This window comes from Frondihabitans sp. 4ASC-45, assembly GCF_049472575.1.
Lineage (GTDB): Bacteria > Actinomycetota > Actinomycetes > Actinomycetales > Microbacteriaceae > Frondihabitans.
In genome coordinates this window covers 1-57,671 of the sequence record NZ_JBCEBN010000011.1, presented here as the reverse complement: position 1 = coordinate 57,671, position 57,671 = coordinate 1, and the positions used below count along the sequence as shown (strand labels likewise).

The window sequence follows — 57,671 nt, the reverse complement described above, 5'->3', positions numbered from 1 at the left end:
GCCGGAGTGTCTGCGACTGCCGGCCCATCGTTCACACTCTCTCCCGAGCCTCACGCGGATGCCCCTTTAGAGGCCCCCGTGACGATCCAGAACGAACCCACGTCGATGATCTTCGAGGGCGGCCTCTACCGCGAAAAAGACAGCCTCGCGGCTCGCGCGGCGAAGAGCCTCCGCGACAAGGGCAACGATCGTGCCGCAGCAGCCGCCGACGAGATCGCGCAGACGCCGGTCGCGATGTGGCTCGGCGACCAGTACAGCGTCGCGAAGGTGAAGAAGGTCGTGAGCGCGAACGTGARAGCGGCCGARGCCGAGGGCACCACCCCGGTGTTCGTGCTCTACGCGATCCCGAACCGCGACTGCGGCGACTACTCSGCCGGCGGCTGGAGCGCCGAGGAGTACCCGATCTGGACGCAGGCGATCGCCGACACCCTCGAGGGCCACCGTGCGGCCGTGCTCATCGAGCCCGACTCGCTCGCGATGCTGAGCAACTGCCCCGACGAGACCGACCGGCGRCTCCCCCTCATCAAGAAGACCGTCGAGCAGTTGAAGGCCGCGAAGATCCCGGCCTACCTCGAYGCCGGCAACTCGAACTGGGTGCAGCCCGACGTGATCGCCGAGCGGCTCGACAAGGCCGGCATCGAAGACGCCCGCGGCTTCTTCACCAACGTCGCCAGCTTCTAYGGGGTCGACGACGAACGCGCCTTCGCCGAGAAGGTGTCGGCACTGACCGGCGACTCGCACTACGTGATCGACGTCTCGCGCAACGGCCAGGGCTGGAAGGGCACCTGGTGCAACCCCGACGGCGCAGGGCTCGGCCAACAGCCGCACGCCACCGACGGCACCACCGGGCTCGACGCACTGCTCTGGGTCAAGACCCCCGGCATCAGCGACGGCAACTGCAACGGCGGGCCCGACGCCGGCGTGTGGTTCGCCTCGTACGCCGAGCGTCTCGTCCGCAACGCGGCCGGGAGCTGAGCGCCCTCGACCGAAGCCGGAGCGGCGAACCGCAGGTCCGACGGTCTCGCACACCCAGCCTCGGGTAACCGCTTCTCGAATACCCCCAAGAGTGCCTTGGAACAAAGCACGAGATGCTCTAGGGGAAGACAGGACCTCCGGTCGTCTCGATAGCCGATCGGCTATCGAGACGGTCACGCCCCCACATCTAGGCGGCTAATTAACCGGCGCTGCCGGGCACCTTCAGATTGAACGAGCCGAGGGACCATCCAGTGATATCCGCCAGTGCGCCTCGCCACAGGCCTACCTCCTGGTAGTTCGTGCCAGTAACGATGCGGGCGTTTTTCATGTGCAGAAAACCGCGAGCCAGCGCGGGGATCTCCAGTTTTTCGCGTCGATCGGCTCGCTCCAAGCTGTCCTTATGGCCGAACTCGAACACTTCCCTCAGGCCGCCCGAACCGTTGCCGCCGGTGATGTTCTGTTCGTACTGGTCAAGCACGGTAGCCAGCCACTCCGTGCGGCTGATCGCAAGGCCAGAAACGATTGCGCCGTTAGAGGTCACAGTGAGACTAAGGATCCCTCTGCGCGATCGTCCTTACGCCCAAGGGCCATGTCGAGCAGGACGTCGAGGTACCAGTCTTTCGGCTCCACATCCTCAAAGGTGAGACCGTCTGGATCTGTCTCCGGGCTCCATGGTGTCGGGGTTTTTTCGGGGCTGGGAGTTGTGTCGGCTTCGGTCATGATGTTCTCCTATCGGGTTGACCGAGACAGTACCGGCGAGCCTTAGTTATTAGTCAGTGTCGGGGGTGCCTCTTACGCTCCCGTCGTGGGTGTTCAGGGATCAGGAGAAGCCGCCGCCAAGATTCTGCGCCGGCCGACTCCCTCCCACCCTCTCGCCGTCCCGCCGGCACCCGGCACGTTCGGGGTGTGGCAGGTGCGCCGCGTCCGCGACGCACCGCTCGGCTACGTCCTCAGCCGCACCGAGCACGGCGTCGTGGTCTATCACTGCTATGCCTACGGCCGCGATGATGCCGGTGGCCGCCCGTGGCTACGCCGCACGGACAGCCTGAACAGCGCTGTCGCGTGGATGATCCAGCACGAGGGCGAACTGTCAGCCCTCAGTAGCTCCCTGCACCCCGAGCCTGACGAGTGGCCGGCATGAGCGCGGGTAGCGTCGACCTCGTGACCTGGTTCGTTCGACACCGCCCCAAGGGCGACGCCACCGCCGACGCGGCCGTCATGGAGATTCAAGCGGCGACGCCGGTCGACGCGATCGCGCAGGCCCGCGCGACACTCCCTGAGGGCCACGTCCTGACCTCTATCGCCCCGTACTGACCATTCACGTCCCGTGTACTGTCCACGTCACCGTTCTCCCCCCAGGGCGGTAGGGCGCCGCCAGTGACCCCCCTCATGCGGCGGCATGTAGCCCCCGACTCGTAGCCCCCGGGCTCGTCGGGGGCTTCGCTCTGCCCGGGACCGCACTCGAGGCGGGTCTTTGAGAAGCATGCCGGCAAGCCGGCAGGTCGCTGCGCTCCCGGATGGAGCAGCGGAGCTGCCCTGTGAGGCCCTTCGGGCCTAGTTCTTATTGCCGTGAAGCCTGCGGCATCGTATGTCCGTTCGTGGGCCGTTCAAGTGGCTTCGCCACCGGTTCCCCCGACAAGTGCGGCCGCGGTCGCAAGCTCCCTTATTTCGGGCCGAACTTCTCTCCTCCACCGCCCTGCGGGTTGCACAACCCCCGCCCGTCCAGCTCGACACTTCGTGCCTTCACGGCAAAAAGAACGAGAGGGAGAGGAAGAGCACATGCAGAAAATCACCACAGTCACCACGACGGTTCCGACCGGAGACGACGACGGCCCCATGCGCGGAACTCAGTTGGCGCAGCGGGAACAGGACCTAGCCGCCCACGGTCGGGCCGGGTACTCACTTCACAACACCCAGACGGTGACCGGTCAAGAGCGCGTGACGTTCGTGGACACCCTCACCCGCGACGACAGCGAGTGACACCAGGTGGGAGGGGACAACACCTAATTGCCCCCTCCCGCCTCTCATCCTCACCGATCCAGACCAAGGAGCCAAGACCATGACCACCGCCACCGCCACCGCCACCCGCACCAAGAAGACCGCCACCCGCAAGCCTGCCAAGAGCATCGAGGAGAAGAAGGCCCAGGCCGAGGCCCTCCACGCGTCGATCGCGACGCAGGTCGAGCAGCTGCGTGAGTCCGACCGCTGGACCGCGTTTCTGACCTTCGCGCAGGCGTTCCACGCCTACTCCCTCAACAACGTGTTGCTGATCCTCTCCCAGAGCCCTGAGGCGTCCCGCGTCGCTGGTTTCCGCAAGTGGCAGGGGTTGAACCGTCAGGTTCGGAAAGGGGAAAAGGGCATCCGCATTTTCGGGTACTCGACCAAGAAGGTGACCGAGGAAGACGAGAACGGCGACGAGGTAGAGAAGAAGATCGCCCGGTTCCCCATCCTCTCCGTGTTCGATATCGGACAGACGGAATTGATCGACCCCGAGGCGGGTGACCCCGGCACCATCACGGCTCAGCTCACCGGCGCCGACGACCACGGCATCGTGGACGCCCTCAGCACCTACCTCGAAGGCGAGGGGTGGACGGTCGAGCGTCGCGCCATCCAGGGGCAGAAAAACGGCTACACGCTCCCCGAAGAGCTGACTGTCGTTGTCGATTCCGACCTCACCCCTGAGCACGCGGCGAAAACCCTCATTCACGAGACCGCCCACATTCTTCTTGACCACACCGAGGACATGGAGGAATACGCAAGCCACCGCGGGCTCATGGAGACCGAGGCCGAGAGCGTCGCCTACGTCGTCGCCGGGCTCGTCGGGTTCGACACCGCCGCCTACTCGGTCGGCTATATCGCCGGGTGGGCCGACGGGGATACCGACCTCATCAAGTCGACCGCCTCGCGGGTGCTCCGCACCGCGCACCAGGTCGCCGGAATCCTCACCCCCGAGGACGAGGCCACGGACGACGAAGACGACGCCTAACCCGTGTGCACCCAGCCTGAGTAATTAGTCCAATGGCGGCCGAGTCTTCCGCAGTTGGTAGATGACCATTCCTGCACTCATGAGGCCGATCGCAACGAGAACCCAGCCTATGAGACTGCCAATAAGAATGATGATCAGGCCGCAGATAAGCGACACGAGCGCGCCACCAACTTGCCATAGTGCGTCACGTGTACTCATGCGGTGATTCTCGCACCCAGGAGCCAGCGACGGAGCGCCGCCGAGCTGACCCGCCACGTTCCCCAGGGGTGAATGGCCGGCCCCGCCCGTGACCGGGCGGGGCGAGGTTCAGCCCTCGCGCTCCTGCGCCGCGCTGCGGCGTAATGGAGCCGGTGACGGAGCGCCGGCGCTGTGTCGGCCCCTGCCGGGGCCTCGTGTTTTTACCGTGAAGCCTTCGGCAGCATACGGAGGTCCGGGCTCCGCGCAAGCGGCAAGCCGCCAGCTCCTCCGACAACTTCGGCACGCGGTCGCAAGCTCCCTTATTTCGCGCCCAACTTCTCTCCCCTGCTGCCCTTCGGGTTGCATTACACCCTCCCCTCCTGCCGGCGATTTCATCGCCTTCACGGCAAAAAAACGTGGAGAGGATGAGGAGCAAGAACCGACCACCATCGACACCGACACTGCACAGGCTTTCGGAGACACGTTCAACGACGGGCTACTCATGAATCACGTCGGGCCACGGCTTACGTGCACAGAGGTCGAAGCCCTCGCCGGGATGCTCCGCACCATTGGATCAGGCCACGCCGCAGACCGATGGGTCGCCGCTCACGCAGTCGAAGACGAGGAGGGCGATCTGCACTACGAGGGTGATGCTGTCGGGTATGTCTGCAAATCGTGTGGCGGTCCTTCCCCGGTCGGAGTCGGATACGTCAGTGACGAGCCGGGAGCAGCAGAGGCGTCCGCGGAACTCACTCAATGCCGATGCGGTCAAAGCCAGCTCACTACAGAAACCAATTAACTAAATGCCTAGCCCCCCTCGCGCTTAAGATACTAGGGGGACTAATCTATTAGTACAACGAAAGACAACCGAGGGGGTTGGGTCGTGATTACCGTTTACTCAAAGCCGAACTGTATGCAGTGCAAAATGTCCTACCGGGCGCTGGATGCGAAGGGCCTCACGTACCAGGTGATCGACGTGACCGAGAGCGACGCCGCTCTCGAATACGTCAAGGAGCTGGGCTACCTCACCGCCCCCGTCGTCGTCGTGTCCGAGCACGACCACTGGGGAGGATTCCGCCCCGACCAGATCAACCGGGTAGCTGCTGGGGGAGCGGGCGAAGACGAGACCGTGGGAGCGTGAATGATGGACTCGACCTCATGGGCGGAAGAGGAAACACCCCCGCCACCCACTGACGCGGACGCCCCCTCAGAGCACGAAGACCCCGCCGAGGGGATCAACCCGTGGGAGCTCACCGAGCATGAACGGCACATCTACGAAGCCGGATTCATGGCCGGGTACTTCACCCGAGACCCCGAAGTCGCCCAGCTCGACCGTGAAGCCGACCGGCTCTACCGGGCCGCGTTCGATCACCGTAACTGTGCCTGCTGGAAAGGGCACCGCGGCATCATCCCCAACGTCAACCCCTGGTCGAAACAGTCGAGCCATTGAGGCCCAACAACTACTGGCAATAAAGAGACTAGCCCCACTTGTATTGCAGCGACTAGGGGGGCTATACTAGTCTTGTGCCGAAACCGCAGAAGTACCGAGACGTGGTGAAGTTCTTGAAGACCCAAGGATGGGTTTTCCTGCGGCAGGGAAAGGGCAGTCACGAAATGTGGGGCCTCCCGGATGAAAGCGTGAAAGAGATCATTCCCGCCTATGGGGAAGTGTCCGCAGGAGTCGTCGGGCAGCTGATCAAGAAACTACCGAGCAACCCGACCAACTGGCGATAGGAGCCACCGATGACTGATGTACGCCGCCTAGAAGCGACCGCCCGCCGAGACGGCAAATGGTGGTTTATCCAGATTCCCGAACTCGACACCGTGGGCCAGGCCCGCCGCTACAACGAGATTCACGACGTCGCCGTGGAGGTCGCCGCCCTCTACCTTGACGTGCCCGAGACCGGCGTCGACGTGCACGTGACCGTTCACGCCTCCGAGCAAGCCCAAAAGCTTTGGGAGGACGCCGCCCAAGCCGAAGAAGAGTCTCGGCAGGCGCAGCAGCGTTCCGCGCAGCTCCGACGAGAAGCCGTCCGCCTCGCCCGCAACGAGTCGTACACGTACGAGGCGGCCGCGGCCGCGTTCGGTATCTCTCGCGCCCGGGTGCAGCAGCTCGAAAAAGACACCGCCCGAACCTCAGTCGCCTCCTAAGTCAGAGCGTCGACGATGGGGGAGAGCGCGGTATTCCACAGCAACTGCCTCCGCCCTGCAGGAACGACGAAAGAATTACCCGAGAGCTGCTCAAGCGTGTCCTGTTTCTCCGGAACGCCGTTTATTCTCGGGTGCCCCCGACCGGGCGGTACCCGGCCGCCCGTGGACGTTCGGGCACGGGGGTTAGTCCCTGGCACACCTCAAGCTGGTCGTTTCAGGTAGCTGAGCATGCGAAGCGGGCCTTTTCTTAGTCAGTGCGGACGATGCACCAGGCGCGATCAAAGGCGCGAGCTTCGAGGTCGTTTTTTCTCATCCACACCTCGAGGGGTGAGGCGTCCCCAAACCATCCCTCGAGCGTCGTCCAGCTTTCAATGTCTGCGATCAGGCGGTACTCATCCCCAGGTATCTCGAGTGGGAGGCACCGAGGCAGGATCTCGTGCAGGGGGAGTTGGTCACCAGCTTGGCTGTGGCCGTACAGATGAGTGACGGGCAGTGGGATCGCCTGAGGATCCTGCGTTCGCTGGAAAGACCAGGCCCGCTGAAACTCCTCGTTGGCCTGCTCCGCTGCCGCGAATGCCCTGTCGGTGGCCCCCATCACGTCGCTTGATGCTGGGATCGAGAACGTCGCTAGGGGGTCAATGACCTGACAGACGGAGGATGGAAGATCAAGGTTGTCGGGTCCGTCGGTCAGGTAGTCGAGGCTTGGGTCCGGCAGCCACTGAACGAGCCATCCGCCCGATAGTGCGTCTTCGGGGTCGTATCCGTAGGTGAGGGTGAGGTCGTGGAATATCTGGAGGACGCCCTCGGTCGGTAGGCCGTCTTTCAGGATGGGCCAGTCGGCCTGCTCCGGGAGGTCCAGTTGGTCTGCGGCTTGTAGATGGAAGGTGGCGACGTGCGCGAGGGGAGTGCCGTCAGTTCTTCGTGGCCACTCGTCGAGGGTGATGCCGGCCGCTGGCCCACCAAGCCACGAGGGGCCGGCCATACCTGGCCAGAGATCCTGGCGTAGCTCACGGTCCCCGGGGGCGAACGGTTGTTCTGTGTAAGCGACACTGAATTCAAGGTTCTCAACGAGAGGGGCGTCCCTGAATTGCGTCCCGCTGAGCCATTGAACGACAGCAGGCCGGTTGAGGTGGATCGGAGCCTGGTGGCTCTCACTACGAATCATTCGAGCGACTTCCTTAGCGGTGCAGCGCTGCTAAACGCAGGAGGCTTCAGCGGTCGGGAATCAGTATCGGTCCAGACGGGTGCGCACCCACTGCATTCCGATGCGATTGAAGAGGCAAACGCTAATAAAGGGCTGTCTGGCCGGAGGCTGACCGCGAACCCACACCCCGATCGTTCTGGATTCTGAGGGCACGCCGATTGGAGAGACCTTCCTGATTCGGCAGCGCCGACAAGCTTCACCTCAGGCAAATGGGCGACGATATCCAGAACTTGACATAACATAGATTATCGGCGGTCTTTAGTTATTTGGTCAGCGACGTTGCGGCCGTGTGTCGTCGTTGTTGTCCGGAGTTTTAGTCGGAGCGCGCCCCTCGTCCTTGAGGCGCGCGCGGATTTATTTCAAAGCTGAAGCAGTCTGAGTAGCAACGATGTCCTTAATGATGTCTGAAATAAATTCGGCTACGTTTTGGCAAATCCAATTAGAGATAGCTTCCATAACAGACCTCCCTTCTTCTGCTAGCCCGAGGGCGTGGATGGTGGTGATTGCTGCGCAGATGGAGACAACGAAGATAATGCCCCTAGCTAGCCAAGAAGCGGCACTAACCGTTCTCAACCAGGGTCGGATTCGAACCGACCACATGCTTCGCACACTTGTTTAATTTTTTTAATCGTAGCATACGCGTATTTCAATGTCAAGTGATTGAAGCAAGCTTGCATGTGCGGCGGCGTGGCTTGACGGGGCAATCCGATCCGTTGGCATTGTGATTCTTATGTCCTCGCGATCTACTGCTGTGATCCTCGGCGCCGGCTCGTCAGCTGACGCTGGGCTTCCTCTCACTAGCGCCCTTGCTGAACGTATTGTTCGGCAGAGTAACGAAAGCAATCTCGGTCGTAGCTGGTCTCGAAACAGCGGAACGGAGCCGGGCGCGCCCTGGGTTCAAGCCCTAAATTTCGTTTACGGATCCATGGTCGGCTATGTCGCCGATTCGGGGCAAAATCCGCTTTCGGCTGTCAACATCGAACGACTTGTCAGCGCTGTGAGGCTTCTTCAAAACCGTGAAACTCATGAGGCCGCGCCGTTTGTGGGCACATGGAAGCAGGGCGCCTTGGGATTTGGGCCTCAGGCTAGGCGCGGCACCGGGAACCGGCGGCTGAAGGACTCGGTTTCGGACATTCTCGTCGGAAAACCTTTCTCTGATCAACGCTTACACGACGTAATAGCTGACATCGCGCGCGACGTCACGAGCGGCTCGCCAGACGTGTTCCTGCAGGTCGAGACCGAGATCCTAAAGGGCATTAAGCGGAACCTTGGCTCTCCGGAAGACGTGTCTTACTTGGCTTCTATCGCCGACTTGTCGAGGGAGCAGAGAGGCGTCGATGTTGTGACCTTGAACTACGACACGACTGTCGAAATGGCATGTGCATCGGTCGGAGTTGACGTTGATACAGGAATCGATCGTTATCGACCTGGTGTGCCCCTCCGGTTTGATCGCCGAGACTCGGTCGTGAACCTTTACAAACTTCACGGATCCTTGACCTGGACAACCCAACCCGAGACTTCAAATGGCCGGGTGGGTCAACAGTCGAGACGGTCATCAACTCTCGCCCCAGAAATTCGCGTTGTGGACGTAACAGGTGACGAGCTTCCATGGATCGTCGTTGGTGATCGGGAGAAACTCTCGACCGACGGGCCAACGCTATCGCTGATGCGCGCTGCCGAGGAAGCTTTGAACCGGAACGACAATCTAGTCGTAGTCGGGTATTCGTTTAGCGATGCCCACATCAACCAACTCATTCGAAACTGGATGCTCTCCGACGATGGCCGGAGTCTTGTGGTTCTCGAGCCGCACTGGGCAGTGAGCAACAGCGGTGAGGACACCGGGGTTCGCTACGACTTCCTAAAGGAGTACAACGGATCGCCCCGCGGTCGTGAGATGGCTAGTGCCAAGCGCCGATTCACGCCCGTTGAAGGGTATGCGGCCAGCAGCCTTGCGATTGCCCTTCGTGCTCGCCCCGAAGAAGACCCAACCATCTGGCTGACTGCGAGCCGGGATGCAAGCACCGAGAACAAAATCATTGTCCGCAACGTAGGGCCAAGGCTTGATCGGATCCAGATATTTGGTCGAGAATCTCAGACAAATCGGACCGTCAGCATGGCCTCGTCTTTTGAAGCGAGCCAGCACCTAGGGCCGCCAAGTAACTATGCATCGTCCGCATCATTTGATGCCCTCGAGCCCGGGGAGTCAGTAGCGGTGTACGGGCCAACTCAGATGACGGATCCAGTGGCAGGCTTGCAGATCTACGCCGCGACGATCATAAGAGATAGTGAGTTCGAGGTGCCTGTGGAAGCACCAAGAAGTGATTGAGGCTATCCGGCGTGTGCGTCGATGGGATCGACCGTGACGGCTAGAAGCGAGGGTGATCGGTTTTGGTCTCACGTGGTGAGAGGACCAGCGGCGGATGACTGCTGGCTTTGGACGGGGGCGATCTCGGACGACGGCTATGGCCGGTTCTGGGTTCGGCGTGAGGCGGGTCAGCAGGCGGTGCGCCCACAGAGGTACGCGTACGAACTCGCCACCGGCGAACCGCTTCCTACGTCGACGCTTCTTTTGCACTCGTGCGACATTCCAATTTGCGTCCACGCATCGGCCGACCTGGACGTGTCACATGTGGCTCCGGGAACGCATCGGGAGAACATGCTCGATCGTGCGCAGCGTGGCCGCTACCGGAACCGGCACACGCTCCGGCTGGGGGAACTCCCCCGCCAAGTGCGCGTGCAACGCTCCCTCGATCTCCGCGCTGTCATTCTCGACCACGGTTGGCAACCTGAGCTCATCAGCGCCGCGCTTCTCGGGGTCGAGATCACTCACCCACGACTGTTCTGACTCCGCGCCAGCCAAACTCACCTAACGGTTACGCGGGGCTGCGTACCTCGTCGTGCTCGCTAGCCATCACCTTGGCACTGTCTGACGACGGCGCCAGAGTGGTCGATGACGCGGCAGTCTTCCGTGTGGTGGAGGTTTTCTTGACATCGCGGGTGGGAATACCGAGCCGGTCGGCAACCTCATTGCGGGGCACGCCTAGGTCGAGCATGTCTGCAATCACCCGGTCGGCTTCAGCCCGAGACGCGGCAAGGCGTTTGTCACCGCGGGCCCGCACAGCAGCAAGCTCCTTCTCGATTTCTTCCTGGATGGTCTCGAGGCCGTCGGTCGCGACGAAGTAGTCGACGGCGAGCTGTTCGAGTTTGTCTTGCTTTTCGCGGAACGCGGCCGCTTTTTCTCGGGCTCGCTTGCGGGCGGCGGTCTGGGTGGCGGATTTGCGGACTTCAGTCATAACGGTTCTCCCCTGATCGAATCGGCCCCTCCAGTATGCCCACCGGACGGAACGATTCCGGTCCGCGGCGTGAGCGGTGCAGCCCCTCCCCCGCTATCGGTGGTGATAAAACCGGTTCGGTCACGGAACGTCGACTGCACATCGGCGACTTCGCTCGTGCCTCGCTACATCTCCTCACCCGTGCAGTCTCTGTCCCGTGACCGCGTGATCTCATTCGATCACGGCCGATCGATCCCTCGTTCCTCGCTCACTAGGTCGTCACACCTCTGGCATTACGAATCAGTGAGGTAATCTGACCCAGTGATGACCATGCATATCCTCTCCGCGGGAGACGGGTATGCGTACTACACCAGCGAGACCGCGACGGCCGACATCAAGCGCGATCCCGGCCGCGAGCTGGGCGACTACTACACCGCGGACGGCAACCCTCCCGGCGTGTGGGTCGGGTCCGGACTCGACGCTCTAGGTGTCACGGGCACTGTCTCTGAGGAGCAGATGAGGGCCCTCTTCGGTGAAGGTCTCCACCCGGACGCCGACCGGATCATTGCCGACGCGCAGGCGTCAGGTAAGACCGCCGACGAGGCGCAGGCCATGGCAAAGCTTGGTCGCGCCTACTACTCCTACGAGCAGGGCGGGACGGGTCTTCGCGCTGCCATTGACGAGGGGTACGCCCGGTTCCAGCGGACGGAACACCGCGAGCCCGACGTCGAGGAACGGCGCGCTATCCGTGTCCGTGAGGGCGCGCAAGCGTTCCGGCAGGCGAAAGGCCGGCCCCCTGCCGACAAGGAGGAGCTGGGGCGATTCATCACCGCAGCGTCCCGCCCGACGCAGCAGGCCGTGGCCGGTTTCGACCTCGTGTTCTCCCCCGCTAAGAGTGTGTCGACGCTCTGGGGTCTCGGGGACAACGACACCCGGAAGGTGATCGAGGACGCCCACGAGGCCGCTATCGCCGACACCGTGAAGTACCTCGAAGACGAGGCCATCGCCACCCGAGCCGGTACGAACGGTGTCGCTCAGATCGACGTCGAAGGCGGTCTCATCGCGACCCGGTTCCGCCACTACGACTCCCGCACCGGAGACCCGCAGCTTCACGATCACATGGTCGTCGCGAACAAGGTCAAAGGCTCCGATGGGAAATGGCGCACCATCGACTCCAAACTCCTTCACCGTCAAGGCGTGGCGGCCTCTGAGTTCTACAACCAGCGCGTCATGGACCGCGTGACCGAAGATCTCGGCGTCACGACCGAACTCCGCGAGGTCACCCGGGGCAAGCGCCCCGTGGTAGAAATCGCGGGCGTGGACGACCGCCTGACCACGGGGTTTTCCACCCGGTCGGCGGGCATCAAAGACGCCATGAAGAAGCTCGAACAGGACTACCGACGCGACCACGGCCGGCAGCCCGATCTCAAGGCTCGAGTGCAGCTCGCTCAACAGGCGACCCTCGACACCCGCCCCAAGAAGGAGACCGCACGCTCCCTGGCGGACCTCCGTGCCGCCTGGCGGGAGCGTGCCACCAGGACAGTCGGCGCTCGTGTTGTCGACGGGATTCTCCGCGACGCCAGGGCAGCCGTCCAGGGCGACAACACCGGAGCCGGCACGGCCGAGCGTGTGTCGATCGAACAGGCGTCCGCCCGGGTTGTCGAGACCGTCTCGGAGCATCACGCCGTGTGGGGGCCGCACATGATCGAGGCCGAGACGCGCCGCTTCGTCCAGGCCGAACGGTCCAAGGGGAACGTGGTCGAGGGCACGGTGGAGCAGATCACCAAGCACGCCCTCACCACCGACTCGATCGCTGTTACCCCGCCCGCCCCGCACGGAGCGTTCCAGCCCCTTACCCGGAAAGACGGGGTGAGTATTTACGAGCACAAGGGTTCGCAGCTCCTCACGTCTAGGACCGTTCTCGTCGCAGAAGACACCCTCCTGGGCGCCGCCCGAGACCGGACCGTGCGGCCCGTCAGCCGGGAAACGTTCGACCGGATCGCGGAGGCCGAGGGCAGACACCTTGACGCCGGGCAGCGCGCTTTGGCCGGGGACTTTGCGACGTCCAGCAGCCGCCTCGTCGTCGGTACCGGCCCTGCCGGCACCGGCAAGACCACCGCCCTGCAAGTCGCTGCGCGAGCCGTCGAAGCCGAGGGCGGCCGCATGATCGGCCTCGCGCCCTCCGCCGCCGCAGCGGACGTCATGGCCGACGCTATCGGCATCGAGGCAAACACCATTCACTCCTTCACCCACGGCAAAGGCACCCTGACCGAACTCCTCCACGGACACGGACCCCTCGAGGGCGTCGACCTGACACCAGGAGACGTGATCGTGGTCGATGAGGCCGGCATGGCCGGCACGACCAACCTCGCGAAAGTGACCCGGATCGCGGAACGCCACGGCGCACATGTGCGGCTGATCGGTGACGACAAGCAGCTCTCCGCGGTCGAGGCCGGTGGGGCGCTGCGGCTGTTGGAGCACGAGGTCGGATCGGTGAAGCTCGAAGTACTGCACCGGTTCACTAACCGCGAAGAAGCGGAAGCGACCAAGCTCCTCCGCGACCCCACTGGCACCGGCGACCCGTTCGCCTGGTACGTCGACAACGGCCGCGTCACCGGCGGCACCATTGACCGGATGACGGCTGACGTCTTCTCGGGTTGGCAGCACGACACCGACGCCGGGCTGCAGTCCGTCATGGTCGCCAAGACCAACGCCACGGTGTCGGAGCTCAACGGTCGCGCGCAAGCGCTCCGCATGTCCCAGGGCCTCGTCAAAGGCCGTCAATCTGCACCGCTCCACGATGGCCTCTCGGCCTACCGTGGCGACACGATCGTCACCCGGCAAAACGACGCCCAACTCAAGACAGGCGGGGGCCGGGACCGGGTGAAAAACAACGACGTCTGGACGGTGGAGAAAGCCCACCAGGACGGCTCCCTGACGGTGACGAGCGTCAAGAGTGGCGCGAAGATCACCCTGCCCCGTGAGTACGTCGAGAAGTCCGTCGAGCTGGGCTACGCCTCGACCCTCCACCGCACGCAGGGAATGACCGCCGACACCGCGCACGTCCTGGCCGACGCGTCGACGTCGCGCGAGCTGGCTTATGTGGGCCTCACTCGTGGCCGGCACGAAAACCACTTGTACGTCGAGACCGAAGAGGCGCAGCCGGTCTCCGAGGTGCTTGCGTCGATCGCTCGCACGTCCGACGCCACGGTGTCGGCCACCGAGACGATCCGGAACGAGCACGCCCGCGTCGATAACCTCGTCACCCTGATCGACCAGTACGGCGATGTCACCGAACGCGCCGACGCGCTGAGGTTTGCGAAGGTGGCCGATCAGGCCCTTGGCCACGACACAGCAAGCGCGCTTCGGGAGCACGAAAGCTGGGGATCTGTTGAAGCTGCTCTCCGCCAGGCGGAGGCGCAGGGCATCGACCCGGCCGACGCCCTCTACCGGTCGTGGACCGAGCGCGACCTGGACGGGGCCAAAGACCGGCCAGCCGTTCTCTCGGCCCGCATCAATGCAAATACAGCCGAGTACGTCGACGCGCTTCCCTACGACCGGGAGCAGCAGCCCCTGGCCGTCCCGGCATGGATTGCCGATCGCCGCGCGCTCGACTCCGAGCACACCGCCCCCGACTGGCGGGAACACCTGCAGGAGCGGTACGACTACCTCGAAACCCGCCTCAAGGAGAGGGGCCAGGCGATCGCGGCCGACCAACCCGAGTGGGCGGCCCAGCTTGGTGACGTCCCGGCCGGCGACAGCCGCCGCACGCAGTGGACGCAGCTCGCCGCCGAGGTCGATGTGTTCCGGGAACGCTACCGAGTGCCCGCCGACGCCACCGAGGCAATCCCGGCCGAGTACCGCGACCGGGCCATCGGTGCGGACCTCGCCTCCCGGGTCACGGCGCTGCACAAATCGTCACTCCTCACCAAGACTCCCCCCGCGGCAACGGAGCAGCAAGAACGTCGCGACCTGCTGCGAAAAGCGGGCCTTCTTGGTCCTGCCCGCACGCCTGGGCCCGGCACCGCACCGTCCCGTTCCGGAGTGGACGAGCAGCAGCGCGCCGCCGATCGCGCTCGAGCAGCGCAACAGGCACGGGACCACGACAGCGACCTGGGACTGTGACCCCTACCCGCAGACACGCCTGTACGAGACAATGAACACAGGAGAGGAGCACCTCATGAGCGAACGAATCCTGTTCCGGGACGTCAAGCCGTACGACACCCCGACGACTCTTCATGCCCTCCAGGGTCCGGCCGGCGGAATCCTCGAGCTTCCCTTGGCGGCCTACTGGGGCCCCAACCCGGTCGTGGACCTCGACACATTCGACGGAGTCGACAAGGCCTACACGGCCCTGATCAGTAACGGCCGCACCTCCGACCAGGAGGCCTTGATGAACCGTGACCGCCTCATCGCAGTCTGGCCAGAGCTTGCCCTGCCCGCGCGCGCCCAGTCGATCTGGGAATCCCGGTTCCCGGAGCTCCAAGCCAGTTGAACGACGACCGCGACCTGCAGCGCGCCGTCACGCAGGTAGCACTCTCGGGTCTCGATGAGTACCGGTTCGCCCTCGCCGGATCCGGTGCCATACGTGAGCACGGCATCGTCGACCGCCTCACCCGCGACGTGGACCTCTTCACGAACGTCTGGGATGCGGCCGCGTTCCGGGACGCCGTCAACCACGTCACCACCACCCTGACCGATGCCGGCTACACCGTCGACCGGGCACGCGAGACCGACATGTTCGCCACCCTCCACGTCGCCGACCGCTCAGGCGCGATCGTGGACGTGGACCTGTCCTACGACTGGCGCGCCCAGGATCCGGCCCAACTCCAGGTCGGTCCCGTCCTCGCGGTCGATGATGCGGTGGCGGCAAAGGCCGGCGCGATCTACTCCCGCGAAGAACCCCGCGACCTCATTGACGTCGACGCGATCCGCAGCTCTGGCCGGTACACCGACGACGACCTAGTGCAGCTGGTCGCCGGCCGCGACGACGGATTCGACCCGAGCATCTACGCCGACCAGCTCGAGATTGTGTCCCGCCGACCTGACGCCCGGTTCCACGACTACGGCATCACCCCGGAGCAGCTCGTCGGTCTCCGCCAACGCACCCACGAGTTCGCGGAACACATCCGCCACCCCGAAGCGACGACGGACAAGGTGAGCGCCACCGACCAACTGCGGGCGCTGTCAGCCGAGGAACGCCTCGACCGGCTCCGCACTGCTGGCTACCTGGCACCCGCGAGGGACCTCGCTTCTGGCCCTTCCCCAGGGCCTTATTCCACCGGCACCCCGGAGCAGCAATCGATCATCCGCCGCGCTCTCCCCGAAGCCCAACCGCCCGGCCACGACCTCGACTTCTGACGCATTCCCTGGGGCGGTTTGTGTAGCTGGTGGAAAATCCCACGGTAAGACTTGGTCGGGCGTCCATCAAACAGGGTCAGGCCGGAGCCGCAAGCGACAGGAAATCCCGCTCGTCGATGATGCGCAGCGCTTGGCCGGAAGCCGCTAGGTCGATCGCTCGCTGCAGTTTCGTGGAGATGGCGGCACCGTCTCGAAGGGTGGCGGGATCGAAGTCGCCCGCGACGACGAGCGTGGTTTTTTTCGTTACGTTGGCACCCACTATCGCTCCGTGCTCTGCAGCGAGGTTCTGCGCCTCAGTCTTGGTCATTGTCTTGAGTTCGCCGGTGAAGCAGACCACTTCGCCGAAGAGAGGGTGACGCGGATTCGCGGAGGCACTTGGTTGAGGTAATGGTGACGGTTTCGGGTAGGTGGAAGTGCGGCGGGACGTGCGCTGAGGGGTCTGGAGCGCCGCCAGCGTGGAGACTCCGGCCAGTTGAGCCAGGGCGATCACTACCCGTGCGGCCATTACGGCATCGGCCTCGGGGTTGTGATATTCAAATGCCCCCAAGCCCAGGTGCTTAGAAACGGTGCTGAGCTTGTGGTCGCCAAGGGTAAGACGGCGTCGAGCTACGCCGAGCACGTCGACGTACTCGAACTCGTCGACAAGCCGGTAAGCATCGTTGGTCGCATGCCACGCACTCTTGTCGAAGGCGGAGTAACCGGCAATGGGAAGTCCTCGAATCTCAGGGGTAATGAGATCTCGAATGGCGGGCCATTCCGGTGCCAGGCGGACGTCGGACTCCCGGATGCCGTGAATGTGCGTGTTGGTAAAGGACCTCATCGATTCAGTGGGGCGGACCAGATGATGGTGGGTCGCGACCACTTCGCCATCGACAACGATGGCAACTCCAATCGCGCACACCGAGCCGCGCCGGTTATTCGCTGTTTCGAAGTCCACCGCGGCGAACGAGAGCCCCGGCACAGGTCCAGGGGATGCACGGGCTAAAGGAAAAGAAGCGCGTACAGGCGGTTTTTCAACGCGGACCGGCGTGATCACGGGTACTGAGGCAGCCGGAGTTCTCGGTTGCGCCGTCGAGCGAGAGGACGCGGGTGTGCGGGATGGACTGCGAGGTTGCGTCGGAACTGGCGTCGGGAGGACCGCCGGTGCTCCTGTTGGTGGTGCTGGGTCGTCGAGTTTCCGTCGGCGCTGCAGCCGCAGGGCAACGATGATGGCGAGGATCGTGATCGTTGGCGCTATCAAGACCCCTGCGATGACCCACGCCGTGGCGATGGCAATGAGCATGGACTCGCCTGTTGTTCCGGCCTTTTGGAACGCACCGATGATGCCCAGGATGAAGAGCACGATTACCGCACCAGCATGGATTGCGAGGGCCCACAGGATCGGGGTCCAGGGAGACGTCCACCGGCGCCATGGCGGACCCTTGAGCGCCGGCGTGGGAACAAGTGGACGGAAACCAGACATGACGAAACGTTATCGGTCCACACGAGCGACCCCATCGAAGCCGAAACCGGACTGCAGGGCGCGACCAGAAGCCACCAGGCCGATCCCGCAACGCATTGCTTGCCTAGCGTTAGGTCCGGTACAGCCGCTGTCCTTTCCTAGAGAAGCGGAAGTAGCCAGTCTTCCGGCGGCCGGGCGGGTCGGGCGTCAATGTCGTCGTCTTGCCTCTTCTGCCAAAGGTGACCGTGTTCGATATCGCACCGCCGGAACGGGCCCTTGTCCGCGAACAGGAATGCGCGGGTGGGGTCCCACTGGTGGAGCCACCAGTTCGAGAGCGCGGTGGGATCTGATCGGGCGTCTTCGTAGGTCAGCCACACCGCTTTGAGTCGTGTGGTCGCTTCTGGGTGTTCCCACCAGGTGGCACACCAGCGCGGTTTCGCATCCGGGGCGAGGACTTCGACGGTGGCGAAATGAGCCTGCACCCATTCGAGGAACGACTCCCGGAACTGCGCCCGGATGATGTCCACCTCGTCGGCTGCGGTTTGTCCTTCAGTGTCTTCCATCAGGCGGCCTTGCGCAGGGAGATGCGGGCGGTTAAGGATTTGTCTTCGAACCAGGGCTGCATTTTCAGGTATGCGGCGGCGCCGTTGGCGGGGAACATCACCATCCGCCACTTCGGTAACGACCCGAGTTGGTCAACACTCAACGTGGCCTGCCGGCGGGTGTTCGTGGACGTGGAGTACTCCCCCGTCCGTGAGGTCGAGGATCCGTAGGTGGTCTCCTCGTGCTCGCCCGCAAGGGCTGAGAGGGAGCGGAGGAAATCGTCGTCTTTGACTCCGGGGCCGACGACGGCGACACGGGCGGTTGACCACATGGTGTCCCAACCGTCTTTCCCGAACGCCTTGTACGCCTGGGAACGGGCCTGGAAGTAGGCGCTCAGAACGATTCCTCGTGACCCGTAGGTGGAGTACTGCGCGGGGAGCTCGGGCCAGCGGACGATGGTGGCGCACTCGTCGAGTTCCATGACCATCGGGACAGGCAACCGGCCGCCGTTACGGTTGGCGACCTTCTTCGCTGATTCGCAGACCGCCCGCACCAATGCCGTCAAGATGGCACCGGAGGATCCGCCGCCTTCCTCAGCCAGGAGCACGAGAGTGTCCGAGCTGGTGGCGAATGCGACCGGATCGAAGCGACGGACGCCTTCCGTGTCGGTCCATCGGACCAGTTCGTCATAGGCGAGGCCGGAGGCCATGCGTTGGGCGGTGAAGTAGGTGGAGGTGCGGGTCCGCTCCGCGGTGCCGAGGATCCCCGACACGACCGCGGCCGGTCCCTCATGGCCATGGTTTTCCAGCAATGCCACGACCTCGTCGCCCTTGTACTTCGACAACCATTGCCACACCACCGATAACGGTTTTTCATCGGCCGCGGCGGCCAGCAGGAAGCAGGCCAGCAGGTTCCGGCCGGAGTTGGTGAATTGGGCGTCACCGCCGTGATCCTCCGCATCGGTGGTGGACGCTTCAAAGATGCCCGCGAGATCCTGCGCCTCCTTGTAGGAGGTGACAAGGGACAGTGGGTCGAACACGAAATCGGGGGTGCTCTCATCGATCCGGTAGATGTTGTCCGGGTCGAACAGGTACACAGTGCGGCCCTCCCCCGACCGGAGCGCTAGGGCTTCCCGGACACCGTCCTGCTTGGTGGAGGTGAACACGCATGCCCCGGGCGCTGCCTCGATATGTCGGGTGACGATCGCGGACGTTTTCCCCTGCCGGGTCCCGATCACGTACACGCCCGTGTCCTCCCAACCTTGAAATACCCACCGGCGGGAGTCGTTGAGCTTCCCGACCGGCAAACCGCATGACGCAATGGCCTGACCGGGGTGTAACCGCTCCGTCTCGGCCAGGCGTGCCTTCTGCATAAACGGTGCCACCTGCTTTCTGGTGGCGAGGTGCTGCATGGGCGCGTTGCCGCGTTTGTTCGCTGCGCGCCTGGCGCGCCAGGCGAGCAGGAACGTGAACAGCCCGAGCGCGAGGATCCCGAACACGATCGTGAACACCAGGGCGGACTGTGGCCACGGGGATCCGCGCAGCAGCATGTCGCCGGCGAGCTGGACAGGGTTCCACGAGTAGTCGCTGGTCGATCCGGAGACGGTGGCCCCCGCGTGGATACCGAAATACACCGCCCCCAGCAGTAGTGCGAACAAGAACGCGGTCAGCCATTTCGCCCGGGTGTCGCTTGTCATGATCTGATCCCTTCGGTGGCGCTGAGGTGGTGGAGCAGGCGCCGGGCGAGGCGGGCTTCTTGGTCGTCGCCGGCGAACCGTTCGGCGATCTTCACGTCCACTCCGAGCATGAGAGTCATTTCCGAGGGCATGACCTTCTCCTCGGCCAGCCGGTTGAGGAGGGCGTACCGCTCGGGACGGGTGGTGATGTCGAACGTTTTCGCTACCCGGTAGGTCTCGTGGAGCCATTCGACGGCCTCGCGGACGTGCTGCACGTCTTCGTCGATGTCGGTCCCGTCGATCCGGTAACGCACTTCGAGGTCGGCCCGGGCGAAGTCGCCAAGACGTGCCCGGTGCGCCGTCAGGGCCTCTCCGAGCCAGAGCCCGCAGGTGACAACGTCGGGGAAGGCTGGCGAGGTGACGTGCCATTCGTGGTTGACGAGGTTCGCAATCGTCGGCAGTGGCTCAGGCAAGGAACACCACCGCCAATGCGAACCCGATAACGCCAAGCACAACCGGCACTCCGACGAGCGGGACGGTGTAGCGCTGCAACGCTTCGGCGGCTCGGGTTCTCGACCCGACCGTGAACAGCAGCGCCGCGCCACATGCCAGGACGATGCCGGCGATGCCGAGGGTCAAGGCGGCGTGGCCGAGTAGCTCGAATCCATCCCACGGAGGACGAGTGGGCGGCCCGTCCGGAATGACTCCGCTGGTGGTGTTCACGAGGTGGCCGCCTTGACGTTGAATTTCATTGCTTCGCTTCCCATCGGGTCGACCTCGATATGGACGTGGTTGCAGGAGTCCTTGAATTGACGGCTGATGTTGGTCAGCGTCAGGGAGTCGCCGGCAGCGGAGCGGCAGTCGGCCTGGCCGGTGCCGGAATCGGACGCCATGATCGGGTCGAGGGTCTTCAACAGCTTGACCGCGTTCGCGTCGGAGCCGTTGGTGGCGACCCCACCGAGGCTGTAGAAGTCGACGGCGTGGCCGCCGCCGTTGACGACGTGAGCAGACGCAGCGCCGGCACCCGGGCGTTGCCCGGTGCACGCCCGGTTAATGTCGGAGATCCCGATCTTTCCGAACGTTTGATACGCCACGGTGATGACTTGCAAAACGCGGGTGTCAATCCCGCAGTTCGTAACGGTCTGCCCTTCGGCAATCCACCGAATCTCTTTCAGGTGATCCGGTGCCAGACCGGTGATGGTCCCGTTGTCGATTCCCTTGACCAGGTTCGCCGCGAGGGCCTTCGCGTCCCCCGACACCGAGACCGTCGACGCGCACGCGGCCTGACCGCCCGTCAAGGCCGTCACGACCTTTTGGGCTGCGTCGAAGTACTTCGTGTAGTGATTCGGGTCGGCGTTGATCTGCACAGCGTGAGCGGCGGCGGTGGGCGCCATGCTCTGCCAGTTCGGCACCTTCAGGAGCCGCTGGAAGAAGAACGTCGCCGCCGTTGTCGGGTCCATCCGCTGTGCGAGGGTGCCCCAGGTGTCGCGCTGCTGGAACAGGCCCCGAGAGTCGGGGCCGGCCTTGTCGCCGTAGGTGATGTTCTCGAGCGTTGACTCGCCCATGGCCGTCATGACGCCGATCGTCTGCCCGGCTGTGTTCACCCCGAGGGCGGCTCCGGCGTTCATGATCGCTGTCGCGTTCACGAGCTGGTCGCCGGAGTACCCGTCGATCGCCGTGTGGGCCGACGCCGTCTCTATGTTGACCGCCGTCGCGGCGCACGCCGACGAGCCGCCCGGACCGCCGCCGCCGATGATCGCGGCCCCTGTGAAGAGGAACACGAGTAGCAGCACCACGAGGGTGCCGCCTGTCCACTTGTTCATCGTCCTGCCACTCCTTCCGTGGGTCTGATCGGTGTGCCCGTTAGGCGGTGGCGGCGCCGGCTGCCATGGCCTCGTCGGTGTCGGTCACTTCCGCCTCCCACTGCGAGCGAATGTGCTGCATGTGGGTCTCCGGGTTGGAGCCGTATTTGAAGACGCAGTTACCGGGGCGGAGGTTCATCAAAACCTCTTGGGTTTCGGGGGCGAAGTTGAATGTTTGCGTCACCCAGCGGGCGTCCTCGTCGCGGTCCTGCCGGTAGGCGTAGATCGTCTGCGCCTCCTGCACCACCGTGTAACCGGGCGAGTCCGGGGGGATGTCGGTGCCCTTGTGCATCACGAACACGTTGGAGATACCCAACGAGCGCGAGAGTTTCTGGTTCGACTTGACCAGGCGGGACGAGGGGCCGCCGATCATGTGCCAGCCCTCTTCGTAGACCACGTTCGTGATGAAGCCGCGCTCCTGACGGAGCCGGCCCATGAGCCACATGTTGCCGATCGCCATCACGGTGGGGCCCGCGGGGCCGTCGTCAGGGAGCTGAGACACGTCGAACGTCGTCAGCTTTTGGGACAGGTCGACGTCCTTTGAGGTTTCGCCGTCGAAGGTGCCGGCGAAATCTTCGAGAAGGTCATCCAGTGCGTACTGGATGGTGAGACCAGCCTGGTGGAACCGGTCGGCTGCCTTCTTCGACAGCTCCTTGTCTTGGGGCACTCGGCCAAGAAATGGCAGCAGATCCGAGGGGGTCGGGACACGGCCGTCCTCGAACGAGGCAAACGCGAGTTGCAGCGCGTACCGGGTCGCTTTCCGCTCCCACACCGTCGAGGCGGTGTCGTCGCGGGCGATACGCGCTACGGCGTTCACGAGTGCACCCTGACCGCGAAGGCCGGTGCCGCGGACAATCTCCGGGTCGAGGAGGTTCAGGCGCGTGCCTGACCCATCTGGGTTGAAGAGCAGATGCGTGCCGCCCATCCGCTCCACGACGGCGGTGTACTCGCCCACGCCGCCCTGGTCTTTCTTGTCGAACACGACCGCGCGGTGCTTGTTCAAAAGCAGCGGCCGAATCACCATGACCGTCTTCGTGAACGACGACTTACCGGCACCGACCGTCCCGAGAATGAGGACGTTCGGGCTCGTGAGCTCGCGCGGCTGCTGGTTATAGGCGGTCGGGGCATCGTGGCTGATCGAGGTCGAGGAGAGGTTGTCTCGTCCATTGACGACACCACGGAACGACGTCGGAGCGCCGATGATCCCGGTGTTCAGAATCTCGGCCTGCCGAGTCGTCGTTGGTGCCCCAGAAATTGTGGGGGCGTACCAACCCCGAGACGCCGAACCTGCCGATGCACGCAGGCGTGCCCCCGGCAGCTCGAACGGCGACACGTCCAGCGACCGCTCCGCAGGACGGATGCTTTCACCGGCTGCGTTCTCCTCCCCGGTGATCGCCGGGGCCAGCGCCTCCGGGGGAACGAACACCCGGAGCAGCGGAATGCTCGCCAGGCGAGGCCGGCGCTTGGGCTCGACTACCGCGGCGCGTGCGCTGCGGCGAGTGGTTTCGGCCGGCGTCTGCTCGGTCGAGGTGTCGTCCTGCTCTGCCGGGACGAGGGGTGCGTGACGGCTCATGAGAGTGCTTCCTTCTCGCTACGGCCGGCCAGACGGCCGATCGCACGGGTTGCCAACGAGGGAGAGTCGGGGCGCAGGCCCCGACCGATCGGCCAGGTGGTGCCGGAGGCGGCGGCCTGGAAGGAGTCTTGCCAGTCGAGGAAGTCGATCCCGAGCCCGGTCGCGCACGCCTCTTCGAGCTGGCGGGACGCCCCTGCGAGGTCTTCCCGAGTGGGCGCCGAAATGGTGATGTAGCCCACCCACGACGCGCCGTGGTGGTGCGAGCCCGCTTCGAGGTCCTTCGCGCGACGCTGTGCGGCCGACATGCGAGTGGTCGAGTCGTCGGAGACGAGCCGGCCCTTCTGCCGGTCAGCGACCACGCCAGCCATATCGCGCACGACGTCGGCCCGGGCGGCGGCTTTTGCTTGCCCGGCCGGGATGAGGTGCATGTGGAACGACACCGAGCGGACGAACGTCAGCTCACGCCCCACGAGGAGGTCGAGGCACCAGAGCGGGGACCGGCCGGCGACGGCAAGGTTTTCGCCGTGGATCGCGGCCGTCCGGTGCCACCAGGTCACGCCGGGGGCGTTGTTGATCGGGTCGCCGCGGCGGAGGATCGTCGGGTCGTAGGAATCGACTACGTGCGCCGAGAACTCGTCGTGCGACGCCAAGCCGACGTCGCGCAGCGGGTTCACCGGGCCGGCGAGGTCGATCGGCATGTTCGGGTTCTGCTGGTGCCGGATCACGGCCACCGTCTGCTTCGCCGTGAGGGGCCGGACTGTCCCCATGCGGGCGTCGACCAGCCCGCGGACGGTTGCCCCGATCTGGTCGTCCATGAGTGCCCGCCAGGCGTCTCGGCCGGCCCCGAATTTCGCGGCCGCGTCCGTGAACTTCTGCGTCAACGGCCACGACACAACGACGTAGTGCCGCTGCACCATGGCGTCGGCTGACGTTCGCTGAATGACTTCGCTGTAGGAGCGTTTCTGGGCCTCGTAGGAGGCCAGGCGGATCGCGTGCAAAGCACGGTCCTCGTCGGTCGGGTTCTCCCCGAGGACGGGGGCCGACTCCATGCGCTCGAGCACCCACCGGTCCTGCATGGCGGTGTCGGGCGGGAGAACGCGGGTGAGGGTCTGTACGTCGCTGATGAGCGACGCGGGCGACGCTCGGCGTGCGAGGAACCGGCCCCACCCGGCGGCAGCGCGGGTAAGTGCAGCGGCCGACTCCATGCCGCGAATCTGGCCGGAGACCGCGAACGCCACCGAGAGATACGGCTGCTGGCCCACGGGCGCGTGCCAGGCGATACCGGGCGTTTTGGAGCTGTACTGCAACCAGCCCATGCCGTCCGACCCGTCCGGGTTGGCGCGCATCTGACCGAGCAGCCTCGCCGTCTCGGCCTGCTCCTTCTTCGTGGCGGTCGCCGCCTGCTTCTGCAGGCGGTCCCATTCGGCGTCATCAAACGGCACGAACGTGTCGGTGCCGAGGCGTTGCCTCGAGCGCCACCTGGCCCGCTTCGTGCGACGCTGCAAGATCGTCCCGCGGTGCGTCGTGGCGGTGACGAGCATCGTCACACCAACACCCGCAGCGGCAATGAACAGCACCGGCAGGCCACCGCCGAAGGCCACACCGACCATGCCCCCGCCGATGAAGATCGCCATGGCGATAATTCGCGGCCGCGACGCGGTGCCACCGAAGAACGACCGGTGCCCCGCCTCCCCGCCGAGGTATCGCACGTACGGAGGCTCTTTGGTCTCGGTGTCACTCATGGGTCGAGTCCTTTCCGTAGTGCTCCTCGTGGTCCTCGACCGGCTCTGTCGCCGCACCGGCCACGGACTCCCCGACCTTCTTCGTGGTGTCGTACGCGGCCTTACCGGCCGCCGCCACCATCAACGGCACACCAACGGCCGCACCGACTCCCGTCGCGGATGCGCCTGCACCGGCAGCCATAGCGCCGCCCTCAGCAGCCGCAGCGCCGCCGCCCGCCGCCGCACCGGCACCAGCACTTGCCCCGGCCCCCACGGCCTCCGCGCCGCCCGCAGAGGACGCCGCCGCGGCTTTACTACCGGCCGAAGCGGTGTCTGCTGCCGCGCCACCCTCGTCAGTCGTGCTCGTCGCCGGCGAGCCCTTCGAGCTGGACGACGAACTGCTACCCCCACCACCGCTACTGCCACCGCTTGACCCGGAGTCGCCTAGCTTCGCGTCCGCCTCCTGAATCGAGGAAGACCCAATCGTGGGACCGGACGGTGCGCCGCCGCTTCCGCCCATGGGAAGGACAGGAGCGAACTTCGTCAACAGCACGGGCGAGAGCCCGGCAATGATCAGCGACAGGATCGACACCACGAGCGTCACGGTGCGTTCCAGGGTCGGGGTCTTGGAGAAGACGTCGACGCTGGACGAGACCATGCTGTACGCGATCGCGAGCATGAAGAACAGCAGCGGGTGAGACGCCAAAATCCCGAACCAGAGGTACGCGATTTTCGAGCCGAACTTCCGCTTGGACTTGTCGATGATCCACACAAACCCGAGTGGGAAGAGGATCCCCGAGAAGTACAGGGTGATGAGCTGCACGATCAGGATCAGCACGACGATCAGCAGGCCAATGATCATGAAGAACATCAGCAGCGCCCCGACGATCGCGCCCCCAGCCAGGCCCGCCCCGTTATCTTTCGCGTCGAGCATCTTCGAGAACTTGTCCACGATCGTTTGCGAAGACGAGTTGATCCCCCATGAAATGAGGGAGTCCGAGAGGGCTCCGAAGAACTTGACCAGGAACGAGCCGAGCAGGGGCCCGAACGCGGCACCGATCAGAAACAGCGGTGCGTAGAGCCCGAGCGATTCCGCGAGGTCACGGCCTGACTGCTGACCGCGGGCGGTCCGAACCACCTGAGGGATGATCAGCGCCACCATGACGAAGATCGCCAGCGCGAACGAGACCTTGTAGGCGTTGATGAACCAATCCGCCGTCAGGTCCGGCAGGGTCGCTTTAGTGATTGCCGGCATCACCGTGTCGGAAAGGCTCTTCGCCCCGTCCTGCAACATGTTGAAGAGATTCCCGGCCGGGTCAGACCAGAAGTCAGCAATTCCCTTGGCCGTGTCGACTGCGTCACCCACACCACTGGCCGCGCCCTTGATCGCTTCCACGCCCTTGGTTGCGGCGCAGCCCACAAAACTAACCTTGCAAACGATGTCTGAGGCGGCCATCAGCAACCCCCAGTGAACCGAGTGCCACCGTTCGCGAGCTTCGTCTGATCCACGGGCGTGCCCGTGGAGATGCGCCAGGCACCGTCTTCCCAGACCATCACGTAGCCACTAACGCCAGTCTTCGTGGGGCTCAGCGCGCCGTTTATGACGTATCCCGCAGCGAGCTGCACAACAACTCGATTCGCCGTCGACTCCTCGGTCACGTTCCAGAGACCATTCGTGGTCGAAATGTGGAATGCCTCACCGGCGGGGACGACACCCTGTGTTGGGTTGTCTCCCGCAGCCTCAAACTGCGCCGTGATGTTCCTCAGAGCGGAGGCCGCTGAGGGCGACACAACAGCCGCGCTTACGGTCTTCGCCTCCCTCGCGCTCGGGTAGGGGTACTGCCAAAGCCACCGGTAGAAGGCGGAGGCGACTTCTACAGCCCCGTATGTGGTGTGCTTGCCCGCCTTCTGTGCGGCGAGGACCATGGCCGCGTTGCGGTCCTGGCCGCCGAGGCAGCCCGTGGGGGCGACGTCGTCTTCGTTGTCGCCGCTCCCGGACGTCCCGCCCGTCGGGATCGTCGTCGGAACCGACGTAGACGCCGAGCCAGTCGGCGTGCTGAGCGCCGTAGGTGTTTCCCGGGTGTTTGCGTAAACGAGTCCACCACCGACAGCGACGACGACGACCACGGCCCCAATGACGATTGGCCACCGGGACCGGCCGGATGCTGAGTACATGCGCATGGTTCTTCTCCCCTGAGAAGTTGAGGTGCAGTGAAGTTGAGTGGCGGGTGGGTTAGCTGGCGAAGGTGAGGATCGCGCCGACGACGAGCGCGAGAGCTGCCAGGACGCCGAGCGAGACACCGGCCCACAGGGCTTTCTTTCGGCCGACAGCGTGGGCTTGGGGGTTCGGGTTGACCTCGCCGGAAGCGCCGGCCATGCCGACGATTCCGATCACCAGGTAGACGATCGAAATCAGGATGCCGATACCCCAGATCGCGGTAATGGCCTTCTGCCAAAGCTGGGTGAACTTTGTTCCACCGAATGAGAAGTCGGGTACGAGGCCGTCGAGGGGGTTGTCGACGGCAGCGACGAGCTGGTGGGTGTGCAGGGCAGTTGTTGCGAGCAGATCAAGCATGGGGTGGTCCTTTTCAGCGAGTCGTGGAAACGATGGTTTGTAGGGCACGGATGACACCCGCGGCCGCAGCGGCCAGAGCGTCTCGAGAGGAGGGCGTGAGCTTGCCGAGGGTGAGTTGACCTCGCTCGGCGATGTGGGCGTCGTAGGGAATTTCGTGCAGCTCGACCACGCCTGCGTCGTGGAGGAGTCGTGCGACCTCCTCCGCGACCGCGGGGCTCTCGGGACGGCCGTCTTTCAGTCGGACGACGATTGCCTTCGATGCGAGGGCTTGCGAGTGGCTATCACCTGCCCGCAGAACGTCCAGGACCTCGATGGCTTGCAGCACTGAGTCGCCGGAGTTCATCACGGGGATCACGAGAATGTCTGCCACCGATGCTGCGCCCTGGAATGCTGGCGACGTCGGGACGTTGCCCGAGTCCATGACCTCGATGCCGTAGAACTCACCGATCTTGTCGGAGACCTTCACCACGTCCTGTGATGTCAGAGCGGGTCGCTCGCCCACGGTGCCGAAGATGGTCGCAAACGATGTCTGGGGCACGCCGTAGCCGGCGAGCTGGCCGGCGCTCACGATGTGCTCCACGTCGCGCACCAACTCCCCCAGCCCAATCTTCGGGTTGCCCTCCGCGCGGAAGTTCAGCGCTCCCGGGTCGTCGGAGACTTCCCAGATCGCTACCGAGCCACCTTTGATCGCGGCAATGACCCCGCCAAGGAGGATCGACATGGGTGTCTTCCCCACGCCTCCCTTCTTGTTCGCCAACAGGATGCGGACGTGACGAGTCCACGTCGCCTGCCGAATGATCGTCTCGTTCGCCAATGCCTGGACCTGGCGTTCGTGCTCGGCCAGCTCGGCAGGCGTCGGGGCCAGCCTGAGCAGACCACGGAGCCCCTTACCGGACTTAGTGGGGGCAGACGACGTTGGCGTGAGACCGGACGCCGCTCCCCCGAACAGCACCGACAAGCTGTCGTCGCGGGACCGCTCCACTGGAGCCTGTGCCGATGCGGCAGTGGGCGGCGCACCAGCGATGACCGGCTGAGCAAGAGCGGGCGCAACCTCCTCCTGGACTGGGCTCACCGGCATTGGCGGCAATGTCGGAAGGCCGCCCGTTCCGGCGTCTGCCGATCTCGACCGCCGTCCCCCTTGAGGAGCTACCGACGTGGTGTCCTCTTCTACGTAGTCGCTCGCACGAGCGGCCCCGCCGAAGATCTCGCCCCCGTTGGTCGGATTTGCGTCAGTCATAGTCGTTTCCCCTTCACCCATCACGTTACGTAGCCGAGAGCAAGTACGAGCAATCCCCCCGGCACCCCCTAGTCTGCCCTGTCTGCCCCCAGGAAAGCGACCAATTCGAGGGGCACTGTCGGTCCATAACCCTGATTTTGTAGGGCACTTGTACCCACAGTCGCTATCCGGCGCACTGCACCTGAAATTAGGGCTCGTCGTAGAGTCTAAAAACGACCACCGACATTACGGACATAGCTCCCATATAGGAGTCAATACGTGTCCCCCTAAATGCCCACATTGCCGGGGTGACATGCCCGCAACTGCGGGGTTGAGCAGCTGATTCTTGGCACTATGGGGTCGTGCCCACGCCTCACGGAATGCTGAAGGATGCCCCCGAGCGGGTCGCCCGGTATCAGGAGGCTTTCGCAGCGCCCTCCCGCGTGCTCCTCGTACGCATCTTGTTGAAGCAGAGCCTCAACTTCCACGACCTGATCGAGGCCGCGGCTCTTGAAGCCGTGGGCCGTGATTCCGTATATGCAGCTCTTAGAGACCTCGCGCGCTACGGGTACGTCACCGACGACGCTGAACCCAGCAAGAAGCGCAAACCCAACACCACTGTCTTCACGGCCAACCGGTCCCGCATCACCCAGGATTTGACCGAGTTCGTCGCTTTCCTCATCGGTTAGCGCGTAAGCGGCTTGCGCCTCCCGCGACACGCCGCGCCTCTTACCGCGATTAGCCATTGGGCCAGAGTTAAGTGAGCGGTATGGCACCTAGACGCCGCCCGCGTGGCACCCTCATGGACCCAGTTCCCATGGGTTACGTCGTTGAACGACCCTCCAAGGAGAAGTTCGACGGGATCGCCGTGAAGGCCGGTATCTCATCGGCCGTCCTGTTCGAGATGGTCGTCGACCACCTCGAGCTCACCGATCAGGGTATTCCCGTGTGGATGCCTGAGCAGAACCGAGACGGGGAGCTGCCCATCAACAGCGCATAACGAGAAAGGCCCCCGCTTTCGCGAGGGCCTAAAGCTCTTGGCTCTTACCTGTCTCTTGTTTGGCGACGTGAACAGGTTTCGAGCTACTTGGGATAAAGACCGGCTTTGAGGGCCGGGCCTTTGTCGTACCACTTTCCATTCCTGGAAGGAGGTAGGGCCATAGTAACCCCTGCCCCCACGCCCGCGCATCCCCATGCCCTCGGCGTTTCCGAAGTTTTCACCCCCAACCAAACCGGCGAGATCTCCGCTTCACGACCCCTAGGTCGAAGCGGCCGCACCCACCTGCGCCCCCGGACACCACAAACGCGGCCGCTCGCTCGAGGCTCGTACCTCCTCCGCGCCCCCGAAGACGCCTACGCCGGCATCCGCTCCCCCACCTCCCAACGGGCATGGATAGCCGCTACCGCCGCCGTCCTCGCCACGCCGGCGGGAGAAGCCCACCGGCGTCGAATCTCGATCAAAGCCTCGACTTTCATGGCCTTCGTCGAGGCCGAAGCCGCGACCGCCAACCGACACACGGGCCGGAACGTCGCCACATCCCACGACACACTCGCCCGCACCGTCGGGCGAGCCAAGATCACCGCCCGCCGAGCTCGCGCCCTCATGGAGGCCCTGGGCTGCCTCGTCACCATCCGCACAGGCCGCTACCTCCTCGCCCTCGAACGCCTCGAAGCCTCCGACCGCCACGGCGGTAGGCAACTCCGCGCCGCCTCCCTCCGTGCCCTGAATATGCCGGAAACACTGGCAAGTGTCACAAATGAGCACCTAGCTACTGCTTCTCGCTTTTACCCATCTACCTACCAACTCAAATACTCACCAAAGAGCGGCAAGCCGCACTCGGAAGCCGCTTCGCGGCCACAGCATCGACGAAAGCGGGCAAAATTCCAGCCCGGACCCTACGAACCACGACCACTCGCCCTGCAAAAACTCGCCGCAGCACTCGTGCACGAGATTCCCTGGCTCCCCCGCGACACATCGACCCTCCGCGTGCAACGGATCATCTACCGATCCGGGTTCGACGCCGAACGATTCAGCTACGCCGACCTCATCCGCGTCTGGTTCGAGCTGGACAAGGAGCTGCACCAGACACCCAAGGAAGCCGGCGCGGTCAAAGACCCCGAGGCGTACCTGGTGGCACGCATGAAGCTCGCCGCTAACTACGTCCGCTGGTTCGGCACAATCCCTGCCCGAGAGCAGCCTTGACCGTGCATCACGCCACGTCAACGACGCTGTGGTGGTCCCATGGCTCCCCCAGCTCGGCCGGCATGGGCTCTGAGCTTTGCCCGGGCCGCAGCTCGGCCGCCTTCGCGTCGCAGAACTCCACCGCTTCCCTGATGAACGTGCTCTCGGCCAACCACTGTCGATCGCTCGCCTGAGGGCCGTCGCCGTACACGTCGACACGAGCGACCTTGTGACCTTCACCCCAGGTCACCCGCAGCCAAGCCATTGGCCGCAACGATTCGTCCTCGGCAGCCCAGAGCCGACCGGTACGAGAGTCATCCCAAGCGAGCTGATAGCGAGTCACCGCATCACCCTGCCACACACCGTCTGTCTATTAATTACGTCTTGACAGATTGATAGATAGACGTATAGATAGACGTATAGATAGACGTATAGATAGACGTATAGATGGGCGTATAGATGGACGTACGTCTATCTGTCTGGCAGGATAGACGTATGGAAGGAGGGACTTATGTCTCCCAAGATCACTGCCCTCGGTAACCGAAAAGGTGGAGTCGGTAAGACGTCCATCACTCTCGGTCTAGCCAGCGGGCTCGCGTCTCTCGGTAAGCGGGTGTGTGTCGTGGACCTCGACCCCCAAGCCAACATCAGCGACACCCTCGGGGGAGAGGGTGACTTCAACATCTTCGACGTCCTGTATGCCGGGGAGAACGGCACGCTAGGCCAGGCCGCCATCCCGACGACCTGGAAGGGCATCGACGTTGTGCCTGGTTCTCAAGACTTGGCGCGCATCGACACAGAGAATCTGGTTGGTGCAGAACTGCGGCTGAGAGCGGCCGCGACCGACTCTCCTGAGCTTGCGGTCTACGACCACGTTCTCATTGACCTGCCCCCAGCCGTAGGCCGCCTGACCCTCAACGGGCTTATCGCGGCCGACGAGATTGTTCTTGTGACAGAGCCGGAGAACTATTCGGTTAGCGGAGTTACGGCATTCCTTGAAACCGTCAGCAAGGTTCAGGCGGCGAGCTACCTCAACCCTGGCTTGGTCTTCGGAGGAATCATCGTCAACAAGGTGAAATCGCCCATCACTGCGGAGCACAAGTTTCAGATCGAGCAGCTAGTCGAGGCCTTCGGGGATCAAGTGCACGAGCCATTCATTCCAGCGCGAACGGCTATGCAGGACTCGCAAAGCGGGGGAGTCCCGCTCGCTCAGATCGGTTCTCGAGGAGCAACGATCCTCGCGGAGCGTTTCATCGAACACGCACGACGCATTGACGGAGGCAAGTAATGGCTATCGAACGCAAACCCTTAAAGAAAGCCCCGGCTCGCGATGTCGTGGAGGCCTTTACCGCCAACCCGGAGCAGCCTCAGTCGGCCGGCCAAGCTGCCTCAGCCGCACCAGCAGTACCGAGCCGCGGCCCCGGGCGGCCGCGGAGCAAGCGCCGCATGGAGCCCTTTTCGAGCAAGATCGAAATCGGTCTCCGCGACGAGGTGGACGCCTACCTTGCCGAAAACGGCGGAACGATCATCGACTTTCTCGATGAAGCCTTGCGCGCCAGGCTCGCAAAATAATTCCGTCTGGACGTATTTCTACAAACCAGGAATATGGGAGGTAGGGGTCCTTGGACTACACGCCCGAGCAGCAATCAACAATCGACCTCATTGCGGCGGTCGTCAACCTCCCGGGGGAGGGTCGTCCTTTTGGTCCGTACGCGGGGGCTTCTGAGTGGGAAATGCGCCAGCTCTACGCGGAATCTTGGTTCAATGTCGGTTTCACAGATCCCCGTAACGTTTCCCCTTGGATCGAGAACAACGTCCACGACGCCACGGTTGCTTTCCACGCGTACCGGGCCGGGTTCCGGCCCACCGACCCATGGGTGAAGCGTTCGCACTCCAGTCTCGCCGTCAGGGCTACAGAGCCCCTGGTCGCTCCTGGCCCGATCGTTGCACTCCGCAACCGGGCACGCGCCCGCCGCACCTGGCGCGCCGACCAGGCCGACCTCGCCCGGATGGCGAAGAGGGTCCAGGCCCAGGCGCAGCAGATCGCAGACTTCACCCGCTCGCTTCCCTTTGATGCGGGCTTCGGCGCGACAGTGTCAGATGTCGTGGAAGGCGCGGGCGTCACTGTTCAGGAGAGCGACGTCGTTCGGGGCTACGACGGGTTCGCCACGACCCTTCATCAGCTCCACCACAGGCTGAACTCTCTGCCCGTTTTGGTGGGGGACGACCGCACGACTACACGAAACGAGCTTCGTTGTTGGGGCGAGATTGCCGAGGCCCTCACTCGACAGCTCGGCGTTTGCGCTCCCGAGCTGCAAGCCACGATCGCCGCCCAGCTAGATCTGGAGCGGCAGTGGCTCACGACCACCGAGAAGCACTACCTGGACTGATCGAACCAAGAAGGGCAGGAGTAGCAGGTACCTGTATTCCCGCCTTCCTTATCACCCCGTTGGTTCTGTCGTCGTCGTGCCGAAAGCGTCGCCCAAGACCCTCAGTGTGCAGTCGCAACACACGAACGCGGAGCCACATTTGTGGGGCTCCGCGTTCGCGTTGTCTGCCTTCAGGAATCGGGGTTTAAATTCTCCGCGAGACGATGACTGCTGCAACTAGAGCGATTCCGCTCGAGACCGCTAGAGCAGCAAAAATCGAAGCGTACTCGGGCGCAGACATGGACAGCGCGACTATCAAGGCAATTGCGCCAAAGACCGCTCCAATGGTCAGAACGACAATCGCCACTTTTAGTAGAAACTTCACCAATGCCCCAATTCCTCGGCGAGTTTTGCATTAACTGTCATTGCTTTCCTTCAGGGGATCTGGGAGTTGAGGCTCTTGCTCACTCAGGTCAGCAGTGGCGAAGCGAGTAGGCATACCCGACGCCGGCGCCGGCTACTTGCCCGAACGCCGTTCCAATTGCATAACCTCCAGCAATCCCAGCAGGTATGGACAAGCCTGCTGTGGGGCCAGCCGTAGCTGCTCCCGCGGCTAAGCCGAACAAGCCGCCCGCCAAGCCGAAACCTATTCCACCGAGAAGGCTAAATCCGCCAATGTAACCGAGGGTGTCGAGGACTGAACACAACCCACTCGGGTCGGATCCATTGATCGGGTCGTCGCCAGCAAATTGGTAGCGATTAGCGTTCTTGGGGTCGAGTGGTGCGTCGAGGGTGTCTTGTTGGGTCCAGGTGCCGGTGATGGGGTTGTACCAGCGGATGCCGAATTTGACGAGCCCGGAGGCGCGGTCTTGGAGGCCGCCTTTGAAGGCGTAAGGGTTTTCGGTGTAGCCGACTCCTGTGCCGCCGCTGTTAAGGTACTGGGTGCCGTAGGGGTCGTAGGAGGTGTTCCAGGCGTTGGTGCCGAAGTCGGTGAGCAGCCAGGTCGGGTTTCCGCCTCCGTCGTAGACGTACATCGACACGGTGCCGGTGGAGGTGATCAGCATGCTGGCTTGACCGGTGACGGCGTCGGAGTAGATCTCCGACTGTTCCGCGTTGACCTGGTATCGAGCAACCGTGGCCTCTCCGTTCTGGTCGGCACGCCCGTAAGTCAACCGGTACGTGTTGCCACCCGCGGTCGTTTCTGTCAGCAGCTGGTTTTGCGCGGAGCCGACGTACGTGTAGGTCGTCTTCGTGCCGGTGCTCTTGTTCGTGGCCGAGGTCATCTGCTCGGCGCCGTTGTAGGTGAATGTCTGCGTCGGGCTGGCGGTGAGGTTCCCGGCCCCGTCGTAGGTGTACCCGGCGCTCGTGATCTGGTTGGCCGCGTTGTAGGTGAGGGCCTGCGTGGAGGGGTGGTTGCCGGTGGAGTTCGCGGCGGTCCGGTTGCCGCGCTGGTCATACTCGTACTCCCAGTGAGAGTTGAGGCCGGCATCGGGTCCGCCGGTCTGGACGAAGGACTTGATGCGGTCGTTCTCGTAGGCGTAGTAGGTGCGCTCGAGCGACACCTTGTTCTTGATCCACTGGATCTGCGATGTCTCCGTCGCCGGTGCGATGGAGCAGGTGCTCGCGGTCTTCTTGGAGGCTTCGTTGTAGCAGTAGACGAGGTCCATCTTGACTTCGCCCTGAGCTCCACCGGTTTCCGCGATCAGTTCAGCGACCCGCCCGTTGGCGGCGTAGACCGTCTTGTAGTGAGCGGACCATGACGACGGGGCGACAGCGGGGACCTTGTTAGTGTAGGTACTGGATCCGTTTAGCCAGGTGTCGGTGCGTCGGCCCTGCAGGTCGGTGGCGTAGTTCGTGGAGTCGACCGTGCCACCGTTTTTGTCGGTGGGGTACTGAGTTTTCACCAGGACGCCGGAGTCGTCGAACGTGTTCGTGTAGGTGCCGAAGTCGGTGGTCGAGGTGCGCTGGTTCGATGCCTTGTCGTACGTGTAGGTGATCGTGCCACCGCCGGCGCTGTTCTTCGTGGTCAGCAGGCGTGACATCTGATCGAAAGTGTTCGTCACTGTCCCGGTCGCAGCGGCCTGGGTAAGGGTGTTTCCGGCTTTGTCGTAGGTCTTTGACACGGTGGAGGTGCCGTCGGAGAACGAGGTGGTGAGGATGCGGTCGTTGTTGTCGTACGTGTACGACGTCGTCCGCCCTGCACCGTCCGACTGGGTCGCCTGGCGGCCGAACGCATCGTAGGTGAAGTTCTTCGTGCCGAGCCCCGCCCCGGTGACCGGGGTGATTGAGGTCAGCTGGTGGTCATCGTTGTAGGCGTAGACGGTTTTGTTGGTGTCGTTGCCTGGCGCCTGGGCGGAGGAAACGGTGCCATCACCGTTGTAGGTCAGCTTGGAGACGACGTCTTTTCCGGTGGAGTCGGTACCCGACGAGGAGTCCATGTTCCCGAAGCCGTCGTAGTGGTACTTCGTCGCGTTTGACGACGAGCCTGAGGTGTTGGAGTTCGAGGTGACCGAGACGGGCGAGTACGGAGACGTGCCCGCGGAGTCGTACTCGGCGGACGTCGACGCGCCACCGGGTGCGGTGACCTTGGTGGCCGAGTTTCCACCGTTTTGGCCGAATTCGCCGCTGGTTGTCAGGGCGCCGGTCGAGGATCCGGTGGTGCTCGTCTTCACGTCGGAGAACTGGGTGTAGGTGGCGCTGCGGACACGGTCTTCCGGGTCAACAGTCTTTGACACGAGGTTGGTGGTGCCGTTGATCGTGTAGGTGGTGTGCGGGCTCGAGGCGACTGTCGACGCGGTCGTGTTGGGGCCGGCGACCTGCGTTTCGGTGGACGACGCATAGCTGATTCGCGTCGTCGAGTCCCCGGGAGAACCGGCGGTGGTGTTGCCTTGGGTGACGGTGCTGACCTTGTCCGTCGTTCCGGAGTACCCGAACGTCGTGACAGCTCCGGTGGGGGAGGTGATTGTGGTCAGGTGCGACCCGGTGTACCCGAACGCGGTCGTGTTGTTCAGCGCATCCGTGAAGGACGTCACCTTGTCGGACGCGATCCCGTACTTGACGGTCCGCGAGAGAGCACCGCTGGTCTGGGAGAAAGAGAAACCGTTTGAGTCGGTCCCGAGGTTCACCGTGCGGGCAGCGACGGGGCCAGCATTTGAGACTAGCTTGGTGGGTTCGTTGCCCGTGTAAGCGATCGTGGTCTCGTTCGAGTTCTTGTCGACGATGGCGACCGCGTTGCCGTCAGCGTCGAAGCGGGTGGTCTGCTTCGAGGAGCGATCCTTCAGGTCATACCCGGTCGAGGTGCGGGTGAGGTCCTGCTTGAGTCCATCCGGCGAGTCATACGCCGTGGCAGATCCTGAGATCGGTTTGAACAGCCAGGTGGCACCGTCGGACTGGGTGAGGGTTACACCGGCCGAGACCGCGGTAAGGCTGCCGGCACCGGCGACGTTCCAGGTCCAATCGGTCGCGAAACCGCCGTTGGAGGTCCCGGACTGCCAGCCGCGCGAGTTGTACGTCGACCCGATTGGCACCGACCCACCGACTCCCACGACTGATAAGGCCTGGGTGGAGACCATCAGGTTGCCGGTGGCGACATCGACCTTTGCACCCACGTGGTCATTGATTGGGAACGACAGCGTCGTTGCACTCGGACGAGAGCCCGTGACCCCGTAGGACGCTGGGCCGGCGGGAAGGGCGGCGGAGGCAGGCTGCGCCATGCCCCCGATGAAAGCAGCCGTACATGCGGCCACAATCCCAATCCGGAGAGCACCCCGCATTCGTGACGGGCGTTGTTGGACGAAAACAGACATGGAGGAGCCCCAAACCGTCACGCATCTCAGAGGCGCAACAAATACCGCCTCAGAAACGGCGGCAAACGAAGAGTGATCTGACGGCACCCGTTGTAACCCCATCGGGTGTCGCCTAATCGAACCGTACCGTCCGGTAGGTAAACGTGACTACCCCCAAACGGGGCTAGTGCGTTTTTCGACCCCAAGAAGCTGACGGATTTGAAGCTGTTCGTTTTCGTGACACCTGTGCGTCTGTGAAGTAGCTCTTGGGACCCGCTTCGCTCAACGCGTGCGGAGCCGAAGCGACGCAACGGGTAATCCGTCGTCTGTGCTCTATCCCAAGCGTTCGGGCCAGCCCCTTGTCGGCCGCTTGCTCCTAAGTCCCATGGGTTTCGGCACACATCGGTTTTAGGACAAGGATGGAACGAATTTATGTCGACCTACAAGCCAACAGTCGTTAGGACCGCAACGGCACCCAATAAAAGAGCACCGAAAGTGAACGAGAGAAGGGCTCGACGTAAGAACAGGTACTTTTTGGAGACAATTTTCGAGATCAACTCGAGCTGGTCCAGATTTCGGCTTCCGGGAGTGTCCGTAGTTCTTGATAAGGCTTGCTCGAGATCAGCCCGATGCTCAAAAACAACCACGTCGCCGAAGTACGCGACGAAGTCGGGGAGCTTCGCGGGGCGCGTGGTTCGGGGGTAGATAGCAGACCCGAAACATGCGATTCCGGCAGCGAGGAAACCGCACGCGAGCCACCAGATCCAAGCTGTGAGAGTGGAAAGATCCGAGGGGCTCCAACTCCCCGCCAGAACGGCTGCGATAAGGGCGCCGACGACGACCCCGGATGCAGCGAGCAGGATAGAAGCCTTATTGTCGGCCCGGCCTAACTCCTCACGCGCCTCACTTAATAATGATTCAACAAGGGCCGACTCGGTGCGGGATACCCGGCGCGTCACCGCTCGGGTCCCAGTCCGGCGAACACGCTGCGAGTGCGCTCCCGCTCCTTTACGCGTGACTTCAATGCGGCGTGGGTGAGAACTGTTCCCTCCGCTAGACGGTTTTTCTTCTCCCGTTCGGAGACGGGGACGTCGTCCCGGTGTGATTTTCCGGCGAGTACGGCACTGCAGTATTCTTCGCCGTGGTTTTCGCACCAGTAGGAGCCAAGACTTTGACCAAACTTTTCGTCGTCAGGAATTTTGTCGAGCGTGACCGATTCCCACAAAAGGCTTGGATCCCCGCAAGCACACGAAAAGACGATGAAGTCGTTCGCTGAGATGTTGTCGTAAACACTCCCCGTAACGCTCATTCGTTCTGGGTCTGATTGTTGCGCGGCCTTGGCCGCGTAGTTGACAGGATTGCCGGCCCATACAGGCTCTTGAAACTCAAGGTGTCGGGGCAGCCCGACGCGCTTCGCCATCAGGGACCCGCTGCCAATACCAACTTTAAATCCAGTTGAAGGAGCATCGGGCCATTTTTTGTCGAGCTGGGACGTGAAGTCTCGCGAGAAAGTGCGGATACTGATTCCTGCAGTCACGGCCCGCTCAAAGCGTTTGTCACCCCAGAAGAGACCAAAACCCCCGTCGCCCTGGATATCCAGAAATTGTGCATCGAACTCACGCAGGACCTTGGCGACGCCACCAACGCCGGCATCGTAAATGCTGGCAGTGCTTTCAGGTCGACGACCTTTTGCCAAATTCGTCGAGGACTTGAGGTCGAAGTACACGCACACAACGTCGTCAATTGCGTGCCATTCCGCCTTATCGACGGGCAGGTTCTCCACGTCGAACGAATCATTCTTGGTCACGACCGTCGGCTTTTTTTCGAACTTGCCCTTGGTGCGATCGTGAAGTTCGTTTAGAAGGTCGTCCAGTGAAAGCGTCATCGCATGTCTCATTCAACTTCGGGGCGTCGGATGTTGGGGCGCCTCTAAACAATGCGATCTTCACCGCTTCTGCTTGCCCCCAACATGATTATGTCTCGCGAACAGGTGCTTCTGCAAAGCTGCTAGTGCGAAGACCAAAGGTGCCATGAGGTCTCGTAACCCTAGGGATATGGGATGTCCCACCGAGTGTCGGATCTCGAGGTCGTGAGACCTGCCATCCCGTCACACCCGGATTTCCAAATCTATGTGCCAAAAGTATCCGGTGGATTCAGGTGTTCGATGTTGCTTTTGGGATACATGGTCGACGCTCAACGTGACGGAGGGTCAGATTTTTCGGAACTCATCGTAGCCTCTTCCCTAAGTGTCGTGGTGTGCCCACCACACGAAAACTCACCCACCGGGGTGAGGCTGGGACTCGGCACGAGTTCCTAGCTTGGCGCGCTCGCTTGCAACACCTCCGGCGTCTTCGTGGACGACGGGTGGCTGCGCCTCCTCGGAGGTAGCTCCACCCCCGAAGGCCTGCCTGGTCTCGACCAGGCCAGTTCTGGCACCGACGGGTTGCTCGTCGTCGCGTGCGACGTGCTGGGCGGCGTCTTCGCCCTGGACGGGGGCGACCTCGGCACAGGCAACGGCTCCGTTCACCATTTCTCGGTCGACTCTCTGGGTTGGGAGGACCCCGAGCTGGGCTACGCGGCCTTCGTGGCCAGGATGCTCGCTGGTGCGGCCACAAGCTTCTACGAATCCCTCCGGTGGCCGGGGTGGCAGGACGATATCGCCACTCTGCAACCGAGGCGGGGCTTGTCGCTTCTGTCCGTTCGCCAGAGGGAAAGGACGTCGGCAGGGCCAGCAGCTTGCTGTGCCCATGGCGGAGTTACTCGCCATGCACAACGACGCCGCCATTCGGCTCGGAATCAATAACGGCCCGCCTGCTCCGTGGTCCTGAGTCGTTCATCCGTTCCGGAGGCCGCCAACACACTGGCGACATAAAAACCGGGGATGGTTCACTGTGCTTTCAGGCTTTAGTGAGGGCCTTCATGCTTGAGGCTGGCACAGGCTCGTTCAGGTTAAAAAAGCCATCCCATGGCATCGCGCGGCCCTCGCGGCGAAAGCCCGAACTTTCCACCAGGCGAGGACGCGCGCCGACGAGGGAATGGGCTACGCCTGCGGCGTCGCAGTTCCCATCGACCACCCGCTGATGTCTGAGAGACTTCCTCTCCACAAGGGAACATTGATGGTCTCGCCGCCGGCGATAAGTCGCGCATTTTTCATGTGTAGGAAGCGCCGGGCGCGTTCGGGGAGATCTTGGTCGCGGCGCTTCTGCGCACCCTCCGTTTTGATGGCCTGAATCTCGTTGTAGATCTTCTCGACATGGGGAGCTGTAGCGTCGCCGCCACCCTGCCTGACCTGGTCGACAAGTGCTGCGCTCCAGGCCGTGCGGCTGATAGCAGCCCCAGAGACGACCACACCATTCGAGGCAACCGTTAGCCCGATGGAACCATCGGGATACTCGTCGTCGAATCCAAAGTAGAAGTTGAGGAGAGCGTTGAATTCGTAGTCTTTGGGACGAATGTCTTTGAGGGTGTAGCCGTCAGGATCGGTGGCCTCACTCCACGGTGCAGGGTCGATGTTTTCGTCGTTCTGGGGTGTGGGGTTGTTAGTCATGTCTCTCCTCGTGCTCGGCTCTCCTCCACCGTACTGGGACCCGCTGACACCGTCGGTCGTGCGTCTAACGTGTCACTTCTGACGCAATACCATCTGCCATCCGGCAGGCGAGGGCGACGATGTAGATGTTGCAGCGGTAGGCTCGGCCGCTAGTTTCGCCAGGCATTGACCGGCATACTGATCGGAGTCAACCGAACCCTCAGCAGTCCCTTCATTTCCGAGTTTTACTCCGGGACGGGTGACCCCAATTAGAAGTGCTCACAGCCGTCACGAGAAACAAGTTCCAAAGTCCCCCTCGCACTGGGTGTTCCAGGCATTACTGTCCGATCATGAGCCAAGAGAGCCCGCCTTCTGCGACGGACCCCACCGCCGGATCCATGTCTACGACCGACGAGACGGCCACCACTGCCGCACCGAAGTTCGGCCGCGCATACGCGTGCTGGGCAGCCACCGGATTCCTCTACGGTGCGGTCGCCACCTCCACATCACTCGCCTTGACTCCAACATGGATCTACCCGCTCGAGGTGGCAGTCTTCATTCTCGCCACACTCATCGGCATCTGGGGTGCCAGGACTTTCGTCGCAGAGTGGTCTCGGGGCCTGACGCCGGACGGCGGAAAACGAGCCACGATCACCGTCGCCGTGGCCGCACTCGTGATCGGCCTTTTAGCGGGCGCCATCCTCGGCCCGTTCCAGCCAGGGAGAGGCGGCGCCGAGGCAATCGCCGTGACGGGATACTCCTGGATGCCGGAAGACGCTTACGCCACACCGCTCGTCTTCACTGGAGAGTACGAGCTCGACGCCTCCGTCGACAACCTCGACACTGACCACGTCGTCTGGACTTGGTCGTCCAATGCAGACCACTCTGGCCAGTTCTATGCCCAGCGTCAGTGCGACGTCAACCCTGATAACTCGCACAAAGTGTCGTGCCTGGGCTTTAACGGGAGCCCGCAGGACAAGACTCTACCCAGAGGCTACGTCTTGATTGTCGCCGTAATGACGGTTGCGCAGGGCGACAAGTTGCAACTCCAGAAGGACGCCCATAAAGACGCGCGGAACAAGATCACGCAGATTCCTCGCGTTGGCGACCTTTTCACCTTCGGGGTGACGCGCTACCCGTACCCAACGGCGACTTCCACCCCGACACCGTAAGAGCCGAATGCGCCGACTGTGACCAGCACGGATGGCCATCGGGTGTTCACGAGACGCTCGCCGCGGGTGCAGTCCGGGCAGCATGGGCGTTCTGGTGTCGATAGAGCGTCGGGCGACTCCACCCGACAAGGCTGGCGGCTTTCTCTGCTGTCTTTCCTTGTGCTCGAGCGGCGGCCACGATCGCGAGCTTCTCTGCGACTACAGCGGGATCAGTCTTCGGGCGTCCGAACTGCGTGCCGGCCTCTTGGGCGACGGCAACGCCTGCTCGGACGCGTTCGACGATGAGCTCGCGTTCGTATTCGGCGAGGGTGGCCAGCATGTTCAGCATCAGCCGTCCCGTCGGGGTGGCCGGGTCGATGCCGTCGGATACAGACCTGACTTGGATGCCGCGGTCGCGAAGTCCCGAGACGGTGTTGAGGACGTTGAGGAGGGACCGGCCAAGGCGGTCGATTCGCCAGACGACGAGGGTGTCTCCGTCGGTGGCGTGCTCGAGTAGCTTCCGCATCCCGGGCCGATCGGCGGCGTTCTTCCGGCCCGACGTGATGTCAGAGAAGATGTCCCTTTTTTCGACCCCTATAGAGAGGAGTGAATCGATCTGAAGTTGTGGGTCCTGGTTGGTGGTGCTGACGCGGGTGTAGCCGAGAAGCCTCATCCGGCCATCATGTCTCAGAAAACCCTAGAAAATGGGCGACACGACGAAAAGTTGTGAGACAACATTCCGAGACAACTATGAGTCCCGCGGATTCGGTTCAGATGCGGGGGAGTGGCGTCGACCGTCACTTGCCACCGAAGGGCGGCTGAGACGTCTCGAAAATCTTTAGTTTTTCGAGACGCATGGGACGCGCGAATGGAAGTTGTCTCCGGTGGGGCTGGGGGCGTCGTGCGTAGGACTTTTGGCAGTGAGACCAGCTGATGCCGTCTCCTGGATCAAGGCCCTGTGGCAGGGCAACGTGCTCTTCGGCGTACTCGATTGCGCCTATCGAAATGCGTGCATGGCCCCCAAAAGTAGGCCAAAATTCCTCGCTTTTCTGCTTTACTGCCTCGATGACACAAATAACCACAAATGTGGGTAATCGAGGAAAGAGGCGCCCAAGAATGATCAGTGCCAGCACTGCTCGTTGGGTCAGCGCTTGTGTTGCCGCTGTTCTGTGCGCCACCACAGTAACTAGCGGCGGAGTGGCTGCCAGGGCCGCCGGCACGTCAGTCGGAGCAATGGAAGTCCTTATAGAGCCAATCGAAGATGACTCGTCGTTCGCGTCGCAGCCCCCTACCTCAACAGGCATCCACGACTCTAAGGAAAGCGATGTTCTGTTCTGGCTCGGGAAGTACGCAGATGAAGCGTACGTCAGCTCTGATGCGCGGAACGAGGCGGAAGGGGACACCCCTCGAGTGCAGCAGCTTGACTTCGGCGGAATCACTATGGGTGCTGTTCGGGGTCCCGTGATGTGGGCAAGTGAGGAACCTGGCGGAGAAGAATCCCTCCCTGGCTACACGCAGGAAATGAGGCAGTGTATTCACCGGGAACACGACGAGAGCTACAACCCGAAAAAAGAAACTACGGAAATTATTCGCAGTGTTGTGGGTATCGAGACCAGCAAAGTCGACGTCAGTTCTGCTGAGAAGTCGGCCGCACCTGACGGTCAGACTGCGTTCCAGGAAGCCATCAGAGCTTCGACCCAAGCGAAGTTTGGCATCAAAGACGAGACCAGCAACCCCTTTGTCGCAGCTGTTCTGTCAGCGTGGGAATCGAGATTTACGGACCGGAAGATGGATATTCCCGTCACCAAAACCTTTAGCACACAGGTCCCGACCAGTGCGCCGATCTTCCGCGGGAAGTGCATGAAGATGGTGACCACCTTCTACCAGGTCACAGAGAAGGCAACTGCCCACGTCTGGCAGAAAATTGACGGGGACTTCAGCTTCCAACTCCTGCGAGATGCCGAGGACAAAACACCGGCAGGTTTCGGGCGGTTCAAGAGCTACAAGGTGACTATGAGTCCCGCGACAGCAATCTTTGGGCTTTCCACCGGGGAGCTACCCAACCAGTCGAAAAGTATCTACCAGCCGTATCTGGCCCCATCTGCTGACCGCCTCAAGGCGCGGACTGCAGACTTCCCCTCCGGCGAATTCCGCGTAGTCGAGGAACCCGGGCGTCCCGCGACAGTTGAGGTGCACAGAACCGTAGAAGTGCATGTTCCCCGTTTGTACTCGAAAACGTCCTACTACGTCCAAGACGACGGCCAGACTGTCGGTGACGAATTCACCTACCATTCTGTGGATATTGACCCTGAACCCCAGCATCCGTTCCGGTTCTACAACCCGTGGCCGGGCGCTAACTAGGGACAGCTATCTCGGCTAAGAGCCACAGCGTGGGGTCACGGTGGCAGGTGCAAGCCCATCGAGATTGTTCCCATCCTGCCCCGTCTGTGTGGGGGTCCGAACAATCCTTGGGCGACTAGCTTCCAGAGGAGGATGGTGCGACTCCCCGAGGGGAGAAGTTGCCCCCAAAGACGTAGCGGCGCACTCTGTCGGTGATGGTGGTGTCTTCGGTGGTCGTCGCTGCGGTTGGGGGCGCGGGAGAGGGGGTCCTCGCCAGTGGCGACTAGCACCGATCGGTGCTGACTTCCTTGGTCTCCCAGCTGAGCGAGACCCACAACATTGCTTCGCGGGGGTCGCTCTGGGCGAGGTTCCCGGAAGGAGAATCCCCTGGGGGTCCTAGCGGCTTGCGGCGCTACAGCCTGCCGGAACGTCGGCTGCTCCCGGCTGGTACTCGTACACCCTGGTCGACGAACACACGACCCGGGACGCCCCAAAACCTCAAAGGAGTTCCGCTGACTCGAGCTGCAGTCCTGAAGTCGCGCCGTCTAGGGCTCGATCAGCTTGTCAGGATCTCTTTGCCAGGGGTTGACCAATTCGAACGGAGGATCCGGCTTGATGGGTATAAGAGTTTGAATGTTGTGGTTCCGGTAGGGGTGAACATAGGTCGTGATTTCCGCGGAGAGCATGGGTATTTTTACGCTCACCGTTCTATGCACTTCGACTATTGCGGGCTGTCCTGGCTCCGTGGTCACTCGAAACGATTGGCCGGGAAAGTTGAGGGTCTGAGACAGTAAGTGATCGCGAGAGGCGAGCTGGTACGGCTGAAAATAGTTCTTAGATTGGTCGGGAAAGAGACCGCCGGAAATGCCGGAGATCGCCGTTGATGGAGTCATTGTGACCGTGTAACCCTGAAACCCCTCCACATTGGGCGGGGTTGTGTCTCGCGCGTCCCGTGCCAGCTGGAAGTTGAATGTGCCGTCCATTCGCTGCCACACATCAGCAGTGACCGTTTTCAATGTCTGGTAGACGTTGAGGTTGCTTATGACGCAGTCCCCGGGGTTCAGGTGTATGCCGCTAGGGAACCGCAAGTCGAAATTCTTGTAGACCGGCCAAATCACTGGTGTGTTGCCAAGTTTCGCTGCTAGTGCGGAGTTCACAACATCCACGAACTCCGATTTGTCGGTGTCGTTTTTGATGCCGAACTTTGTCTCGATACCGGACGAAAGGGCGTTCTGGAATGCCGTTTGCGTATCCGGTGCGATTGCTTTGTCGAAGTGGGACGCGTCGATCTTGCTGGTTTCTTGGGCTATCAAGTTGCGGATAACGAGAAAAGATTCCGTCGTTCGGGGGGGAGAGTCCAGAGGGACCGTTTCTATTCCAGCTCCGATCCCGCCGTCTGTGGGGAGGCACCACTCCATATCTTTAGTGTCGCCAGGAAGCAGGTCTTTCTCGCCGACCTTTTCGGATGTCCATGTCACGGGAGATGTGACAGCTCCCATAGTGATTCCGCTGAGGTCGAGTTGCTTGACACGGCTCGTAAGTGAGCTCGCGGCGTGCTGTGCATCTGGCACATCAGAGCCGGCGTAGGCCTCGTCCACATACTTGCTAAGCCAGAACGCGGCGTCGCTTTCCCTGAGCGCATCAGTATCACTGGAGACGGGAGTGCTAGGTGCCATCGGCTCGCCATCAGCGATTGGTTTGACGAGAACGTTCATCGTGCCGTTTGAGGCATCGTCAGCACTAGCGGCCATCCCACCGTTTGTCATGAAGACCGCGCAAACGACGGTGGCAATACCAGCCCGCGCCCCCCACTTAGTTCTGGCACTGAACATCTCTGCGTTGACTCCTTGACTTTTCTATCCACTTCCCGGTCGACCGGCGGGTTCGCCGAACTAAGTGGAAGAATAGAGCAAAAGGCCCCCATTTGAGGGGTATCGAGGTTGATCTAAGTATTTCGGAGCTGTGCACGATGGTTGTGGCTGGCGCGGGGCGAAGCTGTGAAACGCGATGCGATCCTCTGGCTCCTAGCTGACGCGCCCGGAGGTATGACCCCCCCGGGGTGTCCGAGGAAGGTATGCCTGTTAGATGGTCGTTCACCGGGACGCGTTCCCGGGCCCGATTTGGTTGTCTGATGCCAAGTGGCGCCTGGGGATGCGGTCGGAGGCGGCCCGGGCCGCAATAGACGTCACGAGCCATCGGTTGGTTGCAACGGAGCAGTCAGTGTTCTGGGCGATGTAGCAAGCAGTCTCAGCCAGTCTTGGGTGTCAGAAGCGCACCGGTGGCTGGAGCCTGGATTCGTGAGGCAGGACGAGGGACGAGATGAGGAAACCCCTCGTCCCCTCGTTCAGTCCTGTGGACCGGCGTCCGCACTTTTGTCTGGATCGATGTCCGCGATTATGTAGGGCTCCTTTGCCCATGGGTTGGACATCTTGAACGGATACTGCGGTTCGGGTTTGAGGTTGACTGGATCCCAGTTGTAGTCGTAGTTGCGAACGTAGAAGGAGGTCTTTGGAACGATGATGGGCGTTCGCACCTCTACGGTTCTGTGCACCTCAACTGTCGCGGGACGCCCGGGTTCCTCGACTACGCGGAATTCGCCGGAGGGGAAGTCTGCAGTCCGCGCCTTGAGGCGGTCAGCAGATGGGGCCAGATACGGCTGGTAGATACTTTTCGACTGGTTGGGTAGCTCCCCGGTGGAAAGCCCAAAGATTGCTGTCGCGGGACTCATAGTCACCTTGTAGCTCTTGAACCGCCCGAAACCTGCCGGTGTTTTGTCCTCGGCATCTCGCAGGAGTTGGAAGCTGAAGTCCCCGTCAATTTTCTGCCACACATTGGCAGTGGCTGTGCGCGTGAATTGGTAGAACTCGGTCACCATCTTTACGCACTTGTTGACAAGAGCTGGCTCATCCGCTGGAACTTCCTGGGCGAAGGTCTTCGAGAACGGCCTAATGATGGCTAGATCTCCAAGGGCGTCTGCCCAAGCGGAAGCCACGGCCTCATCGAATTCTGAGGCACTGGTCTCATCTACGGTGCCGAACTTCGAATCGGTTGCGGCCGAAATGGCCTTCTCAAACGCAGTTTGGGTTTCAGGAGCTACAGGTTCCTCCATCCTCGATGCGTCGACCTTGCTCGTGTCGGTTCCCACTAAGTTGCGAGTGATAACAGTGAGTGCTTTTTTGGGGCGCCAGCCAGTGGATTCGCGGTCGTTCGCCCGTGGTATGCACTGTTTGAGCTCCTGTCCGTAGCCAGAAAGCTTTTCTGGCTGGCTGAGATTCTCGGATGTCCATGTCACAGGTTCCGTGATGGCACCCAGGGTGACTCCATCGAAATCAAACTCATTTACTCGTGGGGGGTTCTCCTTGCCACCGTGTTGGGCGTCAGAAGAATCGAGGCCCGAATACGCTTCTTGCGCGTACCGCCCGAGCCAGTACAAAGCATCATTTTCTTTAAAGACGTCGAGGCTTTCACCGGCTGCTGGGGGCTGCACCGCTCCTGGCTGGTTGTCCTCAACTGGCTCCACGCGCACATCCATAGGTTCGCCGGGTGCATCGGCCGCATAGGCGGCTGGTCCGCTCATGCTGATGGCGGTCGCACAAACAACGGCAGCAGCACACACGCTTACCCACCGACCGGTCGTGATTTTGATCATCTTCGAAGTCATCTCTCTCGCTAGCTCTAGGTCCGAGTAGTGCTTCCTGGCAGTTACGGCGTCGGAAACAATCCGTTTTGGGAGCCTTGCCATGGGTTATTGAATTTGAACGGAGGCTCAAGGTCAGGGGGAGGGATGATCGGTACAGCGGACCACTGGCCCCGGCCTTCGGGCTCATAGAGCGTCGTCTTCGGGTAAACGTGGGGAACTGTTACCTCAACCGTTCGATGGACCTCAACTGTCGCGGGTTGGCCGGGGTGCTCGAGGACCCGGAACTCTTTGTAGGGGAAGTCGAGGGTCTGCGACGCTAAGTGGTCTCGGGAGCCGAGCTGGTAGGGCCGGTACGTATTCCCTGATTGGTCGGGAAAATGATTGTCGGAGAGTCCGGAGAGTGCCGTCGCGGCACTCATCGTCACCTTGTATTTGTGGAAATTCCCCGCGTTGTCCGGTATTTCGTCTCGAGCATCTCGGGGTATGTCAAAGGTGAAGTTACCGTCGATTCTTTGCCACACGTGGAGAGTGACTGTCTTCGGTGCGTCAAAAAATTCGGTAACCAATTTGGTGCATTCCACCGGCCTCCTGAGCTGGTCACCGTACGGAATTTGCGAGCCGAAGGCCTTGGAGACGGACCTAATAATGGTGACCTTTCCAGTGGCTGTTGCCCACGCAGCCGCTACGTGATCGAGAAACTGCGATTCGCCGGTTTCGTCCTTGATGCCCAGATCTGACTCCATCGCAGTCGCAATGGCGTCTTGGAATTTCGTGTGACTACCCGGCGCAAACGACTTCTCAAGGGAACCGACATCAACCGCACTCGTTTCGCGCCCTACTACCTCGCGAGTGATGACGGAAGAATCGGGTGACGGGTGGTCCGTGTAGAGCTTCCATGAGGGGCACGTAATGCGCTGGCGCGTGTAGCCCGAGAGCGGTTGCTCTTTCCCAACCTTCTCGGATGTCCACTTCGCGGCAGGCCAAAGACTGACCGGTCCCATGGTGATGCCATCAAAGTTGAACTGCTCTGCACGAAGGGTGCCCCACTTCGCCGGGTGCTCCGCGTCTCCAAGGTCGGAGCCCAAGTAGGCCTCCTCCGCGTACTTTTTAAGCCAGAACAGAGGGTTGTCTTCTTTGAATTGGTCTGCGTCACCGGCGGCAGACTGCGGTTCCAAAGACTGACTGTCGTCTACAGGTTGGACAAGTACGTCCATCGATCCATCCGAAGCATCGGCAGCGTGGGCGGCCACGCCGCCACTAGTGACTGTGATGGCGCACACAGCGGCGGCAGCGCAAGCGCTCACCCATCGCGTGAGCCGGGTCCCCGTCACCTCACGGCCAACTCTATGGACGTTTTGTGCACAAATGCAGTAATTCGCGTCATGGAGTGAGTAAAGCAGAAAATCGTTCTCATGTCCCCCCTTTGGGGGTCCGGTAGATGAACGCAGTGGAGGCGCGGCACATATGGTGGGTTGAAATCGCCGCTCCGGGCAGGCTGGCGTCGGATGGAACGTCGACCTTGAAGACCGGTGAATCACCTGCCCGTGGGTAGCGGACATCACTACCTGCGTACCTGTTCAGGTGCACCGAGGATTAAAGCGGGTCGCGGTCTCTTGTTGTTCGCCGGGCAGGCAGGAACCGGCGCCGGCGGCAAACGGATTGCGTCGGCCCTTTGCTAAAAAAAGCGCGGACGTCGTCTGCGTTCATGACCATTCCCAGAATGGGGGAGTGCGGCGAGGACGGGAATGCCTCAGTGTGATGGCATGGGGAGGTCAGGTCCCCGACGATCAGGGGTGATTGTTATGCCGATCTTGAGGCCGTGTGTACGCGGACGTAGGCGTGCCTGGTGGCCAGTGTGGGTGGCTGCCGGCACAAGTGCGTGGTTGGTTCTGTCGCTTACAGGGGTTGGGTCTCTTGTTGTCCCGATAGGCGTATTTCCTGCCCGGGGGGCCGTGACGTTGGTGGAACAAAGCGGGGGAGTGGTCTGCACCAGCGCCTCGGGCAGTGTGGCGACTCTTGATGCAAGTACGTGTGGAGGCATCAACAAGCTGGGCGGGGATCTGGAGATGCCGCCCGGCAAGACGGTGACCACTCCTGTAGTGATTTCCAACTTAGGGACCACCGATGCGCACGTGTTGGAGCTCGTTCCAGTCAGCGGCTGCTCACAGACACTTTCGGGCGGCCTCGTAGTCGCAGCTCCAGCCCAGGATTTGTGCTCACGTATTTGGCTCACGGTCACATCGAGTGGTCGAACGGTTTTCTCGGGGACGGCGGCCGCATTGGGGCGGGCAACGGAATCTCAATTATCGATGCCGGCAGCCCCAAGAGCTGGAGAATCGGTCCGGTTCCTGTTTCGAGCCACGCTCGAAGCAAGCGTGGGAAACGCATACATGGGACTTGGTGCGGGTCTTCCCATGCGTTGGACAATGGCCCGATGAGCGTAGGAGACATGGCCAAGATCTGGTGCCCAGGATGCTGCCCCGATAGGAAGTCGATAGCCCTAGATCCGCAGCGGTAGCGCCCTTGGACTTGGGTTTGTGAGTCGTCGCAGTTCGCTCGATGGACTAGCTGGATGTTATGACTTCGAGCCATCTGTGTGCTTGCGCGACCGATCGGAACGAGTAGTGCAGAGAGTTGCCGCGGGGCGGGGGAAGCAGCGCACCTGTTCGGGCCGTCACCGGAAGCAGTGAAGGAAGGCCAGATCCGCCTCGAGTCAGATGCTCACGGAGCCTTGACCATGCAATCGTGAGTCCTTTCACACTGATCTCGGCCCGAGACGCGAGGTCGGTGTTCGTCATCCACACCCGGCACCGACGCTCCACCGTCGCCTGGGCAAGCACCGTCATGGCCCTGCCGATGTTTCTCCCCGACACGGTCGTAATAGCCGCGAACTCAGCCAGCATCTGTTCCGACCATTCCTCGTCTGGGCCCACATAGTCCACGTCCGGAGCGGAATCATCATCACCCAAGTCAGAGACGCCCGAGGGCGGGGATGTGGACGCGGTTGCATCGAGGTCGACGAGCAGACCCATCACCTTAGGGACATGCCGATTGGGCACAGGAACATACGTGAACCCAGTGACTCGCATGCCCGGACGTATCGGGTTCTGCATAACTATGACCTCCAAAAAAAGAACTGCGAACTACCCCTCCATCAGAGTCGAGATGAAACGGGAATCGGCATGGATTTGCCGACAACTGCGGCATCCGAATCCCCTGCCGGATTGGCCTCGAGCAAGAAGCCGTTTCGGCCCACCAACAGACTTTAACCCGGTGGTGAATATAGGAGAAACAGCGTAAAACGTACCATTCTGCTACTTTTGGCTCTGCGTGTCTCCGCCCCTCCTTGTCCTAGCTCCTTTGTCCACGGCGGGTCCTGACTACGCGTATCGAAGGAGATATTTGTGGCGAAGGCGCAATGGTGCGTTCTGGCACTCGCGATCGTGATGGCTGGAGGAACCCTCAGCGGCACCGCGGGCGCTGATGCGTCCTACGCAGCCCCGAGCCCGAAGAGCACAAACCTGTCGGGGAACTGCGAGGCAGGATCCTCGAGTACGTTTCAGGACTCGACCGGATCCGCGGAGATCACCTTCACGGCCGCAGGAGACTCCTGCGTCCGTAACTACGTCCTCACCGACAGCACCGGTGCTCACCGGTCCTTTACGGAGGACCCGGATTTGCCCCGTCTGCGCGGAGGATCTGCGCTCCTTGACGGCATGTACGCGATGGCCCTCGACGACGCCCAACTCGACCGGGCCACGACCGTGAAAGATCCCGCCTACAACAAGGGTGCACCAATCCCTTGTCCCGGTGGCTGCTACATCACGGGAGCGAAATGGCCGTACGTCTGGACACGAGACGCCTCCTATTCCGCCGACCTTGGCCTGACGGCCATCGACCCGGAACGCATGAAGAACACACTCCTGTTCAAGCTCAGCGACAGACGAGACGGCTCCGGCGACACCCAGATCATTCAAGACACCGGCACTGGTGGGAGCTATCCGGCATCGACGGATCGAGTCGTGTGGGCCCTCGGCGCAGCAGAGATTCTCCCCTGGCTCCCCCGCAACGAGCAGAAGGACTTCGCGCGCACCGCACTCGAAGCCATCCACAACACGATCAACCACGACAGAGCCGTTGTCTTTGATCCGACACAAGGCCTCTACATGGGGGAGCAGTCGTTTCTGGACTGGAGGGAGCAAAGCTACCCCGACTGGACGAAAAACGACCCGGCCGCCATCGGCTCCTCAAAAGCACTGTCGACAAACGTCGATCACTTCACCGCTATCAGCGTCGCTGCCGAGCTCGCTGCCGCCAGCGGCGACACGACCGCAGCGAGACGCTACGACGCCTGGGCCGCCAGCCTCAAAGAAAGCATCAGAACAAAATTCTGGCTTGCGGACGCTCACCAGTTCAGCCAGATGCAGACCACGGCCCTCGATGACTCCGCTGCCGACCGGTACGACGCTCTCGGAACCTCTCTTGCGGTACTCAGTGGGGTGGCCACGGCGGAACAAGCAGAACTGGCTGTTTCCCAGTACCCGCTGACTCCTTTCGGACCACCAGTTTTCTGGCCCCAACAACAAGGCGTTCGGGCGTATCACAACAACAGCATGTGGCCATTCGTCAGTGCGTACCTCGCTCGAGCAGCTTCCATCACGGGCAACGACGCCGTGTCGGCGGCAAGTACCAACTCCATGATTCGCCTCGCAGCCCTGTCGGGGTCGAACATGGAAAACTCCGATGTTCTCGACGGGTCCTTAGCGACAGCGACGAACTCGAAGCGGCAACTTTGGAGCGCCAGCGGCATGCTCTCGGTGTTCCAGCAAAGCATTTTCGGCATGTCTGCGACCACGGAGGGGCTCACCTTCCAGCCGGCCCTACCTTCTCAAATACGACACCAGTACTTTCCCGACAGTTCCACCCTGAGCTTAGAAAACGTCACCTTTCACGGGAAAATGCTGACCACCCGGTTGCGCTTGCCCGCCGACTCGGCCAGCCGGGGAATGTTTCGCGTGGGTGCGATGACGCTTGACGGAGTTCGCCTGAAACCCGGCGCAGCAATTAACGACGCGATGCTGAAGTCAGGTGGCTCCACACTCACCATTGAGCTCGCGAACCCCCGTGCCGCAGCTGCCGCTCACACAACCGTCGACCTGAGTGACACGGAGCAGATTTACGGGCCGCACACCCCGGCCATCACATCGATCACGCAAGAAGCCAGCCCCACCAACCTGCGTCTTGGTGTGACTTTCCCGGACGAGGATCTCCGGAAGGTCACGATGGATGTCCTCCGCGACGGGCACGTCATCGCCCGCGACGTTAAGCCAACCACTGCCTGGACTGACAAAGCAGCGAAGGATGCGGACACTGATTCGTACTGCTACACCGTGCGGCTCCACTACCGATCCAGCGGAAACGCGTCACAGAACGCCAAACCCGTGTGCTGGTGGGGCAAGGACAACGACAGGGTCACAACCATCACTGCTGACGCTTTCACGTCCGTCGGCGGGAACCTTGCCGGGCTCGCCGACCGGCGACACTACGCCAACTGGGGCTCAGCCCCCACGGACACCCTTCGGGCCACCTTCACACCGGAAGTCACGGGTGAGTACCTCGTCCAAACCGATGCCGCTGTCGGAAAGCCGGTCACCACCGGCATCACCGGAGCAACAAAAATGCTGCGCGTCACCGACGACCACACTGGAAAGACCATCGCCGCACATGTGGTCTCGATGCCCCATACCGGTTCCTGGGCCACAGCTCGAGGGTCCTCCTACGTTGGAGCACGCCTGAACGCAGGTACGACGTACCGCTTGTCACTCACCCAGGACCGGCTGGCCGTGAACATGTCGTACTTCTCCAGCAACGCTGCGTACAACGAGGCAGCGTCAGGCCCATCCAACAGCGCGGATATCTACGCCATCAAGTTGCTCCTTGTCGACTCGCGTAAAGCAGTGTCGCCCATTCCCGCGGTAACGGCCCGCTTCGCCACTCAAACCATTGGCGGCCGCCAATCAATCACGGGGGCAGGGTTTCCTGCGGGACACGACGTGACGTTCACCTTGGATGCGCGAGGACGCGTTCTCGGTTCGGCAACGGCCACAAGCGGTGGCGCCGTTCGTTTCACGTTCCAGACCCACAGCGGCGATGAAGGTCGCCACTTCGTTGCTGCCCACACCGCTTACTCGACCGCAAGGACCACCGTCTTTACCATTACTGGCGATGGCGATGGCGATGGCGATGGCGATGGCGATGGCGCAGGCACGGGCGCTGTCCCTGTTCAGGGCAACGCTGGATTGAATGACTCGCCGGCAATTAGCCAGGACGCCTCCACTGGCGTTACGCGAGACGAACCAGGGATCAGGTCCAGGGCCGCCTCGGCCGCCAACCCGACCGGCACACCGAATACACCCGACTTAGCAACGGGCCCCGCAGGAGCCAGCACGGGCCGACAGGCTGCTTCCCCAGAAGGAGCCAGCACCGGGCGGCCGGCCCCTTCCGCAGGAGCCGCGCCACCAACACCGGCTGCGGGAAGCCCTGACTTGCCGGCTCAACAGCACGCTCCAACGTTTTTTTCCTCAAGAGGCATTCGCGTTGCCATCTTCATCGTCGGTTCGTTCACGCTTTTATTTCTTGCCCAGCTTTGGGGTCGTCGACGACGTCGCGAACACTAGGACCGCTGCACGCACTATCGATGACTGAGGGCTGCTTCAGGTCCACGTTCTGTGACCAAACAGCTCACAAAACATTGCACGGAGGTAGGGGGACGAGAGCCCTAAACAGAGGTCTATGCCGCAATAAATGCGGTGACGCGCGGTTTTACTGAGCTATTCACAGCCTCAAGGATGAGGCCTGCCCGTTCTGGGTGTGATCGATGGGCGTCACGCGAGGTAAGGACCTGCAGCTGTCGAGGGCGGTATCGGTGGGGATGGTGTGAACAGACAAACGCCCCACAGGGTTTCCTGTGGGGCGCTTGCTCGTGGGGTTACTTCTTGACGACGGTGATCGCGGCTTTGGCCGCGGTCTTGCCGTGCTTGGAACCCGTGACGACGAAGCTGTATTTCGCTGCCTTCAGCTTGGCGTTCAGGACGACCGTCTTCTTCGCGACACCGGCCGTATTGGCCTTCACCGTTCCGTAGTTGGTACTACCAAGCTTCAGCGTGGCAGTCTCACCGTTCTCGAGACCCGCGACGGTGACGACGACTTTGGAGCCGGCTTTCTTCTTGCCTGCCGGGACCGACGCGGTCAGTTTCGCCGCAGCGACCTTGACCGTGAACGCCTTCGCGATACTGCCGAACTTGTTGGTCACGGTGACCGTGTAGGTCGACTTGCCCGAGTTAGTAGGGGTGCCAGTGATGGCGCCGCTGGCCTTGTTTAGGACGAGGCCTTTCGGGAGTGCACCCTTGGTGACGGCGTAGCTGAGCGTGCCCTCACCCGACGCGACGATTGTCTGCGTGTAGGCCCCACGGACGGTGCCAGCAGCAAGAGTTCCCGTGCTGATGGTCGGAGGCGTGTGCACGGTGGTCGTGTACGTCTTCGATGCGGATCCGAACGCATTCACAACGGTGACCGTGAATGTGGATGTACCGCCCTGAGTGGGGGTGCCGGTGATGGCGCCAGTGGCCCTATCCAGGGTGAGTCCCGAAGGCAAGGCACCTACGGACATGGTGTACGACAGGGTGCCTTCACCGGTGGCCGCGATCGATTGTGAGTACTTCTTACCTACTGTGCCCTCATTCACCGAGGCCGTGATTACCTTGGGCGGTGTGTGCACTGAGGTGCTGAAAACCTTTGTGTCAGTGCCGTATTGGTTTGAAACCTGAACTGCGAACAGGGCGGTTTCGAAGGTGGTCGGAATGCCGGAAATGACGCCGGTCGATGCATCGAGGGAGATGCCGGCCGGGAGAGCACCCGAAACAACCTTGTAGTTCAAGGTTCCGCTACCGGTGGCGGCCAGCTGCTGCAGATAGGCAGATCCGATGACTCCGTCATTGACCCCAGAGGTCGACAGGATTGGCTTGGTGCGGATGACCAAGGTGTACTGGACAGAGTCGGAGCCTTGCTCGTTGCTGGCAGTTACAGTGAAAATGCTGGATGCGTCAGCAGTCGGAGTACCTGTGATGACGCCAGTCCGAGCATTTAAGGTGAGCCCTTCAGGAAGCGAACCGTCAGACACTGCGTAGGAGATGCTTCCGGCGCCGGTGGTGTCGATGACCTGAACGTAGGGGGAGCCGATGGTTGCATCGTCGAGGGTTGTGGTCGAGATCTCAGGGGCGTCGAGTACGTCGATCGTATAAGTCTTGGTCTGCGTCCCGGCGACGTTGCTGACAGAGACGCCGAAGGTGTAGCTACCCGCATTAGTAACTTGGCCAGACACGACACCTGATGCTGCGTCGAGAGTCAAACCCGCGGGAAGAGTCCCCGCGGACACCGCATAAGTAAATGGTCCCGTACCGACGACCGAGATCGTCGAGTTGTAGGTTTTGAATGCGCCTGCGTCTCCCAGCGCCGTCGTGGTGATTGTCGGTGCTGTTGCTGTCACCACGGTGTAGGACCTGCTGTCCGATCCGACTGCGTTCGTGGCAGTCACTGTGAAAGTGGACGACCCTTCTGACGCTGAAGCACCCGAAATTTTGCCTGTGCTCGAGTCAAGGGACAGCCCCGCCGGGAGCTGTCCAGACGAAATCGCAAAGGTGAGGGGACTTGTTCCCGAGGTCGAGATCTTCTCGGAGTAATCCTTTCCGGTCACTGCTAGAGGAAGCGCCAGGGTGACGATGGAGGGGAGCGCTGAGGTGGTCACGGTAAACGACCTGGAATCAGATCCAGTGGCGTTCAAGGCTCTAATTGTGAAGATGGTGGTGCTTTCTTGGGTGGGCGTGCCGGAGATTCTTCCGGTCCGGCCGTCCAACGAAAGGCCAGCCGGTAACGCGCCGGACGAAACGGTGTAGGTGATCGTCCCTGTACCTGTTGCCATGACCTGGTCGCTATACGCTTTTCCTACCAGCGGTGCCGCAAGGCCTGTCGTCGTAATTGATGGTGCAGCGGTCGTGACAAGGGTGAATGCCTTGGTATTCGATCCCGAGGCGCTGCTAGCTGTAATGGAGAACGAACTGCTTCCTTCGGTTGTGGGGGTGCCGCTTAGGGCGCCGCTGCTGCTGAGAGACAAGCCTGCGGGGAGGGACCCGGCCGAAACGGCGTAGGTGATGGCGGCTGTGCCTGACGAAGAAATTTGGTCGTTATAGGCCTTGCCGACGACTGGGTCAATGAGTTTCGAGGTAGTTATCGAAGGTGCCGTTGTGGTGGCGAGAACGAAGGACTTCGAGTCGGTGCCAATGTCATTCAGGGCCGCAATGGTGAACGAAGAGCTTCCCTCTGTTGTCGGGGTGCCGCTGATTTTCCCTGTTCGGCTGTCGAGGGAAAGGCCTGCGGGCAGCCCTCCGGACGAGACCGAATAGGTGATTGTCCCAGTGCCTGTGGCGCTGATCTGATCTGTATACGCATTGCCAACCACCGCAGGCAGGAAGTTCCCCGTAACGATCTTGGGAGCGGCATTCGCGGCGAGTGTGTAGGTTTTGCTGTCGGATCCGGAGGCGTTGGTGGCGGTGATGGTGAAGGTGGCGGTGTTTGCGGTGGTGGGGGTGCCGGAGATCGTGCCGGTGGTGCTGTCGAGGGACAGGCCGGTGGGGAGGGATCCGGACGAGACGGCGTAGGTGAGTGTTCCGGCGGCGGCCGTGCCTCCGACAACCTGGCCGTTGTAGGCCTGGCCGACGACGGGGGCGGGGAGCGAGGTGGTGCTGATGGCCGGGTTGGCGTTGTAGCGGAAGCTGGCCGCGGTGGTGGTGCTGACCGGCTTGTAGGAGGCTCCGCCGGTGGTCGCGACGACGTCGACAGTTCCACTGGAGTGGGCGGGTGAGACCGCGGACACGTGTGTCGCGTCGACACG

Annotated in this window: 49 protein-coding genes and 1 pseudogene; 23 read left to right on the top strand and 27 right to left on the bottom strand. The window is 62.3% G+C overall.

What is annotated here, in order from left to right:
* Positions 1-78 precede the first annotated feature (78 nt).
* Positions 79-975: a glycoside hydrolase family 6 protein gene (locus tag VH571_RS15265; RefSeq protein ID WP_423265268.1), complete on the top strand. Its 897-nt coding sequence runs from the start codon at positions 79-81 to the stop codon at positions 973-975.
* A 199-nt stretch (positions 976-1,174) separates the two neighbouring features.
* Here VH571_RS15265 and VH571_RS15260 read toward each other — a convergent pair whose 3' ends face one another.
* The gene (locus VH571_RS15260; RefSeq protein WP_423265267.1) at positions 1,175-1,516 is read right to left on the bottom strand and encodes a hypothetical protein; all 342 of its coding nucleotides are present in this window, start codon (positions 1,514-1,516) and stop codon (positions 1,175-1,177) included.
* A complete protein-coding gene (locus VH571_RS15255; RefSeq protein ID WP_423265266.1) occupies positions 1,513-1,695 on the bottom strand; it encodes a hypothetical protein in 183 nt (60 codons plus the stop codon). Before VH571_RS15255 ends, VH571_RS15260 begins: the two co-directional genes overlap by 4 nt.
* 85 nt (positions 1,696-1,780) lie before the next feature.
* On the opposite strand from VH571_RS15255, the gene VH571_RS15250 reads away from it, so the two are divergent.
* The 8 genes from VH571_RS15250 (at position 1,781) to VH571_RS15215 (ending at position 6,289) form a co-directional block, all read left to right on the top strand.
* On the top strand, positions 1,781-2,116 hold the full coding sequence (locus VH571_RS15250; RefSeq protein ID WP_423265265.1) for a hypothetical protein: 336 nt from the start codon (positions 1,781-1,783) through the stop codon (positions 2,114-2,116).
* Positions 2,113-2,289, top strand: coding sequence for a hypothetical protein (locus tag VH571_RS15245; RefSeq protein ID WP_423265264.1), 177 nt, complete (start codon positions 2,113-2,115; stop codon positions 2,287-2,289). Before VH571_RS15250 ends, VH571_RS15245 begins: the two co-directional genes overlap by 4 nt.
* Positions 2,290-2,754: 465 nt before the next feature.
* Positions 2,755-2,955 carry a hypothetical protein gene (locus tag VH571_RS15240; RefSeq protein ID WP_423265263.1) on the top strand — a complete coding sequence of 67 codons (201 nt, stop codon included), beginning with the start codon at positions 2,755-2,757 and terminating at the stop codon, positions 2,953-2,955.
* 79 nt (positions 2,956-3,034) lie between these two features.
* The gene (locus VH571_RS15235; protein ID WP_423265262.1) at positions 3,035-3,961 is read left to right on the top strand and encodes an ArdC-like ssDNA-binding domain-containing protein; all 927 of its coding nucleotides are present in this window, start codon (positions 3,035-3,037) and stop codon (positions 3,959-3,961) included.
* A 1,024-nt stretch (positions 3,962-4,985) separates the two neighbouring features.
* Positions 4,986-5,279: a glutaredoxin-like protein NrdH gene (gene nrdH, locus VH571_RS15230; RefSeq protein ID WP_423265281.1), complete on the top strand. Its 294-nt coding sequence runs from the start codon at positions 4,986-4,988 to the stop codon at positions 5,277-5,279.
* The gene (locus VH571_RS15225) at positions 5,280-5,588 is read left to right on the top strand and encodes a hypothetical protein (RefSeq protein WP_423265261.1); all 309 of its coding nucleotides are present in this window, start codon (positions 5,280-5,282) and stop codon (positions 5,586-5,588) included.
* 74 nt (positions 5,589-5,662) lie between these two features.
* Positions 5,663-5,872 carry a type II toxin-antitoxin system HicA family toxin gene (locus VH571_RS15220; RefSeq protein WP_423265260.1) on the top strand — a complete coding sequence of 70 codons (210 nt, stop codon included), beginning with the start codon at positions 5,663-5,665 and terminating at the stop codon, positions 5,870-5,872.
* A gap of 9 nt (positions 5,873-5,881) precedes the next feature.
* Positions 5,882-6,289 carry a sigma factor-like helix-turn-helix DNA-binding protein gene (locus tag VH571_RS15215; RefSeq protein ID WP_423265259.1) on the top strand — a complete coding sequence of 136 codons (408 nt, stop codon included), beginning with the start codon at positions 5,882-5,884 and terminating at the stop codon, positions 6,287-6,289.
* Positions 6,290-6,536: 247 nt separating this feature from the next.
* On the opposite strand, the gene VH571_RS15210 is transcribed toward VH571_RS15215, so the two are convergent.
* On the bottom strand, positions 6,537-7,271 hold the full coding sequence (locus tag VH571_RS15210) for a DUF1963 domain-containing protein (protein WP_423265258.1): 735 nt from the start codon (positions 7,269-7,271) through the stop codon (positions 6,537-6,539).
* Positions 7,272-8,418: 1,147 nt separating this feature from the next.
* Between VH571_RS15210 and VH571_RS15205 the strand changes: the two genes are divergently transcribed.
* Positions 8,419-9,819, top strand: a complete 1,401-nt coding sequence (locus tag VH571_RS15205) for an SIR2 family protein (protein WP_423265257.1) — start codon at positions 8,419-8,421, stop codon at positions 9,817-9,819.
* A 297-nt stretch (positions 9,820-10,116) separates the two neighbouring features.
* Here the strand turns inward: VH571_RS15205 and VH571_RS15200 are convergent, their stop codons facing one another.
* Together VH571_RS15200 and VH571_RS15195 are read right to left on the bottom strand one after the other, a co-directional pair.
* Positions 10,117-10,323, bottom strand: a complete 207-nt coding sequence (locus VH571_RS15200) for a hypothetical protein (RefSeq protein ID WP_423265256.1) — start codon at positions 10,321-10,323, stop codon at positions 10,117-10,119.
* A 43-nt stretch (positions 10,324-10,366) separates the two neighbouring features.
* Positions 10,367-10,786 (bottom strand): hypothetical protein, encoded by a 420-nt coding sequence (locus VH571_RS15195; protein WP_423265255.1) that lies wholly within the window; start codon positions 10,784-10,786, stop codon positions 10,367-10,369.
* 303 nt (positions 10,787-11,089) lie between these two features.
* Between VH571_RS15195 and mobF the strand changes: the two genes are divergently transcribed.
* The 3 genes from mobF to VH571_RS15180 are packed head-to-tail and all read left to right on the top strand — an operon-like array spanning position 11,090 to position 16,126.
* Positions 11,090-14,890, top strand: coding sequence for a MobF family relaxase (gene mobF, locus VH571_RS15190; protein ID WP_423265254.1), 3,801 nt, complete (start codon positions 11,090-11,092; stop codon positions 14,888-14,890).
* A 55-nt stretch (positions 14,891-14,945) separates the two neighbouring features.
* A complete protein-coding gene (locus tag VH571_RS15185; protein WP_423265253.1) occupies positions 14,946-15,260 on the top strand; it encodes a transcriptional regulator in 315 nt (104 codons plus the stop codon).
* On the top strand, positions 15,257-16,126 hold the full coding sequence (locus tag VH571_RS15180) for a nucleotidyl transferase AbiEii/AbiGii toxin family protein (protein WP_423265252.1): 870 nt from the start codon (positions 15,257-15,259) through the stop codon (positions 16,124-16,126). The genes VH571_RS15185 and VH571_RS15180 overlap by 4 nt, the downstream gene beginning before the upstream one ends.
* A gap of 76 nt (positions 16,127-16,202) precedes the next feature.
* Here the strand turns inward: VH571_RS15180 and VH571_RS15175 are convergent, their stop codons facing one another.
* The 12 genes from VH571_RS15175 to VH571_RS15120 all read right to left on the bottom strand — a co-directional run bounded on the left by VH571_RS15175 (position 16,203) and on the right by VH571_RS15120 (position 28,753).
* Positions 16,203-17,588, bottom strand: coding sequence for a BRCT domain-containing protein (locus tag VH571_RS15175; RefSeq protein WP_423265251.1), 1,386 nt, complete (start codon positions 17,586-17,588; stop codon positions 16,203-16,205).
* Positions 17,589-17,725: 137 nt separating this feature from the next.
* Positions 17,726-18,130, bottom strand: a complete 405-nt coding sequence (locus VH571_RS15170) for a DUF4913 domain-containing protein (protein WP_423265250.1) — start codon at positions 18,128-18,130, stop codon at positions 17,726-17,728.
* Positions 18,130-19,806, bottom strand: coding sequence for a type IV secretory system conjugative DNA transfer family protein (locus VH571_RS15165; RefSeq protein ID WP_423265249.1), 1,677 nt, complete (start codon positions 19,804-19,806; stop codon positions 18,130-18,132). The genes VH571_RS15170 and VH571_RS15165 overlap by 1 nt, the downstream gene beginning before the upstream one ends.
* Positions 19,803-20,258 carry a hypothetical protein gene (locus tag VH571_RS15160; protein WP_423265248.1) on the bottom strand — a complete coding sequence of 152 codons (456 nt, stop codon included), beginning with the start codon at positions 20,256-20,258 and terminating at the stop codon, positions 19,803-19,805. The genes VH571_RS15165 and VH571_RS15160 overlap by 4 nt, the downstream gene beginning before the upstream one ends.
* Positions 20,251-20,508, bottom strand: coding sequence for a hypothetical protein (locus VH571_RS15155; protein WP_423265247.1), 258 nt, complete (start codon positions 20,506-20,508; stop codon positions 20,251-20,253). The genes VH571_RS15160 and VH571_RS15155 overlap by 8 nt, the downstream gene beginning before the upstream one ends.
* Positions 20,505-21,608 (bottom strand): hypothetical protein, encoded by a 1,104-nt coding sequence (locus tag VH571_RS15150; RefSeq protein WP_423265246.1) that lies wholly within the window; start codon positions 21,606-21,608, stop codon positions 20,505-20,507. The genes VH571_RS15155 and VH571_RS15150 overlap by 4 nt, the downstream gene beginning before the upstream one ends.
* Positions 21,609-21,648: 40 nt before the next feature.
* Positions 21,649-23,220 carry an ATP/GTP-binding protein gene (locus VH571_RS15145; RefSeq protein WP_423265245.1) on the bottom strand — a complete coding sequence of 524 codons (1,572 nt, stop codon included), beginning with the start codon at positions 23,218-23,220 and terminating at the stop codon, positions 21,649-21,651.
* Positions 23,217-24,962, bottom strand: coding sequence for a hypothetical protein (locus VH571_RS15140; RefSeq protein WP_423265244.1), 1,746 nt, complete (start codon positions 24,960-24,962; stop codon positions 23,217-23,219). Before VH571_RS15140 ends, VH571_RS15145 begins: the two co-directional genes overlap by 4 nt.
* Positions 24,955-26,397 (bottom strand): hypothetical protein, encoded by a 1,443-nt coding sequence (locus VH571_RS15135; protein WP_423265243.1) that lies wholly within the window; start codon positions 26,395-26,397, stop codon positions 24,955-24,957. The genes VH571_RS15140 and VH571_RS15135 overlap by 8 nt, the downstream gene beginning before the upstream one ends.
* Complete coding sequence (locus VH571_RS15130; RefSeq protein WP_423265242.1) at positions 26,397-27,068, bottom strand: hypothetical protein; 672 nt, start codon at positions 27,066-27,068, stop codon at positions 26,397-26,399. The genes VH571_RS15135 and VH571_RS15130 overlap by 1 nt, the downstream gene beginning before the upstream one ends.
* A 106-nt stretch (positions 27,069-27,174) precedes the next feature.
* The gene (locus tag VH571_RS15125) at positions 27,175-27,516 is read right to left on the bottom strand and encodes a hypothetical protein (RefSeq protein ID WP_423265241.1); all 342 of its coding nucleotides are present in this window, start codon (positions 27,514-27,516) and stop codon (positions 27,175-27,177) included.
* Positions 27,517-27,529: 13 nt separating this feature from the next.
* Positions 27,530-28,753 carry a hypothetical protein gene (locus VH571_RS15120; protein WP_423265240.1) on the bottom strand — a complete coding sequence of 408 codons (1,224 nt, stop codon included), beginning with the start codon at positions 28,751-28,753 and terminating at the stop codon, positions 27,530-27,532.
* A gap of 341 nt (positions 28,754-29,094) precedes the next feature.
* Here VH571_RS15120 and VH571_RS15115 point away from each other — a divergent pair, with 341 nt between their 5' ends.
* From VH571_RS15115 to VH571_RS15105, 3 genes are all read left to right on the top strand, one after another.
* Entirely contained in the window at positions 29,095-29,421 is a 327-nt protein-coding gene (locus VH571_RS15115; RefSeq protein WP_423265239.1) for a hypothetical protein, read from the top strand.
* Positions 29,422-29,501: 80 nt separating this feature from the next.
* Positions 29,502-29,732: a hypothetical protein gene (locus VH571_RS15110; protein ID WP_423265238.1), complete on the top strand. Its 231-nt coding sequence runs from the start codon at positions 29,502-29,504 to the stop codon at positions 29,730-29,732.
* Between the two features lie 474 nt (positions 29,733-30,206).
* Complete coding sequence (locus VH571_RS15105) at positions 30,207-30,935, top strand: hypothetical protein (RefSeq protein WP_423265237.1); 729 nt, start codon at positions 30,207-30,209, stop codon at positions 30,933-30,935.
* Positions 30,936-30,942: 7 nt separating this feature from the next.
* On the opposite strand, the gene VH571_RS15100 is transcribed toward VH571_RS15105, so the two are convergent.
* Positions 30,943-31,257: a hypothetical protein gene (locus VH571_RS15100; protein WP_423265236.1), complete on the bottom strand. Its 315-nt coding sequence runs from the start codon at positions 31,255-31,257 to the stop codon at positions 30,943-30,945.
* A 168-nt stretch (positions 31,258-31,425) separates the two neighbouring features.
* On the opposite strand from VH571_RS15100, the gene VH571_RS15095 reads away from it, so the two are divergent.
* From VH571_RS15095 to VH571_RS15085, 3 genes are read left to right on the top strand one after another with little or no spacing between them, the layout of a single operon-like run.
* A complete protein-coding gene (locus VH571_RS15095; protein WP_423265235.1) occupies positions 31,426-32,202 on the top strand; it encodes a ParA family protein in 777 nt (258 codons plus the stop codon).
* The gene (locus tag VH571_RS15090; RefSeq protein ID WP_423265234.1) at positions 32,202-32,486 is read left to right on the top strand and encodes a hypothetical protein; all 285 of its coding nucleotides are present in this window, start codon (positions 32,202-32,204) and stop codon (positions 32,484-32,486) included. The genes VH571_RS15095 and VH571_RS15090 overlap by 1 nt, the downstream gene beginning before the upstream one ends.
* A gap of 50 nt (positions 32,487-32,536) precedes the next feature.
* Positions 32,537-33,304 (top strand): hypothetical protein, encoded by a 768-nt coding sequence (locus tag VH571_RS15085; RefSeq protein ID WP_423265233.1) that lies wholly within the window; start codon positions 32,537-32,539, stop codon positions 33,302-33,304.
* Between the two features lie 452 nt (positions 33,305-33,756).
* Here VH571_RS15085 and VH571_RS15080 read toward each other — a convergent pair whose 3' ends face one another.
* The 3 genes from VH571_RS15080 to VH571_RS15070 form a co-directional block, all read right to left on the bottom strand.
* The gene (locus VH571_RS15080) at positions 33,757-36,891 is read right to left on the bottom strand and encodes an RHS repeat domain-containing protein (RefSeq protein ID WP_423265232.1); all 3,135 of its coding nucleotides are present in this window, start codon (positions 36,889-36,891) and stop codon (positions 33,757-33,759) included.
* A 617-nt stretch (positions 36,892-37,508) separates the two neighbouring features.
* Complete coding sequence (locus VH571_RS15075) at positions 37,509-38,027, bottom strand: Pycsar system effector family protein (RefSeq protein ID WP_423265231.1); 519 nt, start codon at positions 38,025-38,027, stop codon at positions 37,509-37,511.
* Positions 38,024-38,953, bottom strand: coding sequence for a hypothetical protein (locus VH571_RS15070; RefSeq protein ID WP_423265230.1), 930 nt, complete (start codon positions 38,951-38,953; stop codon positions 38,024-38,026). Before VH571_RS15070 ends, VH571_RS15075 begins: the two co-directional genes overlap by 4 nt.
* A gap of 444 nt (positions 38,954-39,397) precedes the next feature.
* Between VH571_RS15070 and VH571_RS15065 the strand changes: the two are divergent.
* Positions 39,398-39,871 (top strand): annotated as a pseudogene (locus VH571_RS15065) (DUF2625 family protein); the annotation flags it as partial.
* 237 nt (positions 39,872-40,108) lie between these two features.
* Here the strand turns inward: VH571_RS15065 and VH571_RS15060 are convergent.
* A complete protein-coding gene (locus tag VH571_RS15060; protein WP_423265229.1) occupies positions 40,109-40,615 on the bottom strand; it encodes a hypothetical protein in 507 nt (168 codons plus the stop codon).
* A gap of 377 nt (positions 40,616-40,992) precedes the next feature.
* Here VH571_RS15060 and VH571_RS15055 point away from each other — a divergent pair, with 377 nt between their 5' ends.
* Complete coding sequence (locus tag VH571_RS15055) at positions 40,993-41,766, top strand: hypothetical protein (protein ID WP_423265228.1); 774 nt, start codon at positions 40,993-40,995, stop codon at positions 41,764-41,766.
* 46 nt (positions 41,767-41,812) lie between these two features.
* On the opposite strand, the gene VH571_RS15050 is transcribed toward VH571_RS15055, so the two are convergent.
* On the bottom strand, positions 41,813-42,418 hold the full coding sequence (locus VH571_RS15050) for a recombinase family protein (protein ID WP_423265227.1): 606 nt from the start codon (positions 42,416-42,418) through the stop codon (positions 41,813-41,815).
* A 560-nt stretch (positions 42,419-42,978) separates the two neighbouring features.
* Between VH571_RS15050 and VH571_RS15045 the strand changes: the two genes are divergently transcribed.
* Positions 42,979-44,106: a hypothetical protein gene (locus VH571_RS15045; RefSeq protein ID WP_423265226.1), complete on the top strand. Its 1,128-nt coding sequence runs from the start codon at positions 42,979-42,981 to the stop codon at positions 44,104-44,106.
* 524 nt (positions 44,107-44,630) lie between these two features.
* On the opposite strand, the gene VH571_RS15040 is transcribed toward VH571_RS15045, so the two are convergent.
* The 3 genes from VH571_RS15040 to VH571_RS15030 all read right to left on the bottom strand — a co-directional run bounded on the left by VH571_RS15040 (position 44,631) and on the right by VH571_RS15030 (position 48,975).
* A complete protein-coding gene (locus tag VH571_RS15040; RefSeq protein ID WP_423265225.1) occupies positions 44,631-45,800 on the bottom strand; it encodes a hypothetical protein in 1,170 nt (389 codons plus the stop codon).
* Positions 45,801-46,429: 629 nt separating this feature from the next.
* The gene (locus VH571_RS15035) at positions 46,430-47,605 is read right to left on the bottom strand and encodes a hypothetical protein (protein ID WP_423265224.1); all 1,176 of its coding nucleotides are present in this window, start codon (positions 47,603-47,605) and stop codon (positions 46,430-46,432) included.
* 182 nt (positions 47,606-47,787) lie between these two features.
* Positions 47,788-48,975 (bottom strand): hypothetical protein, encoded by a 1,188-nt coding sequence (locus VH571_RS15030; protein WP_423265223.1) that lies wholly within the window; start codon positions 48,973-48,975, stop codon positions 47,788-47,790.
* Between the two features lie 2,154 nt (positions 48,976-51,129).
* Between VH571_RS15030 and VH571_RS15025 the strand changes: the two genes are divergently transcribed.
* A complete protein-coding gene (locus VH571_RS15025) occupies positions 51,130-54,402 on the top strand; it encodes a hypothetical protein (RefSeq protein ID WP_423265222.1) in 3,273 nt (1,090 codons plus the stop codon).
* Positions 54,403-54,713: 311 nt separating this feature from the next.
* Here VH571_RS15025 and VH571_RS15020 read toward each other — a convergent pair whose 3' ends face one another.
* Positions 54,714-57,653, bottom strand: coding sequence for a beta strand repeat-containing protein (locus tag VH571_RS15020; protein ID WP_423265221.1), 2,940 nt, complete (start codon positions 57,651-57,653; stop codon positions 54,714-54,716).
* Positions 57,654-57,671 lie beyond the last annotated feature (18 nt).

Bases quoted from the DNA above. Each gene is read 5' to 3' on its own strand.
- VH571_RS15255 (WP_423265266.1), bottom strand. From the start codon at position 1,695: ATGACCGAAGCCGACACAACTCCCAGCCCCGAAAAAACCCCGACACCA.
- VH571_RS15245 (WP_423265264.1), top strand. From the start codon at position 2,113: ATGAGCGCGGGTAGCGTCGACCTCGTGACCTGGTTCGTTCGACACCGC.
- VH571_RS15240 (WP_423265263.1), top strand. From the start codon at position 2,755: ATGCAGAAAATCACCACAGTCACCACGACGGTTCCGACCGGAGACGAC.
- VH571_RS15235 (WP_423265262.1), top strand. From the start codon at position 3,035: ATGACCACCGCCACCGCCACCGCCACCCGCACCAAGAAGACCGCCACC.
- VH571_RS15225 (WP_423265261.1), top strand. From the start codon at position 5,280: ATGATGGACTCGACCTCATGGGCGGAAGAGGAAACACCCCCGCCACCC.
- VH571_RS15215 (WP_423265259.1), top strand. From the start codon at position 5,882: ATGACTGATGTACGCCGCCTAGAAGCGACCGCCCGCCGAGACGGCAAA.
- VH571_RS15210 (WP_423265258.1), bottom strand. From the start codon at position 7,271: ATGGCCGGCCCCTCGTGGCTTGGTGGGCCAGCGGCCGGCATCACCCTC.
- VH571_RS15205 (WP_423265257.1), top strand. From the start codon at position 8,419: ATGGTCGGCTATGTCGCCGATTCGGGGCAAAATCCGCTTTCGGCTGTC.
- VH571_RS15195 (WP_423265255.1), bottom strand. From the start codon at position 10,786: ATGACTGAAGTCCGCAAATCCGCCACCCAGACCGCCGCCCGCAAGCGA.
- mobF (WP_423265254.1), top strand. From the start codon at position 11,090: ATGACCATGCATATCCTCTCCGCGGGAGACGGGTATGCGTACTACACC.
- VH571_RS15185 (WP_423265253.1), top strand. From the start codon at position 14,946: ATGAGCGAACGAATCCTGTTCCGGGACGTCAAGCCGTACGACACCCCG.
- VH571_RS15175 (WP_423265251.1), bottom strand. From the start codon at position 17,588: ATGTCTGGTTTCCGTCCACTTGTTCCCACGCCGGCGCTCAAGGGTCCG.
- VH571_RS15170 (WP_423265250.1), bottom strand. From the start codon at position 18,130: ATGGAAGACACTGAAGGACAAACCGCAGCCGACGAGGTGGACATCATC.
- VH571_RS15165 (WP_423265249.1), bottom strand. From the start codon at position 19,806: ATGACAAGCGACACCCGGGCGAAATGGCTGACCGCGTTCTTGTTCGCA.
- VH571_RS15150 (WP_423265246.1), bottom strand. From the start codon at position 21,608: ATGAACAAGTGGACAGGCGGCACCCTCGTGGTGCTGCTACTCGTGTTC.
- VH571_RS15145 (WP_423265245.1), bottom strand. From the start codon at position 23,220: ATGAGCCGTCACGCACCCCTCGTCCCGGCAGAGCAGGACGACACCTCG.
- VH571_RS15140 (WP_423265244.1), bottom strand. From the start codon at position 24,962: ATGAGTGACACCGAGACCAAAGAGCCTCCGTACGTGCGATACCTCGGC.
- VH571_RS15135 (WP_423265243.1), bottom strand. From the start codon at position 26,397: ATGGCCGCCTCAGACATCGTTTGCAAGGTTAGTTTTGTGGGCTGCGCC.
- VH571_RS15125 (WP_423265241.1), bottom strand. From the start codon at position 27,516: ATGCTTGATCTGCTCGCAACAACTGCCCTGCACACCCACCAGCTCGTC.
- VH571_RS15120 (WP_423265240.1), bottom strand. From the start codon at position 28,753: ATGACTGACGCAAATCCGACCAACGGGGGCGAGATCTTCGGCGGGGCC.
- VH571_RS15110 (WP_423265238.1), top strand. From the start codon at position 29,502: ATGGCACCTAGACGCCGCCCGCGTGGCACCCTCATGGACCCAGTTCCC.
- VH571_RS15105 (WP_423265237.1), top strand. From the start codon at position 30,207: ATGGCCTTCGTCGAGGCCGAAGCCGCGACCGCCAACCGACACACGGGC.
- VH571_RS15095 (WP_423265235.1), top strand. From the start codon at position 31,426: ATGTCTCCCAAGATCACTGCCCTCGGTAACCGAAAAGGTGGAGTCGGT.
- VH571_RS15090 (WP_423265234.1), top strand. From the start codon at position 32,202: ATGGCTATCGAACGCAAACCCTTAAAGAAAGCCCCGGCTCGCGATGTC.
- VH571_RS15070 (WP_423265230.1), bottom strand. From the start codon at position 38,953: ATGACGCTTTCACTGGACGACCTTCTAAACGAACTTCACGATCGCACC.
- VH571_RS15060 (WP_423265229.1), bottom strand. From the start codon at position 40,615: ATGACTAACAACCCCACACCCCAGAACGACGAAAACATCGACCCTGCA.
- VH571_RS15055 (WP_423265228.1), top strand. From the start codon at position 40,993: ATGTCTACGACCGACGAGACGGCCACCACTGCCGCACCGAAGTTCGGC.
- VH571_RS15050 (WP_423265227.1), bottom strand. From the start codon at position 42,418: ATGAGGCTTCTCGGCTACACCCGCGTCAGCACCACCAACCAGGACCCA.
- VH571_RS15045 (WP_423265226.1), top strand. From the start codon at position 42,979: ATGGAAGTCCTTATAGAGCCAATCGAAGATGACTCGTCGTTCGCGTCG.
- VH571_RS15040 (WP_423265225.1), bottom strand. From the start codon at position 45,800: ATGAACGTTCTCGTCAAACCAATCGCTGATGGCGAGCCGATGGCACCT.